The sequence below is a fragment of the Kosakonia sp. R1.Fl genome (assembly GCF_023516815.1).
GTDB lineage: Bacteria > Pseudomonadota > Gammaproteobacteria > Enterobacterales > Enterobacteriaceae > Kosakonia.
The window spans coordinates 3673351-3730609 of record NZ_JAMGSQ010000001.1 but is presented as its reverse complement, the minus strand read 5'-3'; the positions used below and the strand labels follow the sequence as shown (position 1 = coordinate 3730609).

Below are 57259 nucleotides of genomic sequence, written 5' to 3'. Positions count from 1 at the left end.
GTTTACTGGCGCGCAAAAACGCCATCCGGGCCGGTTTGAACGTGCCGATGGCGGAACGCTGTTTCTTGATGAACTGGCCACCGCACCAATGCTGGTGCAGGAAAAACTGCTGCGGGTGATTGAATATGGCGAGCTGGAGCGCGTCGGCGGAAGCCAGCCGCTACAGGTCAATGTGCGGCTGGTTTGCGCCACTAACGCCGATCTGCCGCAAATGGTACAGGACGGTACATTTCGCGCGGATTTGCTTGACCGGCTGGCCTTTGATGTCGTGCTCCTGCCACCGCTGCGCCAGCGCCAGAGCGATATCATGCTGATGGCGGATCACTTCGCTATCCAGATGTGTCGGGAACTGAAATTGCCGCTCTTCCCTGGCTTTACCGATCACGCGCGCGACGTACTGATGGGCTATTCATGGCCGGGCAATATCCGTGAACTTAAAAACGTGGTCGAGCGCTCGGTTTACCGCCACGGCAGCAGCGATACGCCGCTTGATGACATCATCCTTGATCCTTTCAACCGTGATATCACTCCCCAACCACAAACCGGGCGGGAAGCAGCAGAACTGCCAGCGTTGCCGCTGGATTTACGCAAATTCCAGTTCGATCAAGAAAAAGCGCTGCTGCAAACCAGCCTGCAACAGGCGAAATTTAACCAGAAACGCGCGGCGGAGTTACTCGGGCTCACTTACCACCAACTGCGCGCGCTGCTTAAAAAGCACCAAATCAGCTGAAATCGCCGACAATAACAGCAGTCGTAAGCAGACATTTGTACGAAGCCATGGCAAGTGCGATACACTTTGCACATGAATTTAAAATCGTTGAAAAAATCATGCGTCTGGTTTTCTCTTCCCTGCTATTGACCGCCAGCCTGGCAACAGGTTTTGCGCAAGCGGCGACACCGCTTTCTGAGCAAGCGGATATTCGCGACAGCGGCTTTGTCTATTGTGTCAATGGCCAGGTCGATACCTTTAACCCGCAAAAAGTCAGCAGCGGTCTGATAGTCGATACGCTGGCGGCACAGCTTTATGATCGCTTGCTGGATGTCGATCCTTATACTTACCGGCTGGTTCCGGAGCTGGCGGAAAGCTGGGAAGTGCTCGATAACGGCGCGACCTACCGTTTTCGCCTGCGCGATGGCGTGGCTTTCCAGAAAACAGCCTGGTTTACGCCGCACCGCACCCTGAACGCCGATGATGTGGTCTTCACCTTCCAGCGCATTTTCTCGCGCAATCATCCCTGGCATAACGTCAACGGCGGTAACTTTCCTTATTTCGACAGCTTGCAGTTTGCCGATTCTGTCGACAGCGTGCGTAAGCTGGATAACCGCACGGTTGAATTCCGCCTGAGAAAACCGGATGCCTCCTTTTTATGGCATCTGGCGACACACTATGCTTCGGTGATGTCGGCGGAATACGCCGCCCAGTTAGAGAAAAGCGATCGCCAGGAGTTGCTTGACCGACAACCGGTCGGCACCGGGCCTTATCAACTGGATGAATACCGCGCCGGGCAATATATTCGGTTACAACGTCACGAAAAGTTCTGGCGTGGTAACCCATTGATGCAACAAGTGGTTGTCGATCTCGGATCCGGCGGCACAGGGCGCTTGTCAAAGCTGTTAACCGGTGAGTGCGATGTGCTGGCCTGGCCTGCCGCCAGCCAGTTGACGATTTTGCGCGATGACCCGCGTTTGCGGCTCACGCTGCGCCCGGGCATGAACATTGCCTATCTGGCGTTTAACACCAACAAACCGCCGCTGAATAACCCGGAAGTGCGTCATGCGCTGGCGCTGGCCATTAATAATCAGCGTCTGATGCAGTCGATTTACTACGGAACCGCTGAAACCGCCGCCTCAATATTGCCGCGCGCCTCCTGGGCCTATGACAACGAAGCGAAGATCACCGAGTACGATCCGGCGCAGGCCCGCGAACGCCTGAAAGCGCTGGGGCTGGAAAATTTGACGCTGCAATTGTGGGTGCCGACCAGTTCACAGGCGTGGAACCCAAGCCCGTTGAAAACCGCCGAGCTGATTCAGGCCGATATGGCTCAGGTCGGTGTTAAAGTGGTGATTGTTCCGGTGGAAGGCCGTTTCCAGGAAGCGCGGCTGATGGATATGAATCACGATTTAACCCTTGCCGGCTGGGCAACGGACAGTAACGATCCGGACAGTTTCTTCCGCCCGATGCTCAGTTGCGCGGCAATCAACTCGCAGACCAATTTTGCGCACTGGTGCAACCGTGAGTTCGACGAGGTGTTACAAAAAGCACTGACCTCACAGCAACTTGCGGCTCGCATTGATGATTATGACGAGGCGCAGCAGATACTGGCGCGCGAATTGCCGGTGTTGCCGCTGGCATCTTCCCTGCGTTTGCAGGCGTATCGCTATGACATTAAAGGGCTGGTGCTGAGCCCGTTTGGAAGCGCCTCCTTTGCCGGTGTTTCGCGGGAAAAACAAGAGGTATCGCCACAATGATTATCTTTACCCTGCGCCGCCTGTTATTACTGCTGGTCACGCTTTTTTTACTGACCTTTGTCGGCTTTAGCCTGAGCTATTTTACGCCCCACGCTCCGCTTCAGGGCGCGTCGCTGTGGAATGCCTGGGTGTTCTGGTTTAACGGTTTGCTGCACTGGGATTTTGGTGTTTCCAGCATTAATGGCCAGTTAATTTCAGAACAGCTTAAAGAGGTGTTTCCGGCCACTATGGAGCTGTGCCTGCTGGCGTTTGGCTCCGCATTATTGGTAGGCATTCCGGTCGGGATGCTGGCCGGTGTGATGCGCGGCAAGTGGCAGGATAAAATGATCAGTGCCTTTGCGCTGCTGGGCTTTTCAATCCCGGTGTTCTGGCTGGCACTGCTCTTAACCCTGTTTTTCTCGCTGAATTTAGGCTGGCTGCCGGTGTCGGGTCGTTTTGACCTGCTATACGAAGTCAAAACGGTGACCGGTTTTTCGCTGATTGATGCCTGGCTCTCCGATTCGCCGTGGCGCGAAGAGATGATTATCAGCGCGTTACGTCATGTGGTGTTGCCGGTGTTAACGCTGGCGGTGGCACCGACCACCGAAGTTATTCGTCTGATGCGCATCAGCACCATCGACGTGTTCGATAAGAACTACATCAAAGCGGCGGCGACGCGCGGCCTTTCGCGGCTGACGATCCTGCGCCGCCATGTTTTGCATAACGCCCTGCCACCGGTGATCCCGCGTCTCGGCCTGCAATTTTCGACCATGCTGACGCTGGCGATGATCACCGAAATGGTATTCAGTTGGCCTGGGCTGGGACGCTGGTTGATTAATGCGATTCGCCAGCAGGACTACGCGGCGATTTCCGCAGGCGTCATGGTGGTAGGCTCACTGGTTATTATTGTGAACGTGCTGTCCGATATTCTCGGCGCACTGGCTAATCCGTTGAAACATAAGGAATGGTATGCCTTACGATAGCGTCTACAGCGAAAAACGCCCGCCTGGCGCGCTGCGAACCGCGTGGCGCAAATTTTATGGTGATACCACCGCGATGATCGGCCTGTATGGCTGCGGCGCGTTGCTGCTGCTGTGTATTTTCGGTCACTGGTTTGCGCCCTACGGCATTGACCAGCAATTTCTCGGTTATCAGTTGCTGCCGCCCTCCTGGTCGCGCTATGGCGATGTTTCGTTTTTTCTCGGCACAGATGATTTAGGGCGCGATGTATTAAGCCGTTTGCTGAGTGGCGCAGCGCCAACGGTTGGCGGTGCCTTTGTCGTTACGCTGGCGGCGACGCTTTGCGGGCTGGCGCTTGGCGTTTTCGCCGGTTGCACCCACGGCCTGCGCTCAGCGGTGCTGAACCATATTCTCGACACGCTGCTGTCGCTCCCGACACTGCTGCTGGCGATTATTGTGGTGGCGTTCGCGGGCCCGCATCTTTCGCACGCGATGTTTGCCGTCTGGCTGGCGCTGCTGCCGCGCATGGTGCGTTCGGTTTACAGCATGGTGCATGACGAGCTGGAAAAAGAGTATGTGGTCGCCGCGCGACTCGATGGCGCTTCGACCATGAATATTCTGTGGTTTGCCGTGCTGCCGAACATTACCGCAGGCATGGTGACAGAAATTACCCGCGCGCTGTCGATGGCGATCCTCGATATTGCGGCACTCGGTTTTCTCGATCTCGGCGCGCAACTGCCCTCTCCGGAATGGGGTGCCATGCTCGGTGACGCGCTGGAGCTGATTTATGTTGCGCCGTGGACGGTAATGCTGCCGGGCGCGGCAATTATGGTGAGCGTGTTGCTGGTTAATATTCTTGGCGACGGTATTCGCCGCGCGATCACGGCGGGGGTGGAATAATGCCGCTTCTTGATATTCGTAATCTGACGATTGAGGTGAAAACCGGTGAAGACTGGGTAAAAGCCGTCGATCGCGTCAGCCTGACGCTGGCAGAAGGTGAAATTCGCGGGCTGGTTGGCGAGTCTGGCTCCGGCAAAAGTCTGATTGCTAAAGCGATTTGCGGCGTTACCAAAGACAACTGGCGCGTCACCGCAGACCGTATGCGCTTTGATGATATCGATCTACTGCGGCTCTCCGCACGCGAGCGGCGCAAGCTGATGGGCCACAACGTATCAATGATTTTTCAGGAACCGCAATCCTGTCTCGATCCCTCTGAGCGCGTTGGCAAACAACTGATGCAGAATATCCCCGGCTGGACGTGGAAAGGTAGTCTGTGGCAGCGTTTTGGCTGGCGAAAACGCCGCGCCATTGAATTGCTGCACCGAGTTGGCATTAAAGATCACAAAGATGCGATGCGCAGCTTCCCTTATGAGCTGACCGAAGGTGAATGCCAGAAAGTGATGATTGCCATCGCGCTGGCCAACCAGCCGCGGTTGCTGATTGCCGATGAGCCGACGAACGCGATGGAACCGACCACCCAGGCGCAAATTTTTCGCCTGCTCGACAGGCTTAATCAGAATAACAACACCACCATTATGTTGATCAGCCATGATTTGCAGATGCTGAGCAAATGGGCAGATCGCATCAATGTGATGTATTGCGGCCAGACCGTGGAAACCGCGCCAAGCGAAGAGTTGATCGCCACACCTCATCACCCCTATACACAGGCGTTGATTCGCGCGATACCGGATTTCGGCAGCGCGATGCCGCACAAAAGCCGCCTGAATACGATGCCTGGCGCAATTCCACTGCTGGAGCAGTTGCCGATCGGCTGCCGCCTGGGGCCTCGCTGCCCTTACGCCCAGCGTAAATGTGTGGAAACGCCGCGGTTAGCCGGTGCAAGGAATCATCTCTTCGCCTGCCATTTCCCGCTGAATATGGAGAGTGAGTGAGATGGTCGAAACCTTGCTTGAAGTGCGCAACCTGAGCAAAACCTTCCGTTATCGTACCGGCTGGTTCCGCCGCCAGACCGTTGAAGCGGTTAAACCGCTGAGCTTTACTCTGCGGGAAAAACAGACGCTGGCAATTATTGGTGAGAACGGCTCCGGTAAATCAACGCTGGCGAAAATGCTGGCCGGAATGGTCGAACCGTCTTCCGGCGAACTGGTGATCGACGATAAACCGTTGCATTACGGCGATTACACGTTTCGCAGCCAGCACATTCGCATGATTTTCCAGGATCCAACCACCTCGCTGAACCCGCGCCAGCGACTGTCTCAAATCCTCGATTTCCCGTTGCGTCTGAACACGGATCTTGAGCCGGAAGTCCGCCAGAAGCGCATTCTTGAAACGCTGCGCATGGTCGGCCTGTTGCCGGATCATGTCAGTTATTACCCCTATATGCTGGCGCCGGGGCAAAAACAACGTCTGGGGCTGGCGCGCGCATTAATCCTGCGTCCGAAAGTGATTATTGCTGACGAAGCGCTGGCGTCGCTGGATATGTCGATGCGTTCGCAGTTAATTAATCTGATGCTGGAATTACAGGAAAAACAGGGTATCTCTTATATTTATGTCACCCAGCACATCGGCATGATGAAACATATCAGCGATCAGGTTTTGGTTATGCATCAGGGTGAAGTCGTTGAGCGCGGCAGCACCGCCGATGTGCTCGCCTCGCCGCTGCACGATTTAACAAAACGTTTAATTGCCGGGCATTTTGGCGAAGCGTTAACAGCCGATGCCTGGCGAAAAGACCGCTGATTCAATAGTTTCAGTGGTCGGATTAACTCATCCGGCGACTCATGATAGAATCGCCGCGTTTTAACGACGATCGCCCCATATGATGGCGCTCGCCACAACAATGAATATAAGGATTAGAGCTATGGGTTTTCTTTCCGGTAAGCGCATTCTGGTTACTGGCGTCGCCAGCAAACTGTCCATCGCATACGGCATTGCACAGGCTATGCACCGCGAAGGCGCTGAGCTGGCATTCACCTACCAGAACGACAAGCTGAAAGGCCGCGTTGAAGAGTTTGCCGCCCAGCTGGGTTCCAGCATCGTTCTGGAATGCGATGTCGCTAAAGATGAAAGCATCGACGCCCTGTTCACCGACCTGGCGAAAAGCTGGCCGAAGTTTGACGGTTTCGTTCACTCCATTGGTTTCGCACCGGGCGATCAGCTGGATGGCGACTACGTGAATGCGGTAACCCGCGAAGGCTTTAAAATCGCCCACGACATCAGCTCCTACAGCTTTGTGGCGATGGCAAAAGCCTGCCGCGAAATGCTGAATCCGGGTTCAGCGCTGCTGACGCTCTCTTATCTGGGCGCTGAGCGTGCGATCCCGAACTATAACGTAATGGGTCTGGCAAAAGCCTCTCTGGAAGCAAACGTCCGCTATATGGCGAACGCGATGGGTCCGGAAGGCGTACGTGTTAACGGTATCTCCGCCGGTCCGATCCGCACACTGGCCGCCTCTGGCATTAAAGATTTCCGTAAAATGCTGGCACATTGCGAAGCGGTTACCCCGATTCGCCGTACTGTGACCATCGAGGACGTGGGTAACTCCGCCGCGTTCCTGTGCTCCGATCTCTCTGCCGGTATCTCCGGTGAAGTGGTTCATGTGGACGGTGGTTTCAATATCGCTGCCATGAACGAGCTGGAAATTAAATAATCCCCGCCGCCCCTTCTCCTGAAGGGGCGTTTTTCGATATGCCATTCTGATATTTATTATCACCTAACAATCTTTCATCCCTCTCCTTCATTACGCCAGGATTAAGCAGCAAAAAAGATCCGGCGACAATGATATGCCGTCGTATCCGGATCGCCACTTTCAGACCAAGGAACGACCATGGAACAACGCCGGATTGAAGGCAAAAGCCACTGGTATCATGAGACCCAGTCGAGTGCCAGCCGGGCACATGCGCTACCGTTAGTTCCCGAAGCGGCCACAGTAAACGACCCTTTTCTGCTCGACCTCGCCCTGCCGGAGAAACAAAAAACCGACCTTGAAGGCATTGTTTCGCCCGCACGAAAAATCTATGCCCTGCTATTTCCGCAGCGTGTAAACACCAGCCGTTTACGCACCTTCAGCGCCTATGATCGCCTCAGCACCGCCCTTACGGCGGCGCAGGTTTTCGGCGTTCAACGGTTATGCAATCACTACGCCGCGCGGCTGGCGCCGTTATCCGGCCCGGACTCGTCACGGGAAAGCAACTACCGACTGGCGCAAATTACCCAACATGCGCGGCAGCTTGCCGCCTCTCCCTCGGTTATCGACGCACGTGCGCGGCAACAATTAGAAGACGTGGGTCTGACTTTCTATGACCTGGTGATCATCAATCAGATCATCGGCTTTGTTGCTTTTCAGGCGCGCGTTGTCGCTATTCTGCAGGCATCGCTCGGCCAACAGGTGCGGTTTATACCCGGCATGGAAACCCAGCAAGAAGCGGACGCAGCACTTTTTAGCGATACCGCCACGGAATGGCAGCCCGGCATCGATAGTGTCGATTTACGTACTGCAAATGCGCCGCAAATGGAGTCGCTTGCGCGCTGGCAACCGCTGCCGGAATTACGCCTGCTTGCCCCCTTGTTGGCCCATGAACATCTGCTGCTCAATGAGCTGGGCGAAATGAGCGAACAGGTGGCTAAAATCAGCCCCAATAAACAGCAGAGCTGGCTGGTGGCGGCCTACACCGCGCGCCTCAACGGCAGCACGAGCTGTTTTACCCAACGTGTGCAACGTGGCACTGACGATGAATTACTGACGCAGGCGCTGCGCGCCGGCAGCCGCGAGCTCAATCGTGTGCTGGCAGGGAAAAACAAAGAGAGCGCTCTGGTGCAAGCGGTTCAGACGCTTACCTGCTCGCCGGACAGGTTCAGCCCCGCGCAATTTTTACAGCTTGAGGAACATGGCTACAGCCGCCAGGCGGCAATCAGCTTGCTTGTCGCTTGTGCGTTGAATGGCTGGTTAAACCGGCTGCACATCGCCCTCGGGCAAAGCGTGTCGTAACAGGCGGGTATAGCACTGCGTAAGTGCTCTTGCCACTGGTTGCGCAGCATGATTTTGCTGAAACAGCGCTTGCCGCAGCAGGAAGAATCGCGTAAAACTGTCAGCCGCTCTTTTAGCCACGAAAATACATAATTATGCTCCAGGACAACCCGCTGCTAGCGCAGCTTAAACAGCAACTTCATTCCCAAACTCCGCGTGCGGAAGGTGTTGTAAAAGGCACAGAAAAAGGCTTTGGATTTCTGGAAGTCGACGCGCAAAAAAGCTACTTCATTCCGCCGCCGCAGATGAAGAAAGTGATGCACGGCGACAAAATTATTGCCGTCATCCACAGCGATAAAGACCGTGAAAGCGCGGAGCCTGAAGAGCTGGTCGAGCCGTTCTTGACCCGTTTTGTTGGCAAAGTGCAAAAGAAAGACGATCGTCTCTCTATTGTGCCTGATCATCCGTTGCTAAAAGATGCTATCCCCTGCCGCGCCGCCCGTGGCGTTGAGCATGATTTCAAAGAGGGTGACTGGGCCGTTGCTGAAATGCGTCGCCATCCGCTGAAAGGCGATCGAGGTTTCTACGCTGAACTGACGCAGTTTATCACCTTCGCCGACGACCATTTTGTGCCGTGGTGGGTCACCCTGGCGCGTCACAATCTGGAAAAAGAAGCGCCAAATGGCGTGGCGACCGAGATGCTGGATGACGGTTTGCAGCGTGTGGATTTAACCGCGCTGGATTTTGTCACCATCGACAGCGCCAGCACCGAAGATATGGACGATGCGCTGTATGTTGAAGAGACTGCTGAAGGCGAACTGCAACTGACCGTGGCAATTGCCGATCCTACGGCCTGGATTGCCGAAGGCAGCAAGCTCGACGCCGCCGCGAAGATCCGCGCTTTCACCAACTATCTGCCGGGTTTCAATATCCCGATGCTGCCGCGCGAGCTGTCTGACGATCTTTGTTCTCTGCGCGCCAACGAAGTGCGCCCGGCGCTGGTTTGCCGGATGACGCTGGATGCAGACGGCGCTATCAAAGACAATATCGAATTTTTCGCGGCGACCATCGAATCGAAAGCCAAACTGGCTTATGACGATGTCTCCGACTGGCTGGAAAACACCGGTAACTGGCAGCCAACAAACGATGCCATCGCGGCGCAGATCCGTCTGCTGCAGCGTGTTAGCCAGCTGCGCGCCCAATGGCGCCAGAACCACGCGCTGGTATTTAAAGACCGTCCGGATTACCGCTTTGTGCTGGGCGAGAAAGGCGAAGTGCTGGATATCGTCGCCGAGCCACGCCGCATTGCTAACCGCATTGTTGAAGAATCAATGATTGCCGCCAATATCTGCGCTGCTCGCGTGCTTCGCGACAAGCTCGGCTTTGGTATTTATAACGTGCATCTCGGTTTCGACCCGGCGAACAGCGAACAACTGGCCGCGATGCTGAAGACGCACGGTATGCATGTTGATGCCGAAGAAGTGCTGACGCTGGAAGGGTTCTGCAAATTGCGTCGCGAGCTGGACGCGCAGCCTTCAGGCTTCCTCGATAGCCGCATTCGCCGCTTCCAGTCCTTTGCGGAAATCAGCGTTGAACCTGGCCCGCATTTCGGCCTTGGCCTCGAAGCGTACGCGACCTGGACCTCGCCTATCCGTAAGTACGGCGACATGATCAACCATCGTCTGCTGAAAGCGATTATCAAAGGCGAAACGCCGAAACGGCCTCAGGACGATGCCACAGTGCAAATGTCTGAACGCCGTCGCCTGAACCGTATGGCGGAACGCGATGTCGGCGACTGGCTCTACGCCCGTTTCCTGCAAAACAAAGCCGGTACCGATACCCGTTTCGCGGCGGAAATTATCGATGTCAGCCGCGGCGGTATGCGCGTACGTCTGGTAGATAATGGTGCCGTTGCCTTTATTCCGGCGCCGTTTATTCATGCGGTTCGCGATGAGCTGGTGTGCAGCCAGGAAAACGGCACCGTGCAAATTAAAGGTGAAACCGTCTTTAAAGTGACCGACGTTATTGATGTCACGATTGCGGAAGTCCGTATGGAAACCCGAAGCGTTATTGCCCGCCCGGTGCTGTAACGTTTTTTAATCATGGCGCTTTCCCGTTCTGGAAAGCGCCAAATCACTGTTGCGATATCACGCGCATTTTTTTCTGAATTCTTCCCACAATCCTGCAAAAGCGACCACAATAAAACCTCAGGCAACTGTTTGTTTACTGCGGGTTTATGTTATTTATTACACATCATTTTTTCGATACCAGGCTGGCTTTTAACAAAACATTCCAAGAAGAAACAACACGTTCATGCCTGATTACCCCTTTAAAAAAAGGCGGTTATCCGTCAATAAATTGTGTCCCCGTTGCGCTTTTATGTGGGTTGGGAGATTGCATGAAAGACTTTCAGGAACAGAACCTGCTGTTTCGCTACCTGGGTTCGACAAGCCCCTTTTGGCGTTTAACCGCCGACAGTAACGCACTGCACTTTGCTCCGGACGAAAATGCCGATGTCAGCCAGGTTGTTGCGCTGAGCGACGAACAAGCCGCGCAGATCCGCGAAATGACGGTCATTACGTCCAGCCTCTCTATGCATCTCTCTTTATTCGGCGAGGACGTTGCCGTACACCTTGTCGGCAGAAAAATATCCCGCAAAGCCTGGGCGGGTAGCGCGTCTGCCTGGCACGATACAACGTCAGTGGCCCGCGACCTGGTGCAAAGCCTCTCCTTCGCAGAGCAAGTTGTTTCCGAAGCCAATTCAGTGATTGTGATCCTCGATAAGCACGGCAATATTCAGCGATTTAATCGCCTGAGCGAAGAATACACCGGCATGAAAGAGCAAGAGGTTATTGGGCAAAACGTTTTTAAACTGTTTATGAGCCGCAGCGAAGCGGTGGCCTCAAAACGCAACATCAGCGGCTTTTTTCGTGACGGTACGCCGTATGAAGTTGAACGCTGGGTTAAAACCCGTAAAGGCCAGCGCTTATTTCTGTTTCGCAATAAGTTTGTCCACAGCGGCAGCGGTAAAAATGAAATTTACCTCATTTGCTCCGGTACAGATATTACCGAAGAGCGGCGCGCGCAGGAGCGACTGCGGGTTCTCGCCAACACCGACACGGTGACCGGGTTACCCAATCGCAACGCCATTCATGAGTTAATTAGCGATGCGATAAGCGCACGCGGAGAAACGCAGGTCGGTGTTGTCTACCTCGATCTTGATAACTTTAAAAAAGTGAATGATGCCTATGGCCATATGTTCGGCGATCAACTTTTACAGGCGGTCGCGCTGGCCATATTAAGTTGCCTGGACGAAGGCCAGGTGCTTGCCAGACTCGGCGGTGATGAATTTATCGTACTGGCAACAGATACCTCACAGAGCCTGCTGGAAGCAATGGCATCGCGCATTCTGACCCGTTTACGCCAACCATTCCGTATCGGCCTTATTGAAGTTTACACCGGCTGTTCGCTGGGCATTTCACTGGCCCCTCAGCATGGTAATGACCGGGAAAGCGTGATCCGTAACGCCGATACGGCGATGTATACCGCTAAAGAGAGTGGGCGCGGCAAATTTTGCGTCTTCTCGCCGGAAATGAATCAACGTGTATTTGAATATTTATGGCTCGATACCAATCTGCGTAAAGCGCTGGATAAAGAGCAACTGGTGATCCATTACCAACCAAAGGTCACATGGCGCGGCGAAGTGCGCAGCCTTGAAGCGCTGGTACGCTGGCAATCGCCGGAACGCGGCTTGATCCCGCCGCTGGACTTTATCTCCTATGCTGAAGAGTCAGGTTTGATTGTGCCGCTGGGGCGCTGGGTCATGCTGGATGTGGTGCGGCAAGTGGCGAAATGGCGCGACAAAGGCATATTTGTTCGCGTCGCGGTGAACGTCTCTGCGCGTCAACTGGCGGATCAGACGATTTTCAGCGATTTGAAACAAGCGCTGCTGGATCTTAAATTTGAATATTGCCCAATCGATGTGGAGCTAACCGAGAGTTGTTTGATTGAAAACGAGGAGCTGGCGCTGTCGGTTATTCAGCAGTTCAGTGCGCTGGGCGCGCAGGTGCATCTTGATGACTTCGGCACAGGTTACTCTTCCCTTTCACAACTGGCGCGCTTCCCGCTGGACGCTATCAAACTCGATCAATCTTTTGTCCGCGAAGTGCATAAGCAGCCGATATCGCAATCACTGGTGCGGGCGATTGTCGCCGTTGCACAAGCGCTAAATTTGCAGGTGATTGCCGAAGGTGTGGAGAATGCAAAAGAAGACGCCTTTCTTACAAAGAATGGCGTCAATGAACGGCAGGGTTTTTTATTTGCCAAACCAATGCCCGCTGCCGTATTCGAGCGATGGTTCAGGCGTTATCAGGCACGTAAATCGCGTTAGCCCGCTTTAAGCGCCACCGCAGCGTGACGGTCCTGTAACAGGACTAAACGTTCCATATAGGCAATATCTTTCGGTTGTAAACAGAAAGCCGAATCCACCCAGTCTTCGGTAATATCCATCAGTTCACTACGTGGTAACTGCAAAACGCGCTGGCGGGCGCGCAGCATTGCCCGCACGCCGTTCAACCGGGGTTGCAGGGTATCGATAAAGGTCCGTGTCGCAAGAAATCCCTGTCCGGATTCGAAAGAGACATCCACCAGCCCTTGCGCTTCATACCACTCTGCGGCGTGCGACTCCCCTTTGTAGATCAACTCCTCCGCCAGTTTCATTCCCGAACGCCGCGCCACCAGTGAGTACGCGCCCATGCCGGGAAAAAGATTAAAGGCGATTTCCGGGAAACCGAGCCGCGCATCGCGCTGCGCCAGCACGAAATGGTGCGCCAGTGCGGCTTCGAAACCGCCGCCCAGCGCACTGCCTTCGACCATCGCCAGGGAGATGGCTCCCGTGTCAAACCCTCTTGACGCGGCGTGAACGCAATCTACGCAGGCGCGGGCATAGGCGCGCAGGGCTTCGCGTCGGCCATTCTTGATACAATCAACAAAAAATTGTAGATCGCCGCCGGTGTTGAACATACCGGGGACTAACGATCCGGTGACCCAAAAATCAACGGCAAATCCCGCTTGTCTGACAAGCCAGGAAATATTCATGATCTCCTCAATTAACGCATGGTTGAAGCAAGGTCTTGGCCTTGCGCGCAGCATCATCCATACGGTACGGCGTTCCTCCTCGTAATAGCCAGAAAGCTGCGTAAAGCGTTCATCATCAGTAAACAGTTTGCAGGTGGTCTGGTTGATAATCGTCATTGCTTTATCCTCCGGTAATAAAAGCGCATTGCGCGCACTGCAAGACTAATCCACCGCCAGAGCCGGCTCTTTGTTGCGTAATGAATATATAATTGGCGCTTATAAGTTTTTGAGATTTCCTTTTTTTCCTTCTCTTTTTAAACTGTTTTCTGCATCATTGAATTCATTCGTTTTTCGACATAAAGGTGAAGAAATGGCAGACATCGACGTGAAACACCTTGCCGGCCGGATAGATACCGTTCTGGATATTCTGGTTGCGGGGGATTACCAATCCGCCATTCGTAACCTGGAAATCTTGAAAGCGGAATTATTGGATCTCGATAACAACGATAAGGCGGCCTCTTCTGGTGCGCCGAAAACGCCCTGGGAAATTTAAATCCCCTTATTTTCGCCATGACGCGGCAGCCGGGAATGCGACGCGCGTGCTGGCGATTTCCGTTCTCTAAACCATTATTAGAAATTTGTGGCTATGAATTCCCGACAACAACTTATTTTGCAGACGGTCATCGACAAAGGCCAAATGAGCGTTACAGACCTCGCGCGTATGACCGGGGTATCTGAAGTGACGATTCGCCAGGATCTGAATACGCTCGAAAAACAAAGCTATTTGCGCCGTACACATGGTTTTGCTGTGCCGCTGGACAGTGACGATGTTGAAACTCGCATGATGAACAACTACACCGTGAAGCGTGATTTGGCTGATTTTGCGGCATCGCTGGTCAGCTCTGGTGAAACTGTATTTATTGAAAATGGCAGTAGCAATGCCCTCCTCGCCCGCAAACTGGGTGAACAGCGTGATATCACCATTATCACCGTGAGTAGCTATATAGCTCATCTGCTCAAAGAAGCGTTGTGTGAAGTGATCCTGCTTGGCGGCATTTATCAGAAAAAGAGTGAAAGCATGGTCGGCCCGCTGACGCGCCAGTACATTCAGCAGGTGCATTTCAGCAAAGCCTTTATCGGGATTGACGGCTGGCAACCGGAAACGGGTTTTACCGGGCGCGACATGATGCGTACTGACGTGGTCAATGCGGTGCTGGAAAAAGGCAGCGAAGCGATTGTGCTCACCGATAGCTCCAAGTTTGGCGTAGTCCATCCTTATACGCTTGGCCCGGATGAACGCTTTCAGCGGGTGATCACCGATTCAGCCCTTAAGCCGGAAGCACATCTTCAACTGCAACAAAAAGGCCTGATTGTCGATATCGTTAACACTGGCGGGTTTCGCTAATCCTGTTGGCCCGCCAGCGCGGGCTATCTCCCTCATATCTGAGACTATTCTGACGTTTCGATTAAGACTATTTACCTGTCTTGTTACCGGTCTGCGCGTAAAATTATTATTAGCGATATAACAGGAAGTGATTATCACTGACGTGATTGAATTACACCTGCGCAGCAAGGTTTCACGGGAAATCTTTAGGTGTGCTCACAGGCACTATACTTAAAGAGAACATTCTTCCGTGAATCGATTATTCAGGAGAAAGTATGATGATGTTAACAAGCAAAAAAATGGCCGCAGCAGTACTGGCAGTTACCCTGGCAATGTCTCTGAGCGCTTGTGGTCACTGGTCTAAACGCGATCGTAATACCGCAATCGGTGCGGGTGCGGGTGCGCTTGGCGGTGCTGTGCTGACGGATGGTAGCACACTCGGTACGCTGGGCGGTGCAGCTGTCGGCGGTATCATCGGTCACCAGGTTGGTAAGTAATTGGTCATTTAAACGGCGACAATAATAAATAATACTTTCTTTTTCAGGTCTACGTTTCACAGTGTAAATAATAAGGCCGCGGTAATGACCGCGGCCTTTCTGTATTCAGGTTTAACCACCCGCTAATTTCACATTCATCCCTTTTGCTTCCAGTAATGATTTCAGTAAATCACGTTTATCACCCTGGATCTCAATAACGCCATCTTTCACTGAACCACCGCAGCCGCATTTTTTCTTTAATTCTGCGGCCAGCTTAGCCAGTGCTTCATCATCTTCATCAATGCCCGTTATCAGGCACACGCCTTTGCCTTTGCGGCCGCTGGTCTGGCGCTGGATACGTACCACGCCATCACCTTTCGGACGTGTATGTTGCTCTTTTGGCTCGTCAATGCGCCCGGTTTCGGTCGAGTAGACCAGACGGCTGTTGTCGTCTTTCATTATTCCCCCATACCCAACGATGCATTAATCGCTTTAAGGGTTTTCGCCGGGTCGGCAGACTGCGTAACCGGGCGCCCAATCACCATATAGTCTACGCCTGCCGCAAGCGCCTGTTCCGGCGTCATGATGCGGCGCTGATCGCCAGACTCGCTGCCGACCGGACGAATTCCCGGCGTGACCAGTTTGAATGCTTTGCCTAATGCGTTTTTAAAACGGACAGCTTCCTGCGCGGAGCAAACAACGCCATCAAGGCCACATTGCTGCGTAAGACGAGCCAACCGCTCCGCATGCTCGGCGGGTGTTGCGAGAATACCTAAATCCTGCAAGTCGCTTGCTTCCATGCTGGTCAATACGGTGACGGCAATCAGTAACGGTGCATCTTTACCAAACGGAAGTAGCGCTTCTTTCGCCGCCGTCATCATCCGTGCGCCGCCAGAAGCATGGACATTTACCATCCAGACGCCCAAATCAGCGGCGGCTTTAATGGCGTGCGCTGTGGTGTTCGGGATGTCGTGGAATTTTAAATCGAGGAAGATATCGAAGCCGCGCTGTTGCAGATCGCGCACCAGTTGCGGCCCGAATAAAGTAAACATCTCTTTGCCAACTTTCAGGCGGCAATCACGCGGATCGATACGGTCAACAAACGCCATGGCCGTGTCGCGGTTATCGTAATCAAGGGCTACTACAATCGGGGAAGCAGTAACGGTGCGGGAAGTCGATAAAACAGTAGACGTCATGATCAGACCTTCTGAAATGAGGGCACCCGCTCAGGCGCGAGAAGAATAAACGGCGAGCATTCTACCCGCGAGCGCATAGAAATAACAGGTTCGATTTTTTGCTGCTAAGCGAATACCAGCGCAGATACTGCATAGTTAAAATAATTAACAGTATGTTGTAACTAATGAAGGCATTTTTAAAAATTACTGACCATCAAGGCCACGAATCGGTTTTACGGTCGACCACGCGCGGCATGACGGGCAATGCCAGTACATGGTAAACGCGGTGAAACCGCATTTATGGCAGCGATAACGGGGCTTACTGCGCACCTGCTCGCCCACCATTTCGCGCAGCACCATCAGACTCTCTTTGGCGCGCCCCTCTTCGGCTTCGTTGAGGTGGTAATCCATTAGCTTATGGAAAACGCGCATGGTGGGATGCCGCTGCAGTTGTCGCGTAACATAGATCTGCGCCGCGTCAGGCCCATCGCGGCGCTCCATAATGTCTGCCAGCATCAATTCGGCAGTCGCACCGGTGTTTTCTTCCACGCAGCGCTGTAAAAATGCCGCCCACTCATCATTTTTACCCAACTGCTGATAGCAGGTTTGCAGCATTTCCAGCGTTTCGCTGACGAGTTCTTTATCCTGATCGATAACGCGTAACAGGCTTTCCACCGCTTTTGCATAATCACCATCTGCCATAAACACACGGCCCATCATGATAGAGACGCGCGGGCTGTCACGATCGGCGGCAGCGCCTTTTTTCAGCAGTGCCATCGCCCGCCCCATCTCTTCGTTGCCCATCTGCTGCAACGCCAGCTCACAGTAGAAATGCGCGATTTCACCCCGCTGCTTATCTTTGCCGAGTTTCACTAATCGCTCAGCGACATCAATGGCTTTTTGCCACTCACTGGTCGCCTGATAAATTTGCAGCAATTGCTGGAGCGCACCGACCCGAAAATCGGTCTCATCCACCAATTGGTTAAACATATCTTCCGCGCGATCGTACATACCGGCCGCCATGTAGTCGCGGCCAAGTTGCTGCACCGCCAGCAGGCGCTGATCATAGGAAAGTGAGGCGCTTTCCATTAACGTTTGATGGATACGAATCGCACGGTCAACCTCGCCGCGAGAGCGGAAAAGATTGCCAAGAGTGAGGTGTGCCTCAACGGTGCCGGTGTCCTCTTTCAACATATCGAGGAACAGATCAACCGCTTTATCTTGCTGATTACTCAGTAAAAGGTTAACGCCGGCGACGTATTCACGTGACAGCCGGTTAGCCTCATCCTGTTTTGTCTGTTGAGCATTTCTGCGCCCCATATACCAGCCGTAGGCAGCGGCGACAGGTAACAACAGAAACAACAACTCCAGCATAAAATATTATTCCTTCACTGCCGTTGAGCCGGTTGCAACCGTAACATTTGTGGCAGGGGTAAGCTGGTGCTCAAGACGTTTGATTTTACGTTCGGCGCGCGCCAGAGAAACGCGAACGCGTAGCCAGAAAAGGCCGCAAATCAGCCAGCCGATAATGAAACCAGCAGCAAACAGCACGGCCAGCAGCGTGGAGATCCGGTATTCACCCTGTGCGAGCAAATAGTTGAACGTGACTTGCTGATCGTTTTGCGCGCCAAGGGTGATCGACACAACAAAAATCGCTAACACCAGTAAGAAAATGAGTAAATATTTCACATTACGTCCCGTTATGTGCTGCCGAGCGATGAATTTATATGCAATGACTGCATTCAGCCCTATAAACTACCATTTTAGCGCCCGGCGCGAAATGGAAATGCATGATGTTAAAATCTGATTTGCGGGCGAAACGGCGGAAATCAACCCTCTTGATCGCGAGCAATGATTTCCGGTACTTCCTCCGCAGGCGGCGTGAGCGGGCCACAAATGCGCTGGGCAAGCCAGGTCGCCAGCGTCACAAGCAACCAGGATATCAACGTTGCAACCACCAAATCGCGCGGCCAGTGCATGCCTAACAGAAGTCGACTACCCATAACCCCTGTCGCCCACACAAGCAGCACAGCAATCGTCCATGTCCGTCTGCGTGGCCACAGCAGCCCAACGGCTAATAATGCCCAACTTGCGGCAAACATGGTATGTCCGGAGGGAAAAGCGAAACCCGTCTCTTTTTGCCAGTGTTTACGTAAAAACCCAGGAATATCATGCTGGCTGGAGAGTTGTTTTTTCACTAATTCTCCCCGATCCTTACGTTTCAAAGTGTAGAACTGTTCGGCCTGAACATCGTGCGTTTTTTCCAGCCAAAGGACGAAAGGTCGCGGCTCCTGAACACGCTCTTTGACAAAGGATTTAACCCCCTGTCCTGCCAGAATCGCGCAACCAAGAATAACGAACAGCATCACCGCAGCTTTGAGGCGAAAACGCAGGCACCAGAGAAACCACGCGCACAACACGACATGCGTGATAATTCCCCACGGTTGGGTGACGGTTTCTGTTAACCAGTATAAAAAATGCAGCCACCAGCGGGCTTGCCCCGGCTCCCAATTCCAGCCGGAAATCCACATTATCAGCGGCATAATCAATAGAATCGCCGCGCCTGCTGTTGTTCGCATTGCAATGGAAAGCATCTTTTCTCCTTCTGATTTCGCGAACCAATATAACTGAAAAATAACATTTCCGCTGAAACCTACGCATTTGTGCGTTTAAACGGCAATGCGTGGGTCACCAGTAGGCGATGCGTAATGCATTGTGGCAAAATGAGGTTATACAGAAGGCCAACAGGCTAAAGGTGCGCAGTGCACCACTAAAAATCCGGAGATTCACATGCAACTTAAACGTGTGGCAGAAGCCAAACTGCCAACCCCATGGGGCGACTTCCTGATGGTGGGTTTTGAAGAACTGGCAACCGGGCAGGATCACGTCGCTCTTGTTTTCGGTGATATTTCCGGGCAACTGCCCGTACTTGCACGCGTTCACTCCGAGTGTCTGACCGGCGATGCCTTGTTCAGCCTGCGCTGTGATTGCGGTTTTCAGCTTGAAGCGGCGCTCAATCACATTGCAGAAGAAGGACGCGGCGTACTGCTTTATCATCGCCAGGAAGGCCGTAACATCGGTTTGCTGAATAAAATTCGCGCGTATGCGCTGCAGGATCAGGGCTATGACACCGTTGAAGCGAACCATCAGTTGGGTTTTGCTGCCGATGAGCGCGACTTCACGCTTTGCGCAGATATGTTTAAATTGCTGGCGGTAGACGAAGTTCGTCTGCTGACCAATAATCCAAAAAAAGTTGAGATCCTTACCGAGGCAGGAATCAATATTGTGGAGCGCGTACCGCTGATTGTCGGGCGTAACCCGAAAAACGCGCACTATCTCGATACCAAAGCAGAAAAAATGGGGCACCTGCTGAAATAAGCGCCCCATCAGTGTTGAAACAGGCCTGCAAATGCAGGCCTTTGTTTTTAGTTCAACATATTACGGATCACGTAATGCAGAATGCCATCGTTGCGGTAATAGGTCAGCTCCGTCGAGGTATCAATGCGACAGCGGCACGCCAGCGTCTCCTGCTTGCCATCGGCGCGGGTTAACGTCACGGCTAACGTGCCACCCGGCGTGATGTTTTGCAGATCGACAACATCCAGCTTTTCCTCCCCTGTCAAAGCCAGCGTTTTTCGCGTCACGCCTTGTGGAAACTCAAGCGGCAGGATCCCCATACCAATCAGGTTGGAACGGTGAATACGCTCGAAAGATTCAGCAATGACCACCCGAACGCCCAACAAACGCGGCCCTTTTGCCGCCCAGTCGCGGCTGGAGCCTGAACCATACTCTTTGCCGGCAATCACCGCCAGCGGCGTGCCCTCTTGCTGGTAGCGAACAGCAGCATCATAAATAGAAATCACTTCGCTGCCCGGCAAATGACGCGTCATGCCGCCTTCAACGCCCGGCACCATTTCGTTGCGAATACGGATATTGGCGAATGTCCCGCGCATCATTACTTCATGGTTGCCACGTCGCGAACCGTAGGAGTTAAAATCCCGGCGCTCGACTCCATGGCTTTGCAGATAGCGGCCCGCCGGACTATCCGCTTTGATACTGCCTGCTGGCGAAATATGGTCGGTCGTGACCGAATCACCCAGCATCGCCAGGATCCTCGCGCCATGAATATCTTCCACCGGTTTCGGCTGCGCCTGCATATCTTCAAAGAAGGGTGATAACCGGATGTAAGTTGAGTCATTTTGCCAGCCATACGTATCGGAGTGCTCAACCTCAATCGCCTTCCACTCCGACGTGCCTTCAAACACCTCGGCATACTCTTTGCGGAACATCTCAGTAGAGACTTGCTCAACCGCGCGGGCAATCTCACTGCTCGTTGGCCAGATATCTTTCAAGTAAACCGGATCGCCTTTCCGGTCATGGCCAAGCGGATCGGTGGCGAGGTTGATATTCATATTGCCCGCCAGCGCATAAGCCACCACCAGCGGCGGTGAAGCAAGCCAGTTCGTTTTTACCAGGGGGTGAATACGCCCTTCGAAATTGCGGTTGCCCGAAAGCACCGCACCAACGGTAAGATCGCCTTCACGGATCGCCTGTTCAATAGGCTCTGGTAACGGTCCAGAGTTACCGATACAGGTGGTACAACCGTAACCGACAAGGTTAAAACCCAGTTCATCCAGATAAGGCGCTAATCGCGCCTGTGCCAGATAGTCAGAAACCACTTTCGAACCAGGCGCCAGCGATGCTTTCACCCATGGCTGACGTTTGAGCCCGGCGGTGACCGCTTTTTTCGCCAGCAGCCCGGCAGCCATCAACACACTGGGGTTTGAGGTGTTGGTACAAGAAGTTATCGCAGAAATCACTACCGCACCGTCCGGCAATTGATATTTCTGCCCGTTCAGCACGTACTCGACCGGTTTGCGATCTTTCTGCGCCGTGTTCAGTTCAAGTTCTGAGCTGGCTGCAAAGGCTTTAGGCACATCGCTCAGCGCGACCCGATCCTGGGGGCGTTTTGGCCCGGCGAGGCTCGCTTCAACGTCGTGCATGTTCAGTTCAAGGGTGCTGGTAAAGACGGGTTCATCGCCCGGGTTACGCCACATACCTTGAGCTTTCGCATAAGCCTCCACCAACGCGACTTGCTCTTCGCTACGACCACTCAGGCGCATATAATCAAGCGTCACGCTATCGATTGGGAAAAAACCGCAGGTTGCGCCATATTCCGGGGCCATATTGGCAATGGTGGCACGGTCGGCAAGCGGCAGCGAATCAAGTCCATCGCCGTAAAACTCAACAAATTTACCGACAACGCCGTGTTTACGCAGCATTTGCGTGACCGTCAGCACCAGATCGGTTGCCGTGATCCCTTCTTGCAATTTACCGCTCAGTTTAAAACCGACGACATCAGGGATCAGCATAGAGACCGGTTGCCCGAGCATCGCCGCTTCGGCTTCAATCCCGCCCACGCCCCAGCCCAATACACCGAGGCCATTAATCATGGTGGTATGAGAGTCAGTGCCGACAAGCGTGTCAGGATAGGCAACCCACTCTTTGCCCTGCAATTCGCTCCAGACCGCTTTGCCGAGGTATTCGAGATTTACCTGGTGGCATATTCCTGTTCCCGGCGGCACCACGCTGAAACGGCTAAACGCCTGCTGGCCCCAGCGCAGGAAAGCATAACGTTCATGGTTACGTTCCATTTCAAGGCGGACATTCTCTTCGAAGGCGTCATCGTCGCCGAAGTGGTCAACGGTCACGGAGTGGTCAATCACCAGATCGACTGGAGATAGCGGGTTCACTTTGGCGGTATCGCCTCCAAGGCGTTTCACCGCTTCACGCATCGCCGCTAAATCAACGACGGCGGGGACACCGGTAAAGTCCTGCATCAGGACTCTTGCTGGGCGATAAGCGATTTCGCGATCGGCGTGCGCACTGGCGAGCCAACCGGCCAGGGCACGGATATCTTCTTCAGTGACGGATTCCTCGTCCTGCCAGCGCAGGAGATTTTCCAGTAAAACTTTTAGCGACTTGGGTAACCGTGAGATATCCCCAAGTTGTTTAGCGGCCAGCGGCAAGCTGTAGTAGTGATAAGTTTTGTTCTCTGCCTGCAACGTGTCCTTACTGGCTTCGCGTAGGGTTGACGACATGTGCTCCTCCTTAATTACAGGGATTGCTTACCCTGATGCTCTTCAGGGTCTGTAATTAAAGATAACACAAACATATCGTAACGTTTTGATAACAACCAAAATTGCTACAAAAGGGAAAATCTTGCAGGAGAAGGGATATAAAAAAACCTCGCAGATGCGAGGTTTTTCAATTCATTACCGAAGGGTAGCCCACACAACCTGTCCCCAGAAAAGGATGGAAACAGAAAAAGCGGCTAACCACGACCAATATTTCATTCCGCAATCATTACGCATAAATTTATTACCAGAAAATCTATTCATTAAAACTGAGTCATTACTCAATTCATTTATGCTGTGTATTAATTAAAGAGTACAAAAGAGCACATCAATGAATAGCCGGGATAATTTCCCACGTTTATTCTGATGATATATTTATTGTTTTTTGAAGTCGTCTTCAGAGAAGGCGTCAATAAAAGCTTGCTGCTGCGGCGTCAGCTTCCAGGAAGCCGGAATAGAGGTCACAGGTTTCTTTTTCGCTTTAGCTGGTGTGTCATGTAATTGACATACTTGCTTAACCGGTTCGAATCGACCCGCTATAGCCATTTTAACCCCAGAATTTCCAGATCAATAACGCAACGACTGCCCAAAACACGGCAGAGCCAAGAAATACCGCCAGCCAGGCTTTACGCTTAAGCTCAGGGTCCCTTTGCGGCTCTTCACTTCCTGATGGCATTGCTAACCTCGTACAATCGACATCACTTATCATTTTGGGTACCAACAATCGGTGTAATTAATCATGAGATGAGACAAATCCTAAAAGAACTTTAGCCGAAAATCCAGTGAATTTACTCACCAATTCCAAAGAAATATTTAATCTTTTGACCCGAAATAAATTATTGAAGTAATAAATTTGCAGAGCGGCAATTTAGTTTCTATTTTTGTCGCTAAATAGTGACAGTGTCGGCGTTAAAATTGTGAAGGCAATCACCCGCAAAGGTGATTGTATCAAAGATGAAGATAATTCTAATTTGGCTTTAGGAGACATTATGGGTATCTTTTCGGGCGATAAGATACCCTACGGCATTATTTCTGCGGCAACTTAATATCTTTAAACATCGCTTCTATATCTTCATTAGAACGCAACGCCACAGCTGCATCGACAACATCGCGCGTTAAATGTGGCGCGAAGCGCTGAATAAAATCATACATATAGCTACGCAGGAACGTGCTGCGACGGAAACCTATTTTTGTGGTGCTGTGGCTGAAGATTTCGTGAGCATCCAGTTTAACAAGGTCCGGATCGGAGATCGGATCCACCGCCATGCTGGCAATAACCCCTACTCCCAGCCCGAGTCTGACATACGTTTTGATAACGTCTGCATCTGTGGCGGTGAAAACGATTCGTGGCGTCAACCCTGCACGATTAAACGCCGTGTCGAGCTCCGAGCGGCCGGTAAAGCCAAAGGTGTAAGTCACCAGCGGATATTGCGCCAGTTCATCGATACTGACCGACTGCTTAGATGCCAGCGGGTGATCGGGTGTCACCACAATTGAGCGATTCCAGTGGTAGCACGGTAACATCACCAGATCATCGTATAAATGCAGCGCTTCGGTGGCGATGGCGAAATCAGCGTTGCCTTTAGAAACCGCTTCTGCAATCTGTGTTGGCGATCCCTGGTGCATGTGCAATGAAACGCGCGGATAGCGTTCGATAAACCCTTTGATCACATTCGGTAATGCATACCGCGCTTGTGTATGCGTGGTCGCAACATACAGCGAGCCCTTATCCGGCCAGGTGTGTTCCCCCGCCACCGATTTAATGGCATCAACTTTGGACAAGACTTCACGCGCAATGCGGATAATTTCCTGGCCGGCGGGCGTCACCTGAGTGAGATGTTTACCACTGCGGGCGAAGATTTGTATGCCGAGTTCATCTTCCAGCATGCGGACTTGTTTACTGATGCCAGGCTGAGAGGTATAGAGCCCTTCCGCCGTGGAAGAGACGTTGAGGTTGTGATTCACCACCTCGACGATATAACGAAGCTGCTGTAGTTTCATAACAGACCATCCGAAGTACGCAAACGGGGTTATCGCTTAATACGATTTGATAATAAAAAAGCGGTTAGCTATAACAACTATATCATTTATAGCTTCCGTGTATAGCAGCGAACAAAGAATAATAACGCGCAAATAAAAAGGGCCGGAAAACCGGCCCCTAGAGGTATATGGCTGAAAAAACTACTTTTTAGCTTCGGTCCATTTATTGTCGATATAAAACGCTGACCACCCGGTCGCTTTCCCGTCTTTTTCCGAAGCAACATATTGCTGCCTGGTCTTACGGCTAAAACGCACAATGGTTTTATTGCCCTGCGGATCTTCCTGCGGTGCGTCTGCAAGATAACGCAGTTTTTCCGGCAGACGGTCACGGAAGCGGCACAGTTCTTCTACCAGCGGTGCGCGTGTTTCGCGAGATTTCGGGAAGGTATTCGCCGCGAGGAATACCCCGGCTGCGCCATCACGCAGAACAAAATAGGCGTCAGATTTTTCACACGGCAGCTCAGGCAACGGCACCGGATCCTCTTTCGGCGGTGCAACTTCGCCGTTACGCAGGATCTTACGCGTGTTTTTACACTCGTCGTTGGTGCAAGCCATGTACTTACCAAAACGCCCCATTTTCAGGTGCATTTCAGAACCGCATTTTTCACACTCAACGATTGGGCCGTCATACCCTTTGATGCGGAATTCGCCCTCTTCGATCTCGTAACCATCGCAAGTTGGGTTATTCCCACAGACATGCAGTTTACGTTTCGGATCGATCAGGTAGCTGTCCATCGCCGTACCACATTTCTGGCAACGACGTTTGGCGCGCAGCGCGTTAGTTTCCGCGTCTTCGCCTTCCAGCACATTGAGCACTTCGTTTTCCGGCACCAGGTTAATGGTGGTTTTGCAGCGCTCTTTCGGCGGTAACGCATAGCCGGAACAGCCGAGGAAAACCCCGGTACTGGCGGTACGAATACCCATTTTACGGCCACATGTCGGGCAGTCGATGCTGGTCAGCACCATCTGATTCGGACGCATACCGCCCGCTTCAGGATCCTGTTCAGCTTGTTCCAGTTGACGAGAGAAATCGCCAAAGAAGCTGTCCAGCACCTTGCGCCATTCCGCTTCGTGGTTCGCCACGCGGTCGAGGCTGTCTTCCATCTGTGCGGTAAAATCGTAGTTCATCAGCTCGCGGAAATTCTCTTCCAGACGATCAGTAACAATTTCGCCCATTTTTTCCGCATAAAAACGGCGGCTTTCAACACGCACATACCCCCTGTCCTGAATGGTCGAGATGATCGACGCATAGGTAGACGGGCGGCCAATACCGCGTTTTTCCAGCTCTTTTACCAGCGAAGCTTCGCTAAAACGCGCAGGTGGCTTGGTAAAGTGCTGTGCCGGCGTTAACTCTATAAGCGAAAGAACATCGCCCTTGTTCACCGCCGGCAGCGTACGATCTTCATCGCCTTTGCGCAGCGCAGGCATGACTTTTGTCCAGCCATCGAAACGCAGGATGCGACCACGAGCTTTAAGACGGAAATCGCCTGCGCCCACCGTCAGCGTGGTGGAATCATACTGAGCAGGCGTCATCTGACAGGCAACAAACTGGCGCCAGATCAGTTGATAAAGCTTCTGCGCGTCGGCTTCCATGTCTTTTAACGATTCAGCTAACACCGCGACATCGGAAGGACGAATAGCTTCGTGCGCCTCCTGAGAGTTCTCTTTGCTGGCGTACTGATTGGCGTTTTCCGGCAGGTATTTTTTACCGAAGTTATCAGCAATGTAGCTGCGCACCATCGACACGGCGTCCTGGCTCAGGTTCGTCGAGTCGGTACGCATATAGGTGATGTAGCCCGCTTCATACAAACGCTGCGCCATCATCATCGTTTTCTTGACGCCAAAACCCAGACGCGTGCTGGCGGCCTGTTGCAGCGTAGAGGTAATAAAGGGGGCACCCGGTTTGCTGCTGGTCGGCTTATCTTCCCGCTCCAGCACCGTATAACGCGCTTTTTCCAGCAGGCTGACCGCCGCCATGGTTTGCTCGCGATTAACCGGACGGAAGGCTTTATCACCTTCATGGGTCACCTGCAACGGCAGCGTATCGCCACCAGGTGTTGCCGTAGCAGCGTCTATTTCCCAGAACTCTTCCGGCACAAACGCTTTAATTTCGCGTTCACGCTCAACAACCAAACGCACAGCGACAGACTGTACGCGCCCTGCGGAGAGGCCGCGGGCAATTTTCTTCCACAGCAGTGGAGACACCATGTAGCCCACCACGCGGTCCATAAAACGGCGCGCTTGTTGAGCGTTTACACGGTCAATATTCAGTTCGCCCGGCGTTTCGAAGGCCTGACGAATCGCATTCTTGGTAATTTCATTAAACACGACGCGGCTGTAGCGTTTCTCATCGCCGCCGATCACTTCCCGCAGGTGCCACGCAATGGCTTCCCCTTCGCGGTCAAGGTCGGTTGCGAGATAAATGTGGTCGGCTTTTTCCGCCAGCGATTTCAGCTCGGAAACCACCTTCTCTTTACCGGGCAGCACTTCATAATGCGCATCCCAGTTGTGCCATGGGTCAATCCCCATGCGATTGACAAGAGCGCCACGTTCATCCTTTTTAGGCTTCTTAGCCGTTTTGGCGGAGGCTGAGTCTGCGCTCTTTTTGGGTGCTGAGCCACTGGTCGGCAAATCACGGATATGACCAACGCTGGATTTAACCACATAGTCATTACCCAGATATTTATTGATCGTTTTGGCTTTTGCCGGGGACTCAACGATAACGAGAGCTTTACCCATATTCACCTTTACCTAATTAAATTCTTCCAGAAATTCGTCGCATGTCGCTTCAAACCCACCGGCGACGAGCATTCAATATTGCGGCGGCGTCAATGGATATCAACCCTTTTTTTAACAAAGCGCGTAAAACGGAGCGTTCAGGTGACTGAGTTTACAGGCTTTTTCGCGCCAGGGCGGAGTAGCACAACGATATAACGGTCGAATGTCAAGCAAATCTGTTGCCAGATTGACGAAAGCGTCACACTGTACCTGATAAAATTTGTTACGCAACTTTATTAGCATGCAAAAGCGGATCACGCCAGCACAACGACCGGGCAAAGCCCTTGCAAAAACAGGGAAAATTTGCCCCTGAACCGGGCCAGCGGTAAACTGACGAAATTTTTTAAGGAGTAGAAAAATGCAAGAGACATCTCAGCCAATCGATCGCCAGTCTCTGCTTGAACTGGCTAATAAACTGATTAGTGAGCATGAAGACACGCTATCCGGTATCGTCGCGACCGGCGTCAGCCAGCGTAACGGCGTACTGGTTTTCAGCGGCGAGTATTTTCTTGATGAGCAAGGCCTGCCGACGGCGAAAAGTACAGCGGTATTCAACATGTTCAAATACTTAGCGCATGAGCTTTCTGAAAAATATCATCTGATCGACTAAAAGAAAACGCGAGGCCGAAGCCTCGCGTTTTTACATCATTGGTTTTTGCCCGCGCTGCCACCAGCGCATCAGCAAATGATCGATGCTCTCCATCGCACTGCCCGTAAAACGCTCCATCAGTTTTTTACGCTGCTGATAGCGCACACCAATCACTTCGTGATCTTCGATAAGCCCCAGCAGCAGATCATCGCTGGTGCCAATAGCGTCGATCAATCCTTTATCAAGCGCCTGGGAGCCGTACCAGTGCTCACCCGTCGCCACGCTTTCAATATCCAGTTCAGGCCGCATCTGGTGAACAAAACCTTTAAACAGATCGTGAGTTTCGTTCAGGCTCTCGCGAAATTTCTGCCGCCCTTCTTCCGTGTTTTCACCAAGCAGTGTCAGCGTACGTTTGAACTGACCCGCCGTGTGCAGCTCAATGTCGATCTCTTTGCTTTTGAGGAAGCGGTTAAAGTTGGGGATCTGCGCTACCACGCCGATAGACCCGATGATCGCGAACGGTGCCGCAACAATTTTATCGGCCACGCAAGCCATCATATAGCCGCCACTAGCAGCCACTTTGTCGACGGCGATGGTCAACGGGATATGCTTGTCGCGCAAACGTTGTAACTGGGAAGCGGCAAGACCGTAGCCATGTACCACACCACCAGGGCTTTCAAGGCGCACAACGACTTGATCCTGCGGCGTTGCCACCGCCAGCACTGCCGTAATCTCTTCACGCAATGCATTGACTTCGCCCGCGTCCATGCTGCCTTTGAAATCGAGCACATAGGCACGCGGCGCGCCTTTGTCTTGCTGTTCGCCAGCCTTCGCCTTCGCTTTTGCCGCTTTCGCTTCCAGCTTCAGTTTTTTCTTCTGCGCTTTGTGCCAGTGTTTCTGTTGGTGATCATCCAGCAAGGAGACCGACATCTCCTCCTGCATCTCTTTATATTGCTCACTCAAACGGGTGATTTTCAGTTCTCCCCGCTGGCGTTTGCGCTGTGTCAAATTAACAATCAGCACGGCCACAACAGCAATCGCCACGACGACAGTCGCGATTTTGGCCAGAAACAGGCCATACTCAGACAGTAATTCCATGCATACCACCTCGATTACACCACTCGACAATCGCACCAGTGTACATGAGCGATGCTGGCACGTCTCGCGTAAGCCATTGGTACAATGTGCCATGTTGCTGAATTTTTTCGTAAAGGTTGCGCAACCTTCCCGCAGGCTGATTGAAATAGCCCTCTGTTTAAGGCATAAAGCCAACATGTGAAGGCGATAACAGGCTCCGGCCTGAGGAGAGAGTGTGCATTATCAGCCACAACGCGATTTGTTAAACGATCGCATCATTCTGGTGACCGGTGCCAGCGACGGCATCGGTAAAGAAGCGGCGCTGACCTACGCCCGCCACGGCGCGAGCCTCATTCTGCTGGGCCGAAACGAAGCGAAACTGCAGCAGGTTGCGCGCGATATTGAACAAGAAGGCCAGCAAGCGCAGTGGTTTACCCTGGATATGGCAAACTGCACCCCGGAAATGTGCCAGCAACTGGCTGGTACCATTGCGGCCACCGTACCGCGTCTGGACGGTGTATTGCACAATGCCGGTTTACTCGGGGATGTATCGCCAATGATCGAGCAGGTTCCGGCAGTCTGGAACGAGGTGATGCAGGTCAACGTGAATGCCACCTTTTATCTCACCCAGGCGCTTCTTCCTTTATTACTTAAATCGGACTGCGGCTCTCTGGTTTTCACCTCCTCGAGCGTTGGCCGCCAGGGACGTGCTAACTGGGGCGCTTATGCTGTGTCGAAATTTGCCACCGAAGGGATGATGCAGGTGCTGGCCGAAGAGTATCAAAACCGTGTGCGGGTTAACTGTATTAACCCTGGCGGTACGCGCACCAAAATGCGGACCAGCGCCTTTCCGACCGAAGATCCAGACAAACTGAAAACCCCCGCCGATATTATGCCGCTTTATCTGTGGCTGATGGGCGATGACAGCCGCCGTAAAACCGGTATGAGTTTTGATGCCCAACCGGGTCGCAAACCAGGAATTTCACAATGAGCGAAGAACGATATCAGCAGCGTCAGCAGCGCGTAAAAGAGCGTGTCGATGCGCGCGTCGCTGCTGCACAGGATGAACGCGGGATCATTATTGTTTTTACCGGAAACGGTAAAGGGAAAACCACCGCCGCATTCGGCACAGCAACACGCGCAGTCGGCCATGGTAAAAAAGTGGGCGCCATTCAGTTTATCAAAGGGACGTGGCCGAATGGCGAACGCAACCTGCTGGAACCGCTGGGCGTGGAATTCCAGGTGATGGCAACCGGTTTTACCTGGGACACGCAAAACCGCGAAAGCGACACCGCTGCGTGTCTGGCAGTCTGGCAACATGCCGAACGAATGCTGGCCGATCCTGCGCTGGATATGGTGCTGCTGGATGAACTGACCTATATGGTGGCGTATGATTACCTGCCGCTGGAAACGGTACTTGACGCGTTACGCAAACGCCCGGCAAACCAGACGGTGATTATCACCGGACGCGGCTGCCACCGCGATATTCTTGACCTGGCGGATACCGTCAGCGAATTGCGTCCGGTGAAACACGCTTTTGAAGCAGGTGTAAAAGCGCAACAAGGTATCGATTACTGACGCAACGTAAGGCTGCCGTCATTGCAGGCAGCGCTTTTTTGCCCCGGAGACCGGTCCGGAGACCTTAGCAAGCAGCTACAGACAGCGCGTGAGATTTTACGCAAGCGATCGGGCTGAACCAAATCAGATTCACATCCAAGGTTTTCGGTTAGCAACAAAAAAGGGGCTTTCGCCCCTTTTCTCTTATGCTTTATTAAGATCAGTCGTTTTTATTACGCGTACTGCCGGGGCGACGACCACCACCGGACTTGCCAGCCGGCTGGCTGTGGCGTTTCACCGCGCGGCGGATCTGATTCGCTTTCATGCGACGGCGATCTTTCTCAACGGCCACTTTGGATTGCGTTTCCGCGTCCAGCCCCACCAGCTCACGCAGGTAGTTAGTTTGCGCCAGATCGAGTTCCGTCCAGCCGCCGCGAGGCAACCCTTTTGGCAGCGGAATATCACCGTAACGTACGCGGATCAGGCGGCTAACCTGTACGCCAACCGCTTCCCACAGGCGACGCACTTCACGGTTGCGCCCTTCGGTTAGGGTGACGTTATACCACTGGTTAATGCCTTCACCACCGCTGAACTTGATGGTTTTAAACGCCGCCGGGCCATCTTCCAGCTGCACACCGCGCGACAGATCGCGCAACTTCGCGTCATCAACTTCGCCAAAAACACGTACCGCGTATTCACGCTCAACTTCACGGCTCGGGTGCATCAGGCGGTTCGCCAGTTCACCATCGGTGGTAAACAGCAACAGACCGCAGGTATTTACGTCGAGACGACCTACCGCGATCCAGCGCGCGCCGCGCAGTTTCGGTAGACGATCAAAAACAGTCGGGCGTCCTTCCGGATCGTTACGCGTACAGAGCTCGCCTTCCGGTTTGTAGTACGCCAGCACGCGGCAGATCTGCTCCACGGACTCTTTCACCGAAATAAGGTGACCGTCGATACGGATTTTCAGAGCAGACGTCACTTCCACGCGATCGCCCAGTGTGGCGATTTTGCCGTCCACGCTGACGCGTCCAGCCTCAATAATAGATTCGATTTCACGGCGGGAACCGTGGCCAGCTCGCGCCAGCACTTTCTGTAGTTTCTCGCTCATAGAGCTTCCTTCAGGTGTCGCCTTCACAGGCGTCGAATAGGGTCATCAGGTCGGCAACGCCGCTGCTGAAATGGCCGCGTAGTATAGCGGCTTGTGCCACTATAAGAAAGGCTTAACGTCGCCAACCCCTTCGCGAATAACCTCGGGTGTCGATTCGGTTAAATCGACCACTGTCGTCGGTTGCTGGCCGAGATAGCCACCGTGGATGATTAAATCCACCACTTTTTCCAGCCGATCTTTAATTTCATCTGGATCGGATTCGGTAAAATCACTGCCCGGCAGCATTAACGAGGTGGACAGCATCGGTTCGTTGAGCGTTTCCAGCAGCGCCAGCGCAATCGGGTTTGACGGTACGCGCAGACCAATCGTTTTGCGTTTTTCCTGTAATAAACGGCGCGGCACCTCTTTTGTCCCTTTCAGGATAAACGTGTAATTGCCGGGCGTATTATTTTTAATCAGACGAAAAGCCACGTTATCGACAAAGGCATACGTCGACAGCTCCGATAAATCGCGGCACATCAGCGTAAAGTTGTGGCCATCCGGCAGGTGACGAATGCGGCAAATACGCTCCATCGCCCCTTTGTCTTCAATTTTACAGCCCAACGCATAACCGGAATCGGTGGGGTAAACGATGACCCCGCCTTTACGCACAATTTCGACCGCCTGGTTAATCAACCGCGGCTGGGGGTTTTCCGGATGAATATAAAAAAATTGACTCATACTTCCCTCTCTCTGTTCTGTTGCGGCTGCTCCCATTTCAGCCATACGCCCTCAACACCGGCCGGAAGCCAGAGTTTGCGCCCCAGTTCAATCCAGGGGCAAGGCTGATGGAAATCAGAGCCTTGCGACGCCAGTAAACCAAACTGACGGGCATACGCGGCGAGCTGCGTTCGCTCGTTGGGAGCCTGCTGGCATTGGGCGACTTCCATCGCCTCACCGCCGCACTGTGCAAAATACGCCAGCAGCCTTTTCAGCCATTTAGCAGAAAGGTTATAACGACCCGGATGGGCCATTACCGCCGTTCCGCCAGAATGATGAATCACATCAATAGTTTGTTCTATTGTACACCACTGGGGAGGAACGTATCCCGTTTTGCCCCGTGCCAGATACTTTTTAAACACATCGGCAATATTGTTCGCTTTGCCCTGTTCCACCAGGAAACGGGCAAAGTGTCCGCGCGTTACGTTCGCCCCCTGCGCCAGCCGTTGAGCGCCTTCCCACGCACCGGGAATGTGCGCTTTTTCTAAACGCTCAGCAATCAGTTTCGCCCGCTGGACCCGGCGTTCAGATTGCGCCTGCAAAAAAGTACGCAGCGTCGGGTGGTCAATATCAATATTCAGACCAACAATATGTATTTCGTGGTTTTCCCAGACGGTGGAGATCTCCACACCGCTGATAAGCTGCAAATCCAGCCCGGCACGGACAATTTCCGTACGGGCAGCAGGAATGGCATCGGTGGTATCGTGGTCGGTTATCGCCAGCGTACCGACGCGCATTTCTACCGCGCGATGCACCAGTTGTTCCGGGGAAAGCAGACCGTCAGAGGCCGTCGTATGGCTGTGAAGATCGTAAATAATGGCGTAATTCGTGTCGCTCAAAGCGGCTCCGCTAATTCATATGGACGTCGGTTTGTCGCCTATCATACAGTCCAGAGAATATTTTCTGAATTCGAGGTTGACTTTCTTTTCCTGAACCAGTTAACTAGTACGCAAGTTCACACAACAAGGTATCGCAAACATGAATGCACATTTCTCTGTTACTCGCTGGTGGCGCACTCCCTGACAAGGGCTGTGAGATCACGTGCGCATTCAGCATACCGATACCAGGCCCGCTCACCCAGCGGGCTTTTTTTTGAACAAAATAAATAATGAGAGCGACTATGCAAACGCAAAAACCAGCACTCGAACTTCTGACCAGTAACGCCAGCTACCGCAGTAACCCGACGGCATTGTTCCATCAATTATGCGCTGCCCGCCCGGCAACCCTGCTGCTGGAATCAGCGGATATTGACAGTAAAAGTGACTTAAAAAGCCTGCTGTTGGTTGATAGCGCGTTGCGTATCACCGCGCTTGGTGACACTGTCACTATTACAGCATTAACTGAAAATGGAGCAGCACTCCTGGCGCTGCTGGATAACGCCCTTCCGGCCGGTGTTGAAAACACCCTGCTCCCCGATGGGCGCGAGCTGCGATTCCCGCCGGTCAGCAGCCTGCTGGATGAAGACGCCCGCCTCTGCTCGCTCTCTGTGTTTGATGCTTTTCGCTTATTACAAAACCTGGTCGATGTCCCTTGCGATGAACGCGAAGCCATGTTCTTCGGCGGCTTGTTCGCGTATGACCTGGTAGCCGGTTTTGAAGATTTACCGCAGCTTACGCACGATCGCCGTTGCCCGGACTACTGCTTTTACCTCGCCGAAACCTTACTGGTGATCGACCACCAGAAACAGCAAACCCGTATCCAGGCAAGCCTGTTTACGCCTTCAGCAGAGGAAAAAGACCGCCTGCTCCAGCGAATCGACACCCTGCGCCAGCAGCTGGATCACCCGGCCGGGGCGTTGCCGGTGGAGAAAGTTGAACATATGCGCTGCGACTGCAACCAGAGTGATGAAGAGTACGGCGCAGTGGTTCGCGAAATGCAAAAAGCGATTCGCGCGGGCGAGATTTTTCAGGTAGTACCGTCTCGTCGCTTCACCCTGCCTTGCCCTTCACCGCTGGCGGCTTACGAAGTGTTAAAAAAGAGCAACCCCAGCCCGTACATGTTCTTTATGCAGGATAACGATTTCACCCTGTTCGGTGCCTCACCGGAAAGCTCGCTGAAATACGACGCCAGCAACCGCCAGATTGAGATCTACCCTATCGCCGGTACCCGTCCGCGTGGACGCCGTCCGGATGGTTCACTGGATCGCGATCTCGACAGCCGTATTGAGCTGGAGATGTGTACCGACCACAAAGAGCTGTCAGAACACTTAATGCTGGTGGATCTGGCGCGTAATGATTTGGCGCGCATCTGCACACCGGGTAGCCGCTATGTCGCCGATTTAACCAAAGTCGATCGCTACTCCTACGTGATGCACCTGGTTTCACGCGTGGTGGGTGAACTGCGTCAGGATCTTGACGTTCTGCACGCCTACCGCGCCTGCATGAACATGGGGACATTGAGCGGTGCGCCAAAAGTGCGCGCAATGCAGTTAATCGCCAAAGCGGAAGGCACACGTCGCGGTAGCTACGGCGGCGCGGTGGGTTATTTCACTGCCCATGGCGATCTGGATACCTGCATCGTGATTCGTTCTGCGTGGGTGGAGGACGGTGTGGCAACAGTACAGGCAGGCGCGGGTGTCGTGCTGGATTCCGTTGCGCAATCTGAAGCCGATGAAACCCGTAATAAAGCTCGCGCGGTTCTGCGCGCTATCGCTACCGCACACCACGCTCAGGAGACTTTCTGATGGCTGACATTCTGCTGCTTGATAACATCGATTCCTTTACTTACAACCTGGCGGATCAGCTGCGTGCGAGCGGACACAACGTGGTGATTTACCGTAACCATGTTCCGGCGCAGACCTTGATCGACCGCCTTCAGACAATGCAAAACCCGGTGCTGATGCTTTCGCCAGGTCCAGGCGCACCGTCTGAAGCGGGCTGCATGCCGGAACTGCTGACGCGGATGCGCGGCAAGTTACCGATTATCGGCATCTGCCTCGGTCACCAGGCGATTGTTGAAGCCTATGGCGGCTACGTCGGCCAGGCTGGTGAAATCCTGCACGGCAAAGCCTCAAGTATCGAACACGATGGCCAGGCGATGTTCGCGGGGTTAAGCAACCCGCTTCCCGTTGCGCGTTACCACTCACTGGTGGGCAGCAACATCCCGGCAGGATTAACCATCAATGCCCATTTTAACGGCATGGTGATGGCGGTGCGTCACGACGCCGATCGCGTTTGCGGTTTCCAGTTCCACCCGGAGTCGATTTTGACCACGCAAGGCGCACGTCTGCTGGAACAAACGCTGGCCTGGGCGCTGCAAAAACTGGAGCAGACGAATACGCTGCAACCGATTCTGGAAAAACTCTATCAGGCGCAAACTCTCAGCCAGCAGGAGAGCCACCAGCTTTTCTCTGCGGTGGTGCGCGGCGAGCTGAAGCCGGAACAACTGGCGGCCGCGCTGGTGAGTATGAAAATTCGCGGTGAGCATCCCAACGAAATTGCCGGAGCGGCCACCGCACTGCTGGAGAATGCCGCGCCGTTCCCGCGCCCGGACTATGCTTTTGCCGATATCGTCGGCACCGGTGGCGACGGCAGCAACAGCATCAATATTTCCACCGCCAGTGCATTTGTCGCTGCTGCGTGCGGACTGAAAGTTGCCAAACACGGCAATCGCAGCGTGTCGAGCCGTTCCGGCTCATCGGATTTGCTGGCGGCATTTGGTATCAATCTGGAGATGAACGCCGATAAATCGCGTACTGCGCTGGATGAGCTGGGTGTCTGTTTCCTGTTTGCGCCGAAGTATCACACCGGTTTTCGCCACGCAATGCCGGTCCGTCAGCAGTTAAAAACCCGTACCCTGTTCAACGTGCTCGGCCCGTTGATTAACCCGGCGCACCCGCCGCTGGCGTTGATCGGTGTTTACAGTCCGGAGCTGGTGCTGCCGATTGCCGAAACCCTACGCGTCCTCGGTTATCAGCGTGCGGCAGTCGTGCATAGCGGCGGCATGGACGAAGTGTCACTGCATGCCCCTACACTGGTTGCTGAGTTGCATGATGGCGAAATCAAAAGTTACCAACTTACCGCTACCGATTTTGGCCTGACGCCGTACCATCAGGAGGCGCTGGCTGGCGGGACACCGGAAGAAAACCGTGACATTCTGACACGCTTACTCCAGGGTAAAGGTGAGGCCGCGCATGAAGCCGCCGTCGCTGCCAATGTCGCCATGCTGATGCGTCTGCACGGCGAAGAGGATTTACAGGCCAACGCGCAGAAAGTTCTCGATGTGCTGCACAGCGGAGCAGCCTACGACAAAGTCACCGCACTTGCGGCAAGAGGGTAAAAAATGCAGACCGTTTTAGCGAAAATCGTCGCCGATAAAGCCGTATGGGTAGCGGCGCGCAAGGAGCAACAACCGCTGGCCAGTTTTCAGAATGAAGTCCAGCCAAGCACGCGTCGCTTCTACGATGCCCTGCAAGGCACGCGGACAGCGTTTATCCTGGAGTGCAAAAAAGCCTCGCCCTCCAAAGGCGTGATCCGCAATGATTTTGACCCGACGCGCATTGCGTCTATCTACAAACATCATGCGTCGGCAATTTCCGTGCTGACGGATGAGAAATATTTCCAGGGCAGTTTTGATTTTCTGCCGATTGTCAGCGGCATCGCGCCGCAGCCAATCCTGTGCAAAGACTTTATTATCGACGCTTATCAGATTTACCTGGCGCGTTACTACCAGGCAGATGCGTGCCTGCTGATGCTTTCGGTACTCGACGATGCGCAGTACCGCCAGCTTGCCGCCGTCGCGCACAGTCTGAATATGGGCGTGCTGACGGAAGTCAGTAATGAAGAAGAACTGCAGCGCGCTATCGCGCTGGAAGCGAAGGTCGTCGGCATCAACAACCGTGACCTGCGCGACCTGTCCATCGATTTGAACCGCACCCGTGAGCTTGCTCCGCGCCTTGGCACTGGTGTGACGGTCATCAGCGAATCTGGCATCAATACCTATGCTCAGGTGCGTGAGCTCAGCCATTTTGCCAATGGTTTCCTGATTGGCTCCGCGCTGATGTCCCATGACGATCTCGATGCAGCGGTGAAACGTGTTTTGCTGGGTGAAAACAAAGTGTGCGGGCTGACCCGCCCCCAGGACGCGCAGGCGGCTCATCAGGCCGGTGCAATTTATGGCGGCTTGATCTTCGTTGCCAGCTCCCCACGCGCCGTAACGCAAGCGCAAGCACAAGCGGTGATGCAGGCCGCGCCGCTGCAATATGTTGGTGTGTTCCGTAATGCCGCGCCCGAAGAGGTGGTGGCGAAAGTTAACGTGCTCAATCTGGTAGCCGTCCAACTGCACGGCGATGAAGACCAGGCCTATATCGATACGCTGCGCGAGCGTCTGCCGGCGAAGACGCAAATCTGGAAAGCACTCAGCGTTGGCGACAGCCTGCCCGCGCGGCGCTTCCGGCAGGTCGATAAATATGTGTTTGATAACGGCCAGGGCGGCAGCGGTAAAAGTTTCGACTGGTCGCTGCTGGCAGGCGAACCGCTGGATAATGTGATTCTTGCTGGTGGCCTGAGCGCAGACAATTGCGTGCAGGCGGCCAAAACCGGCTGTGCCGGACTCGATTTTAATTCAGGCGTGGAGTCGGAACCGGGTATCAAAGATGCCAGCAAACTGGCCTCGGTTTTCCGCACACTGCGCGCTTATTAAGGAAAGAAGATAATGACGACACTACTGAATCCCTATTTTGGCGAGTTTGGCGGAATGTTCGTTCCGCAAATCCTGATGCCAGCGCTGCGCCAGCTCGAAGAAGCCTTTGTCAGCGCACAGAGCGATGCCGAATTTCAGCAACAATTTAACGACCTGCTGAAAAACTATGCCGGACGTCCGACCGCGCTGACCAAATGCCAGAACATTACTGCCGGTACGCGCACCACGCTTTACCTCAAGCGTGAAGATTTGCTCCATGGCGGCGCGCACAAAACCAACCAGGTGCTGGGTCAGGCGCTGCTGGCAAAACGTATGGGCAAAACCGAAATTATCGCCGAAACGGGGGCCGGTCAGCATGGCGTGGCCTCGGCGCTGGCGAGCGCCCTGCTGGGACTGAAATGTCGCATCTATATGGGTGCAAAAGATGTGGAACGCCAGTCACCAAACGTGTTCCGCATGCGCTTAATGGGCGCGGAAGTGATCCCGGTACATAGCGGTTCCGCCACGCTGAAAGATGCCTGTAACGAGGCGCTGCGCGACTGGTCTGGTAGCTATGAAACCGCGCACTATATGCTGGGCACTGCGGCGGGTCCGCACCCTTTCCCGACCATTGTGCGCGAGTTCCAGCGCATGATTGGCGAAGAGACCAAAGCGCAGATCCTTGAAAAAGAGGGGCGTCTGCCGGATGCAGTTATCGCCTGTGTGGGCGGTGGTTCTAACGCGATCGGTATGTTTGCCGATTTTATCGACGAAACCTCTGTCGGCCTGATTGGTGTCGAACCGGCGGGTCACGGTATTGAAACTGGCGAGCACGGCGCACCGCTGAAACATGGCCGCGTTGGCATCTATTTTGGCATGAAATCGCCGATGATGCAGACAGATGAAGGCCAGATCGAGGAGTCTTACTCTATTTCTGCGGGTCTCGATTTCCCGTCTGTCGGGCCGCAGCATGCGTACCTTAACAGTACGGGTCGTGCCGATTATGTTTCCATCACCGATGATGAAGCGCTGGAAGCCTTCAAAACCCTGTGCCGCCATGAAGGCATCATTCCGGCACTGGAATCCTCGCACGCCCTCGCCCATGCGTTAAAAATGATGCGCGAGAACCCGGACAAAGAGCAGTTGCTGGTGGTTAACCTTTCCGGGCGCGGCGACAAAGACATTTTTACCGTACATGACATCCTGAAAGCGCGAGGGGAAATCTGATGGAACGCTATGACAATGTATTTAAACAGCTGAGCGCGCGCAAAGAAGGTGCATTCGTTCCCTTCGTCACGCTGGGCGATCCGTCCCCGGAACTGTCGCTAAAAATCATTGATACGCTGATTGAAGCGGGTGCGGATGCACTTGAGCTGGGGATACCGTTTTCCGACCCGCTGGCGGACGGTCCAACCATTCAAAACGCCACGCTGCGCGCCTTTGCCGCAGGCGTGACACCGTCACAATGTTTCGAAATGCTGGCGGCTATTCGCCAGAAACACCCAACGATCCCCATTGGCTTGCTGATGTACGCCAACCTGGTTTTCAGCCGGGGAATTGACGAATTCTATGCCCAGTGCGCAAAAGTCGGCGTCGATTCTGTGCTGGTGGCGGATGTGCCGATTGAAGAGTCCGCACCGTTCCGCCAGGCGGCTTTGCGCCATAATATCGCTCCCATCTTTATTTGCCCGCCAAACGCGAACGACGATCTGCTGCGCCAGATAGCCTCTTATGGCCGGGGATACACCTACCTGCTTTCGCGCGCCGGGGTCACGGGCGCGGAAAACCGTGCGGCGCTGCCACTGCACCATCTGGTGGAAAAACTGACCGAGTATCACGCTGCGCCTGCGCTGCAGGGTTTCGGTATTTCCGCACCGGAGCAGGTGAGCGCTGCCGTAGAAGCAGGTGCCGCCGGCGCGATTTCCGGTTCCGCGATTGTGAAAATCATTGAGAAAAACCTCGCCAACCCAACGGCTATGCTGGCTGAACTGAAAGCCTTTGTGCAAAGCCTGAAAGGCGCTACTTTGCCGCGTTAACCCCCCGCACCGCCTGTTGATTCAGGCGGTGTACTTTCCTGTTTATCCGCACGTTTTTCCTGACGCATTGTTAAAAGGTTCATATTTTCTGTGGAATAATAATCCTAAAAATTATGAGACCGATAAATACACCATGCGTGAGTTCCCTGATTCCTGCTGGCAACGTCGCTGGCTGGCCCTGTTACTGACCGGGTTGCTTTCCGGCGCGGCTGGCATGTTGATTGCCCTTCTTCTTCATGCCATCCAGCACCTCGCTTTTGGTTATAGCCAGCAATCACTGATTGGTGGCGCCCCATTTCTGCAGGGCGTAACCGATGCCAGCGCCCTGCGCCGTTTTGCTTCTCTTGCTGCTGCGGGTGTAGTGGCTGGCTGGGGCTGGTGGCTCCTGGCACGTTATGCCAAAAAACGCGTCAGTGTTGGCGCTGCGCTAAAAGATGTTCAGCGCTCGATGCCTGCTTTCACCACCTTAACTCATGCGCTCTTGCAAGTTGTTACCGTGGCGATGGGCTCGCCGCTCGGGCGTGAAAGCGCACCGCGTGAAGTCGGTGCCCTGTTTGGCGGTGGGATCGCACGGCATATCGGGTTAAATGCACAAGAAACCCGGCTGGTGATCGCCTGCGGCGCCGGTGCCGGGCTGGCGGCGGTGTATAACGTCCCGTTAGCTGGCGCGATTTTTACCCTTGAGGTACTGCTGGTAACAATCAGTTGGGATGCGGTCATTGCCGCCATTGTCACCTCCGCCCTCGCCGCGTTTGTGGCATCGCTGGTACTGGGCAACGAGCGGCAGTATCTCTTTACCGCCCCCACAGCCCCCCTCTCTCTGATTATCTGGGCAACCTTGTCCGGCCCGTTGTTCGGCTATGCTGCCAGTCGGTTCCGGCGGATGACCAAAAACGCGCGGGCGAAGGTGAAAACCAACTGGCAAATGCCGGTCTTCTGCATTATCGCTTTTGCCTGTCTCGGCTTGCTCGCAATCTGGTTTCCACAATTACCGGGTAACGGGCGCGGTCCGGTGCAGCTCAGTTTTGGCGGAGGCGTTACGCTGCCGCTGGCGGCCATGTTGATTGGCTTGAAAGTATTGAGTATCTGGATGGTGCTACGCAGCGGAGCCGAAGGCGGTCTGCTCACGCCAGGGCTGGCGATCGGTGCCCTGCTGGGTGCGCTGATGTTCCTGCTGGTAGGACATTTTTTCCCCGATGGCAGTATGGCGGAATTCGCGCTGACCGGTGGCGCGGCTTTTCTCGCCTCGTCGATGCAAATGCCGCTCACCGCCATTGTGCTGCTGATGGAATTCACCGGCATGGATTTCAGCTTTTTTGTGCCGCTGACGCTCTGCGTTGCGGGTGCGTATATGACCTGCCGCTATTGCGAGTAGCGCGTTTCGGGGCGTTCGTTTATGGCGCTGAATGTGCCAGCAGGCTTGTTGTGAATGCGCCGAGAGATGTGCGAAGGAAGGTCAGACGCTGGCATTCGTAATGCGTCATTTCGCTTTCGGTTGCACAACATTGTGTCTGAACAAATGAGAATTTAACCCGCTGCTTACGGTGTCTCTGTGTCTGATGTGCTCAGAGCGACGGTGTTGGGGAACAGTTTAATACACTTAAAGTTACCCACATGGTGATGTGGTGCAGAAATGCGTGGAAACTGGTTATCGAGAAACCAGTTTCCACAATACGCTTAAAAACGATAACCGGCAGAGAACATAAACACCCACGGATCCAGGCGAGTATGTACGCTTTGTTGCTCACCATTCGCTTTAAAACGCACATCCGTATCGATATCCATCCACCATACGGACATGTTAATCAGCCAGTTACGGTTGATTAAGTAATCCAGACCAGCTTGCCCTGCCACGCCCCAGGAGTCTTTCAGGCTCAAATCCGACAGCCCGGCCTCTTTCCCGGTATCGTTAAATTTCTCATCAAAGAAAGTGGTGTAGTTTACGCCTGCCCCAAGGTATGGGCGCAATTTGCTCTGTGAATCACCGAAATACCACTGCGCCATTAATGTCGGCGGCAGGTGGTGCACAGTGGCGATGTCGCCGGTTGGACCGGTGCCAACGCGGTGGCGAAACGGCGTCGCGGCCAGTAATTCGACGCCGATATTGTCGGTCGCCATCCAGCTCATCGTCACACCAAGTTGGGTGTTGTTGCTGACATTAAAACTGCCCAGAGCGCCTAAAACATTATCTGAACCTTCCGTCGGACGTACCGTCGCGGAACCGGCTCGAATGAAAAACTCGCCAGCTTCATGCGCGTATACACCCGTAGAAAGACTACTCAGGATCAATGCTGCCACGGCTAATTTCTTCATATCCACTCCATGTTTAAGGTTTTTATCGCGCCGTGAATATACCTATAACTGAGTACAAAGTGATCCAACACAGATCACACTTGACCCCGTAATTTAACATTCATTGATCTGGGTTAATTTTCACTACTCGTTACACTCATTAACTTTTGTATTTAAATCAATTTTCGCTTTGTGAGGTGGCTAAAAAAATACCTGTTCGCCCATCTTGTGCGCATTCTTCGGCAGCGATAATTTATTGGCCTGACAATTTATGTTGATGCGTCGTTAAATGCAGGTGCGCTATGAGTGATATCAATCCGTGCATGTCGTGCGGAGCCTGTTGTGCGTATTTTCGAGTCTCTTTCTACTGGGCAGAAGCGGATGACGCTGGCGGCCCTGTCCCGGCCCAACTCACCGAGCCGCTAACCCCGTTTCTGCGCTGCATGAGCGGAACCAATCAAAAGCAGAGCCGTTGCACGGCACTGCAAGGTACGCCCGGCGAGTCGGCCAGTTGCAGTATTTATGCGAACAGACCGTCGCCCTGCCGGGAATTTGCGATGTCCGGCGAAGAGGGAAAGGTCAATGAGGCCTGCGATCGGGCGCGAGCGCGCTACGGTTTAGCGCCTCTTTACAAAGATATGCTTTTCCATACAAGCAGCGATGCTGCCACTGAGAGTGTATTCGGGGTACAATTGCCCGCAATTTAACACCGCTATACTCAAGGAGAGTGCATGTCTATCACGGCGAAGTCCGTTTACCGTGACACGGGGAATTTTTTTCGCAATCAGTTCGTTACCATTTTACTGATCGCGTTGCTTTGTGCGTTTATCACGTTCTTGCTGGGGAGCGCCTTTAAGCCCAGTGATGAGCAACTCTCCATTTTAAGTGAAGGGGATAATCTCGCAGGCAGCGTCGGGTTGTTTGAACTGGTGCAGAATATGACGCCTGAGCAGCAACAAGTGCTGCTGCGCGCCTCTGCGGCGTCGACATTTTCCGGGCTTGTGGGCAACGCCATTCTCGTCGGTGGTGTGCTGCTGATGATCCAGATGATTTCTGCGGGTCAGCGTATCAGCGCCTTGCGGGCGATTGGTGCCAGTGCGCCACTGTTGCCGAAGCTATTTTTACTGATCCTGCTGACCACGTTTATCGTGCAAATTGGCATCATGTTTGTGATTGTCCCGGGCGTCATTCTGGCGATCCTGCTCGCGTTCGCCCCGGTGATAGTGGTGCAGGATAAAACAGGGATTTTCGCTGCCATGCGTAACAGCATGCGCCTTGCCTGGGCGAATATGCGTCTTGTGGCTCCGGCGGTAATAGGATGGTTGCTGGCGAAAACTTTCCTGCTGCTGTTCGCACATAACTTTGCGGTGTTCACTGTGGAAGGCGGCGAAGTGATTGCCAATACGCTGAGCAACCTGATTTCAGCGGCGCTGCTGGTTTATCTGTTCCGCCTCTATATGTTGATGCGTTCGTGATTGTTCCGGTTGCCTGCGTCTGCGGGCAACCCCCTTATGATGGAATCGTAGAATGAAGCAGTTTCTTGATTTTCTGCCGTTGGTGGTCTTTTTCGCTTTTTACAAACTGTACGATATCTATGCAGCGACCACTGCGCTGATTATCGCGACCGCTATCGTGCTGATATATAGCTGGGTGCGCTATCGCAAAGTGGAAAAGATGGCGTTGATAACTTTTGTGCTGGTCGCCGTATTCGGCGGGTTGACCCTTTTCTTCCATAACGATGAGTTTATCAAATGGAAGGTGACGGTGATTTACGCGCTGTTTGCTGCAGCGCTGCTCTTCAGCCAGTGGGTAATGAAAAAGCCGCTGATCCAGCGCATGCTCGGCAAAGAGATCGCGCTGCCGGAGGCCGTTTGGGGCAAGCTGAACATCGCATGGGCGCTGTTTTTTATTCTGTGTGGTCTGGCGAATATCTACATTGCCTTCTGGCTGCCGCAAAATATCTGGGTGAATTTCAAAGTGTTTGGCTTAACCGCCCTGACCCTTCTCTTCACCGTCCTGAGCGGTGTTTATATCTACCGCCATATGCCCGCGCAGGACGACAAATCCTGAGAATGAAAGCCAGGCCCTCGCGCCTGGCTTTTTTCTTTCCGAACGCCCCGCATTCGTAGTAGCATCCCGCCATAAATCCCTCATAGCAGAAGAGATAACAATGGCAACCCTTCAGGACACTCCCCAGGGAGAGCTTGTTTTACGCACATTAGCAATGCCAGCAGACACCAATGCCAACGGCGATATCTTCGGCGGCTGGTTAATGTCACAAATGGATATTGGCGGAGCAATACAAGCCAAGGAAATTGCGCATGGTCGCGTGGTGACGGTGCGCGTTGACGGCATGACGTTTCTTCGCCCGGTGGCGGTGGGCGACGTAGTGTGCTGCTACGCACGCTGCGTTAAACGGGGCAACACGTCAGTGACGATTAATATTGAAGTGTGGGTGAAGAAGGTCTCGTCCGAGCCAATTGGTCAGCGGTATAAAGCGACGGAAGCGCTGTTTATTTACGTCGCAGTGGATAATGAAGGTAAACCGCGCCCGTTACCTCAGGCATAAGAAAAAAGCCTCCTTACGGAGGCTTTTTTTATTCCATTGAGGCACCGCCATTCAGGCGGAACACAATATTCACAATTAATCCCGAACCCGGTTTCCCGGCCTCATAACGCCACTTGCGCATTGCCGTTTTTACTTCACGCTCGAACATATTTGCCGGTTGCGCTGACAGCACTTCGACATTCTCAACACGGCCATCTGAGGTGACATCAAACTTCACTTTTACCCGACCTTCAATACGCAGCGCTTGCGCGCGGGCCGGATACTGCGGCTGATTGCGACTCAGCGCTCGCGGGCCAGCAGGCACAGCCGGCGCTGGCTGGGTCGCTGCTGACGGCGTCGGATTCGCGACCGGGCGTGCGGGCGCGTTATTCTGGAACGGCGAGGCCGGTTGCGGCGTTACCGGTTTCGTTTCGCGCTTCGGCTGCTCGACCTTTTTCTCCGGTTTCGGCTTTGGCTTCGGTTTTGGCTGCGGTTTGGGCTTTTCAATCACCACTGGCGCTTCTTTCGGTGGCTCAGGAACCGGTTCTGGCTCGGGTTCCGGCTCAACCACCGGCTCCGGCGGTTGAGCGACCTGGGGCGGTTCCAGATCGGCAGGCGCCACCATAGTGACCGTAATGGGCTGCGCAGGTGCGGGCAGTTCAACAACCTGATGTACCGATGTATAGAGCAGACCCGCCACGACGGCGCCGTGAATACCAACAGACAACAGCGTTGGCCAGGGAAAGCGGCGAGGTAAATCGAGGGTCATTGAAGTCATAATCGTGTCAGTTAAAAAACCAGAGCTAGATTTTAAATGCAAATAGCAATCATATTCAACAAGCCATCGCATACGCAGGCCATTTAGTCGGGTAAATGGGTAAAAAATCCGCATACTTTGCATGGCTGTTACCGCATTGTCATCTTTACATTGAAGTCGTTCCACCTTTCACATACGGTATGGCTTTCTTATCTGTGAGGAGTTCTGCCCGTGCTGTACGTTATTTTTGCTGAAGATATTGCTGACTCGCTCGAAAAACGTTTGTCCGTGCGCCCTGCCCATCTGGCGAGACTGCAACTGCTGCACGATGAAGGCCGCCTGCTGACAGCGGGCCCAATGCCCGCAGTCGACAGCAACGATCCGGGAGCGGCGGGTTTCACTGGCTCGACGGTGATTGCTGAGTTTGAATCGCTGGAAGCGGCGAAGTCCTGGGCAGAAGCCGATCCCTATGTCGCTGCCGGGGTTTACCAGAACGTAACGGTGAAGCCGTTCAAAAAAGTATTCTAAAAAGAAAAGACCCGCCACCTGCGCGGGTCTTTTACATTACAGGCTGCTTCAGAACCTGGCGGCACTTTACATCCGGCTGGTGAGTTCAGCGCCTGCGCAAATCGCGGCGTATTAACGAACTCGCCCGACACCGATATATATGCCCGTCTATTGCGAAAGAGATTTTTTAACAGGCAGATTGCTGAGGCCTGGCGTTTATTATTTAATGCCCAACGCTTTTGGAAAAAAGATTAATAATCACCACCCCGGCGATAATTAACCCCATCCCCATGATTGCCGGCATATCCAGTTTTTGCCCGTGTACAAGCCAGCCGGCAAGACCTATCAGCACAATACCGGCACCGGACCAGATGGCATAAATCACCCCGGTAGGAAGAGTACGCATCGTAATTGTCAGGCACCAGAAGGCAATGCAATACCCGACGATACTGATAATACCGGGTAACAAACGGGTAAAGCTGTCGGAAGATTTCAGCGCCGTGGTGGCAATCACTTCCATCACAATGGCAATACCGAGAAAGATAAAGGCTTCTTTATTCATATGGGTTACCGGACATATTAACGTTTACTCAGCGCCAGACGGGTGGCAAACAGCAAAAAGACCATCCCAGTGCAGCGATCCATCCAGCGTATGACTTTTTCTTTACGCAGGAATGACGCCAATGGGCGCGTGGCAGAAATCAGCAGTGTCGACCAGCAGGTGCCCAGTAAAAGATGAATAAAAACCAGGCCAAAAGTCCACGCAATCAACGGTTGCCCCTGCGGAATAAATTGCGGCAAAAATGAGACATAAAAAATGCCCACTTTCGGGTTAAGTACGTTGCCGAACATCCCTTTGATAAACCAGTTCTGCGATTTCGTATCGCTTGCGCCTACCGCCGTAAACGATCTGCGCGGGCGCAGCAGCATATTCAGACCCAACCAGCATAAATAGGCAGCGCCGCAATATTTCAGGATGTTGTACGCCAGCTCAGATACCGCGATCAGCGCGCCCAGGCCAAACGCCACCATTGTGCCCCAGATAAGACAACCGGTGTTGATTCCCATCTGCGCTTTAAAAGCCTCTTTGCGTCCCTCAACGGTCGCGGTGCGTAGTATCAGCGCCGTGTCCAGCCCCGGTGTTAATGTCAAAAGCGTGGCGGCGAAGGTAAAAGCCAGCAGACTATCCATTACCGACATACGGCAACTCCCTCTTTAGCACTAAGTCCAGAAACGATCGCGGGCACCTGTTCGGTGCCCGGATATTAAAGATCGTAAATAGCGAATAACAGCACATTACGATGACGGTTTACGCCACATTTCCTGATGGCGTGGATGCGCATATTGCGACGTGACTGCGCTTCCAGCCAGCGCGCTTTACGGCGGCTCATCTGCCGCAGCATACGCCAGCGCCCCACTTCCGTTCGACTACGCTTCATTTTTACAACTCAAAACTTAACAGAAACGCCATTATAGTCCGTCAACTTCGCCAGGCCAGCGCTTTTCGGCGTTTTTATTTGCCAGATGAATGCGGATGCGTACACTCTTGAAATACGGTTTTTAAAAAGGATTTTTATCTATGTCCGCTTTTTACACGGTAATGAGTTGGCTGATTGTCCTGGGTTACTGGCTACTGATTGCTGGTGTAACACTGCGCATATTGATGAAGCGCCGCGCGGTCACCTCCGCGATGGCGTGGTTATTGATTATTTACATCCTGCCGCTGGTTGGGATCATCGCCTATCTTTCCCTGGGTGAACTGCATCTTGGAAAACGTCGTGCCGAGCGCGCTCGCGCTATGTGGCCTTCTACCGCCAAGTGGCTGAATGATCTAAAAAATTTCAAGCATATCTTTGCGACCGAAAACAGCGGTGTGGCGTCGTCTCTTTTCAAGCTTTGCGAGCGACGTCAGGGGATCGCCGGGGTTAAGGGCAACCAGTTGCAGTTACTCACCTCAACCGATGATGTCATGCAGGCATTGATCCGCGACATCCAGCTCGCCCGCCATAATATTGAGATGGTGTTTTACATCTGGCAACCCGGCGGAATGGCAGATCAGGTGGCCGAATCGTTAATGGCCGCAGCGCGCCGCGGCGTACACTGTCGCCTGTTGCTGGACTCTGCTGGCAGCGTGGCGTTTTTCCGCAGCCCGTGGGCAACCATGATGCGAAACGCCGGCATTGAAGTGGTCGAAGCGCTGAAAGTGAATTTAATGCGTGTTTTTCTGCGCCGCATGGATTTACGCCAGCACCGAAAAATCGTGTTGATAGATAATTACATCGCCTACACCGGCAGCATGAATCTGGTTGATCCGCGCTTCTTTAAGCAAGATGCTGGCGTCGGCCAGTGGGTCGATTTGATGGCACGGATGGAAGGTCCGATCGCTACGGCAATGGGGATTGTTTACTCTTGCGACTGGGAAATTGAAACCGGAAAACGCATTCTTCCCCCGCCGCCTGACGCCAACATCATGCCTTTTGAGGAAGCCAGCGGGCACACCATTCACACCATTGCCTCCGGACCTGGGTTTCCTGAAGATCTGATCCATCAGGCATTGCTGACCGCTGTCTACGCATCGCGCGAATATTTAATTATGACCACCCCCTATTTCGTGCCCAGCGATGACCTGCTGCATGCGATTTGTACGGCTGCGCAGCGCGGCGTGGACGTGAGTATCATTTTGCCGCGTAAAAACGATTCGCTGCTGGTCGGCTGGGCCAGTCGGGCATTTTTTGGCGAGTTGCTGGCCGCAGGCGTAAAGATTTACCAGTTCGAAGGTGGTTTGCTGCATACCAAAAGCGTGCTGGTGGATGGCGAACTGAGCCTCATTGGTACTGTAAACCTGGATATGCGTAGCCTGTGGCTGAATTTCGAAATCACGCTGGTGATTGACGATGCCGGTTTCGGTGGCGATCTGGCGGCCGTGCAGGATGATTACATCTCCCGCTCCCGCTTACTTGATGCGCGATTGTGGGTAAAACGGCCGTTCTGGCACCGCATTGCTGAACGACTGTTTTACTTCTTCAGTCCGTTGCTGTAAAACGTGCCCAACAGACGCGAAGAGGTAATCATGGAAATGGATCTGAATAATCGCCTGACCGAAGACGAAACCCTTGAGCAGGCTTACGACATCTTCCTCGAACTGGCAGCGGACAATCTCGACCCGGCGGACATCATTCTTTTCAACTTACAGTTTGAAGAGCGTGGCGGCGCTGAGTTGTTTGATCCGGGCGAAGACTGGCAGGAGCATGTGGATTACGATTTAAACCCGGACTTCTTCGCTGAGGTGGTCATTGGCCTTGCGGATACCGATGGCGGCGAAATCAATGACATCTTCGCACGCGTCTTACTGTGCCGCGAAAAAGATCACAAACTTTGCCATATTCTCTGGCGCGAATAAGCGCGGAAAGAGAAAAGAAAAAGGGCTGACAGTTGTCAGCCCTTTTTATATGTGTGGATTATAGCGGGTCGACTTTCAGGCAGGAGACCGCATGACGGAAGCTGCCCTCCAGCACCGGACGTGTCTGCGCGCACTCAGGCCCGGCAATCGGGCAGCGAGTACGGAACACGCAGCCCGACGGCGGGTTGATTGGTGACGGCAAATCCCCTTCCAGCAACTGTATCGTCTTGTTCTTTTCCCGATCCGGGTCCGGAACCGGCACCGCCGACATCAGCGCTTTGGTATATGGATGCAGCGGGTTCTGATACACCTCATCATAAGTGCCTAGCTCTACCGCATGGCCGAGGTACATTACCAGCACACGGTCGGAAATATGCTTAACCACCGCCAGGTCGTGAGCGATAAATATCAGCGACAGCCCCATTTCACGTTGCAGTTGCTGCAGCAGGTTAACGACCTGCGCCTGGATTGATACATCCAGCGCGGAAACCGGCTCATCACAAATGATCAGCTTCGGTTCGAGGATCAGCGCGCGGGCAATACCGATACGCTGACACTGACCACCGGAGAACTCGTGCGGATAGCGGTTAATCAGGTTCGGCAGCAGCCCCACTTTCATCATCATCGTTTTAACGCGATCGCGCACTTCCTGACGCGACATTTTCGGATGATAGGTGCGCAGCGGTTCGGCGATGATTTCACCGATAGTCATACGTGGGTTCAGTGATGCCAGCGGATCCTGAAAAATCATCTGGATATCGCTGCGCACATCGCGCCACTCTTCCTGCTTCATGCCCAGCAGATCTTTACCCAGCCAGGCCACTTTTCCGTCGGTGGCTTTCACCAGGCCAATAATGGCACGGGCGAAAGTCGACTTGCCGCAACCGGATTCGCCCACTACACCGAGGGTTTCCCCTTCGTACAGACGCAGCGTAACGCCATCAACCGCTTTCAGGGTTTTCGGCGGTTGCCAGAACCACTGCTTGCCATCTTTGATGTCGAAATGCACCTTTAAATCGGCGATTTCCAGCAGCACTTTTCTCTCATCAATCGCGGTATTCATACCAGTTCCTCCACCGATTTAAAGCAGGCGCGCAAACGACCCGGGGCAAACTCCTCCAGCGGTGGAGCACTGTTACAGATTTCCATCGCGTGCGGGCAGCGCGGCTGGAACGGGCAGCCTTTCGGCAGACGCAGCAGGTTCGGCGGGTTGCCTGGAATGGTCAACAACGCTTCGCCTTCCGTGTCGAGGCGCGGTACGGCATTCAGCAGGCCGATAGAGTACGGATGGGATGGCTGATAGAACACATCGCGCGCTTTGCCATACTCCATGGTACGGCCAGCGTACATCACCAGCACTTTGTCACAGATACCAGCAACAACGCCCAGGTCATGGGTGATCATAATGATTGCGGTGTTGAATTCGCGTTTCAGCTCGTTCAACAGGGTCATGATCTGCGCCTGTACGGTCACGTCCAGCGCGGTGGTCGGTTCATCGGCGATCAACAGTTTTGGCCGGCACAGCAACGCCATTGCGATCATGACACGCTGGCGCATACCGCCGGAAAACTCATGCGGATACATGCGCATGCGTTTACGCGCTTCCGGCATTTTCACCGCGTCGAGCATTTTAACGGACTCTTCAAATGCTTCCGCTTTGTTCATGCCTTTGTGCAACATCAGGACTTCCATCAACTGCTCACCCACGCGCATATACGGATTCAGCGAGGTCATTGGGTCCTGGAAAATCATCGAGATCTGCTCGGCGCGCAGTTTGTTTAGCGCCTGCTCCGGCAGGTTAAGGATCTCTTTGCCATTAAACGTCGCCGAGCCGCCAATGCGCCCGTTCGCCGCCAGCAACCCCATCAGAGCAAACGCCGTCTGGGATTTACCGGAACCCGACTCACCCACGATACCCAGCGTTTCACCGGCACGCAGCGAGAAGTTCAGGTCATTCACCGCCGTGACGTCGCCATCCGGGGTCTGGAAGGTCACACGCAGATCTTTCACGTCCAGCAGGAGATTGGATTGCTGCTGCGTCGCCGACGCGAATGAGGTTTCAGTTATGCTCATAACAGCACTCCTTAACGGTCTTTCGGATCGAGGGCATCACGCAGGCCATCGCCGATAAAGTTAAAACAGAACAAAGTGATAACCAGGAAACCTGCCGGGAACAGCAGCAACCACGGCGACACTTCCATCGAGTTCGCACCATCGCTTAACAGCGCGCCCCAGCTACTCAGCGGCTCCTGGGTACCCAGACCGAGGAAGCTCAGGAAGGATTCGAACAGGATCATGCTTGGCACCAGCAGTGAGGCATACACCACCACCACGCCCAGTACGTTTGGCACAATGTGGCGCACAACGATATTAGCGGTAGAAACCCCGCCGACCTGCGCCGCTTCGATAAACTCTTTACGTTTCAGGCTCAGGGTCTGACCACGCACAATACGCGCCATATCGAGCCAGGAAACCATGCCGATAGCAACAAAGATGAGCAGGATGTTTTGCCCAAAGAACGTCACCAGCAGGATCACGAAGAACATAAACGGGAAGGAGTTGAGGATCTCCAGCAAACGCATCATCACCGAGTCCGTTTTGCCGCCCAGGTAGCCGGAAAGTGAACCGTACAGCGTTCCCAGGATAACGGCCACCAGCGCCGCAGCGATACCCACCATCAGCGAGATACGTCCGCCGATTGCCACACGCACCAGCAGGTCGCGCCCGGAAGAGTCAGTACCAAAATAGTGACCGGACTCCATATCCGGCTTGCTGGACATCATGCCCCAGTCGGTATCGAAATAACTAAACTGCGACAGCATCGGTGCTAATGTCACAAACAGGGCTATCAGCAGCAATACGATCAGGCTTGCTACCGCAGCACGGTTATGCATAAAGCGACGGCGTGCGTCCTGCCACAGGCTTCGTCCTTCTACTTCCAGTTTCTCACTGAAGTTTTCCAGCGCCTCGCTGTTTTTCTTACTTAACATCATGGCGAACTCCAGTATTAATAACGAATCTTCGGATCGATAACGGCATACAGCACATCAACAATCGCGTTAAACAGAATGGTCAGCGTGCCAACCAGGATGGTCAGGCTCAGCACCAGCGAATAGTCACGGTTCAGCGCGCCGTTAACGAACAGCTGGCCGATACCCGGCAGACCATAAATGGTCTCGATAACCATGGAACCGGTAATGATGCCGACAAACGCCGGGCCCATATAGGAGAGCACTGGCAGCAGCGCGGGTTTGAGCGCGTGACGGAAAATGATTCGGCGCATCGGCAACCCTTTGGCACGCGCAGTGCGAATAAAGTTTGAGTGCAAAACTTCAATCATCGAACCGCGGGTGATACGTGCAATGCTGGCGATATAGGCCAGAGACAACGCCACCATCGGCAGGATCATGAATTTCAGTGCCCCACCATTCCAGCCGCCCGCTGGCAGCCACTTCAGCACGATGGCGAAGATCATCACCAATAACGGCGCGACAACGAAGCTCGGGATAACGACCCCGGTCATTGCCAGCCCCATCACCGTATAGTCCCATCGGGTGTTCTGGTTAAGCGCGGCTACGACACCGGCCGTAACGCCAAAGACAATGGCCAGAATAAATGCCGCCGCACCTAATTTTGCGGAAACCGGGAAGCTTGCCGCTACCAGGTCATTCACGGTGTAGTCTTTGTATTTGAATGACGGCCCGAAATCGAAGTGCGCCAGCTGTTTCAGATAACTGAAATATTGCGTGGTGATCGGGTCGTTTAAATGATATTTCGCTTCAATATTCGCCATGACCTCTGGCGCCAGCGCACGTTCACCGGTGAATGGACTTCCCGGCGCGAGACGCATCATAAAGAACGAGATGGTAATAAGAATGAAAAGCGTTGGGATCGCTTCAAGACAGCGACGTAGGATAAATTTCAACATTGCCCGTACCTTCTGGCCTGTGCCTTTTACACATTCTCTTTCAGGCGGTTAAGCCTGCGACCGATGTGTGTTCTGGTGCGATAAAATAAGACACTGTGGGGCAGGTCGCCCTGCCCCACTCATTGCCATTAATGCTTGATAATATACAAGTTTTTAACGTAGATATTATCCATCGGGTCTTTACCGGTGTAGCCACCAACCCAGGTTTTCACCAGACGGGCGTTCACGTAGTAGTAAACCGGAACGATCGCCGAGTCTTTATCCAGTTGCTGTTCAGCTTTGGAATAAAGCTCGCTGCGCTGTGCTTCGTCAGTGACTTTCAGCGTGTCGCCGATCAGCTTGTCAAACGCCGGGCTCTTATAGTGCGCGGTGTTGTTGGAGCTGTCAGAAAGCATGGTGTTCAGGAAGGAGGTTGGCTCGTTGTAGTCCGCACACCAGCCCGCACGTGCAACATCGAAGGTGCCCTGATGACGCGTGTCGAGGAAGGTTTTCCACTCCTGGTTTTCCAGCTTAACGTCTACGCCAAGGTTTTTCTTCCAGATGGAAGCCACTGCGATCGCCAGTTTTTTATGCAGATCGGAGGTGTTATACAGCAGGCTGAACGACAGCGGTTTGTCTGCGGTGTAACCAGCTTCGGCCAGCAGTTTTTTCGCTTCAGCGTTGCGCTGTTCCTGGGTCATTTTGAACCAGGCCGGTTCAGTCAATTTTGCACCATCGGTGTACGGCGGCGTGTAGCTGTATGCCGGCAGATCGCCCTGGTTTTTCACTTTGTTGACGATGATGTCGCGATCCAGCGCCAGTTTCAGCGCGGTACGAACGCGAACGTCAGTGAACGGGGCTTTCTGGTTGTTGATTTCGTAGTAATAAGTACACAGGTACGGATCAACGTGTACTTCTTTAGGGATCTCTTTTTTCAACTTCTGGAACAGTTCGATCGGCATGTTGTTATAAGTCATGTCGATTTCGCCGCTGCGGTAGCGGTTAACGTCCGTAACTTCAGAAGAGATTGGCAGGTACGTTACCTGGTTAATAACGGTTTTCGCGTTATCCCAGTAATTGGTGTTGCGCTCAAGAACGATACGTTCGTTGACTACCCAATCTTTCAGTTTGTAAGCACCGTTGGTCACGATGTTAGCCGGCTGGGTCCATTTTTCGCCGAATTTTTCAATGGTGGCTTTAGGCACAGCGGAAACAGATGGGTGAACCAGCAGTTTATAGAAATAAGGAACCGGCTCGCTCAGGGTGACTTCAAAGGTGTAATCATCAATTGCTTTTACGCCAAGATCGCTGGTCGGTTTTTTGCCAGCGATAACATCGTCGATATTGGCGATGTGGCCGTACTGCAGATAGCTCGCATACGGAGAAGCGGTTTTCGGATCCGCCAGACGCTGCCAGCTATAAACAAAATCATGCGCCGTTACAGGCGTACCGTCGGACCATTTCGCATTTTTACGCAGATGGAAGGTCCAAACTTTAAAATCTTTATTATCCCACGTCTCTGCAACACCAGCCGTCGGGTGACCCTGAACATCGGAGATCAGCAGACCTTCAAACAGGTCGCGGTTGATGTTGGATTCAGGAACCCCTTCGATTTTATGCGGGTCGAGAGATTGAACTTCAGAACCGTTGTTACGAACCAGCGTTTGCTTCTCCGCCAGTTGTACTCCTGCCGGTACATCGGCAGCCATTGCCGCGTTACCGGTAATTAGTGCAGTCAAAATCCCCGCAGCTACCAGACTTTTCTTTGTGATGATGGACATTGTGTTGTTACTCCACTCATTATAATTACTGACGTTCACGCCAGCGTGTTTCATCCCCTGTTGGGGGCCTGTATAGCGCAGGAGCTTTTTGGCGCTATCAGACATCTTTTTTTACTGCTGCTATCACCGACTTTTTTATTACGGACTGCTCAAACGGCAATCTTGCGTCGATTCTGTTACGCATCTCCCCTGTCGAGACGCGCGATATTCCCTATGACAAGCGTTTATATGAAAACGATTCTCATCTGAGCTGTTTATTCTGCAAATTATAAGGTCGAGAAACATAATGGGCGGAAAATAACAAATGCCCTCTGTTGCCGCCAATACATTTTGCAAATTTGTTAACCATTTCTCTTTTACGACACAGCATCAACCGACAGGCGATAGCTTTTCAGCCTCCCTGTTACTTTTTTATCTATTATTATCAATGAGATAAATGAACATCACCACCATGTGATGTTTTCAGACCGATGCTGTGCTTTTTTGCACAAAAAAGCAACAATTGACTACTTTTTAGCACATTCATCTGCGAGAACATTGAAAGTACTAATATCATTTCAATTATGTCACGGCAAGCCCAATAGTATTATGTGACAGAAATAACAGGTGCGATTGCGCGAATTCCGCACAGCAGAGATTCGTTATACTTATAATTCACTGATAGAAAACAGATTTTCTGATTAGTGTAATTTATTATACTTCCCGGCGTTTTGCGGATTCGTCATATGTTTTGCTGATTTTGCGCGTTCCTTTACAGCCATATTTGCACTGTAAAATGGTCATCGCTATATAGAAGAAAGCATAACGATAACCTTTTGTTTCCTTATTAAAGGAAGAAGTGAATCAGTTCAGCAAACCAGGAAATAGCGATCTCGCCCCCGCGACAATAAACTCAATACCTAGCGCCATAAGTAATAACCCCATAATACGTGTTATTACGTTGATACCCGTTTGCCCAAGCAAACGCACCAGCCAGGGCGCGATACGAAATAGTCCCCAGGAGCTGAGCGCAAACAGCGCGATCGCCACAGTGAAACCGATCAGATGCTCAACGGTGTGATAGCGTGTTCCCCAAACGATGGTAGAACTGATTGCCCCCGGCCCCGCCATCAAAGGCAAAGCGAGTGGTACCACGCCGATACTTTCGCGAATGGCTGTCTCTGACTTTTCTTGTTTATTCTGTTTATCTTCCCCCAGTTTCCCGCTGATCATCGACATGGCGATAGTCACCACCAGAATGCCCCCGGCAATACGGAACGAATCGATTGAAATACCAAACAGCTGCAATATGGCATCGCCAAGAAACAGCGACGTCCAGAGAATAATGGCTACGGAAAGATTGGCGGTGAGATTCGTTTTATTCCGCGCGGCGGTCATCTGGTAGCTGGTCATGCTGATAAAGACCGGAATAATGCCGACCGGGTTGACCAACGCAAACAGGCCAATAAAAAATTTAAAATAGAGGGGAAAATCGAACACGATGTGCTCCACAGTAGGTTTCGTAACGTTGTCAGATAAATAACTTATCGGCGCGACAGGAAAATCCATGCAGAAGATACGCGTTTTCGCCGCGCAGTTCATCATGATTTCCGTGGAAATTCGCAGCAATACAGCATGTTATTCAGTTGTGGGAATTGTGATAATCTTAGAGCGCGCCTGGCCATATGCCATTAACATTTGCTACAAACGCCCAAAAACGGGCTGCTGAAAGGTGTCAGCTTCGCTGAAATTTGATGTAGATCACGCATTGCTTACTCAGAAGTGGGTAATCTTGATGGCACGAAAAGAGCTCAAAAGTGTCAGTAAGTGCGTTGTATCCTCGAGGCTCTTTCAGTAAATCAGTGGTGGATGGTTTAGCGTTAACTCTTTGTTTTTATGAAATTTACGCAACCTGCAGCCGGTCTGTCTATACTTTCCC

General features: G+C 53.2%; 57 protein-coding genes and 1 other annotated feature (1 of these 58 cut by a window edge). Of the genes, 30 read left to right on the top strand and 27 right to left on the bottom strand.

Annotation, left to right across the window (positions count from 1 at the left end):
* The 10 genes from pspF to pdeR form a co-directional block, all read left to right on the top strand.
* A protein-coding gene (gene pspF, locus M8Q36_RS17685) for a phage shock protein operon transcriptional activator (RefSeq protein WP_249881745.1) crosses the window boundary here: on the top strand, positions 1–730 show its 3' portion. Its footprint begins 251 nt before the window's first position; 730 of the gene's 981 nt are visible here — the last part of the coding sequence; its start codon lies off the left edge, out of view; it ends in the stop codon at positions 728–730.
* Positions 731–828: 98 nt separating this feature from the next.
* Positions 829–2469 carry an ABC transporter substrate-binding protein SapA gene (sapA, locus tag M8Q36_RS17680; RefSeq protein ID WP_249882801.1) on the top strand — a complete coding sequence of 547 codons (1641 nt, stop codon included), beginning with the start codon at positions 829–831 and terminating at the stop codon, positions 2467–2469.
* Positions 2466–3431 carry a putrescine export ABC transporter permease SapB gene (gene sapB, locus M8Q36_RS17675; RefSeq protein ID WP_016495891.1) on the top strand — a complete coding sequence of 322 codons (966 nt, stop codon included), beginning with the start codon at positions 2466–2468 and terminating at the stop codon, positions 3429–3431. The genes sapA and sapB overlap by 4 nt, the downstream gene beginning before the upstream one ends.
* Positions 3418–4308 carry a putrescine export ABC transporter permease SapC gene (sapC, locus tag M8Q36_RS17670; RefSeq protein WP_025263598.1) on the top strand — a complete coding sequence of 297 codons (891 nt, stop codon included), beginning with the start codon at positions 3418–3420 and terminating at the stop codon, positions 4306–4308. The genes sapB and sapC overlap by 14 nt, the downstream gene beginning before the upstream one ends.
* The gene (gene sapD, locus M8Q36_RS17665) at positions 4308–5300 is read left to right on the top strand and encodes a putrescine export ABC transporter ATP-binding protein SapD (RefSeq protein ID WP_017457203.1); all 993 of its coding nucleotides are present in this window, start codon (positions 4308–4310) and stop codon (positions 5298–5300) included. The genes sapC and sapD overlap by 1 nt, the downstream gene beginning before the upstream one ends.
* A 1-nt stretch (position 5301) precedes the next feature.
* Positions 5302–6108, top strand: a complete 807-nt coding sequence (gene sapF, locus M8Q36_RS17660) for a putrescine export ABC transporter ATP-binding protein SapF (protein ID WP_016495888.1) — start codon at positions 5302–5304, stop codon at positions 6106–6108.
* A gap of 121 nt (positions 6109–6229) precedes the next feature.
* Positions 6230–7018 (top strand): enoyl-ACP reductase FabI, encoded by a 789-nt coding sequence (gene fabI, locus M8Q36_RS17655; protein WP_016495887.1) that lies wholly within the window; start codon positions 6230–6232, stop codon positions 7016–7018.
* 177 nt (positions 7019–7195) lie between these two features.
* Positions 7196–8356: a CMD domain-containing protein gene (locus M8Q36_RS17650; protein WP_249881744.1), complete on the top strand. Its 1161-nt coding sequence runs from the start codon at positions 7196–7198 to the stop codon at positions 8354–8356.
* A gap of 134 nt (positions 8357–8490) precedes the next feature.
* The gene (locus M8Q36_RS17645) at positions 8491–10425 is read left to right on the top strand and encodes an exoribonuclease II (RefSeq protein WP_249881743.1); all 1935 of its coding nucleotides are present in this window, start codon (positions 8491–8493) and stop codon (positions 10423–10425) included.
* A gap of 308 nt (positions 10426–10733) precedes the next feature.
* A complete protein-coding gene (pdeR, locus tag M8Q36_RS17640) occupies positions 10734–12725 on the top strand; it encodes a cyclic di-GMP phosphodiesterase (RefSeq protein WP_249881742.1) in 1992 nt (663 codons plus the stop codon).
* On the opposite strand, the gene M8Q36_RS17635 is transcribed toward pdeR, so the two are convergent.
* Positions 12722–13588 (bottom strand): crotonase/enoyl-CoA hydratase family protein, encoded by an 867-nt coding sequence (locus M8Q36_RS17635; protein WP_249881741.1) that lies wholly within the window; start codon positions 13586–13588, stop codon positions 12722–12724. The genes pdeR and M8Q36_RS17635 overlap by 4 nt on opposite strands.
* 193 nt (positions 13589–13781) lie before the next feature.
* On the opposite strand from M8Q36_RS17635, the gene yciZ reads away from it, so the two are divergent.
* The 3 genes from yciZ to osmB all read left to right on the top strand — a co-directional run bounded on the left by yciZ (position 13782) and on the right by osmB (position 15292).
* On the top strand, positions 13782–13964 hold the full coding sequence (gene yciZ / locus M8Q36_RS17630) for a protein YciZ/DeoL (RefSeq protein WP_016495882.1): 183 nt from the start codon (positions 13782–13784) through the stop codon (positions 13962–13964).
* A 93-nt stretch (positions 13965–14057) separates the two neighbouring features.
* Positions 14058–14816, top strand: a complete 759-nt coding sequence (yciT, locus tag M8Q36_RS17625; RefSeq protein WP_044489347.1) for a DNA-binding transcriptional regulator YciT — start codon at positions 14058–14060, stop codon at positions 14814–14816.
* Between the two features lie 257 nt (positions 14817–15073).
* Positions 15074–15292, top strand: coding sequence for an osmotically-inducible lipoprotein OsmB (gene osmB, locus M8Q36_RS17620; RefSeq protein WP_025263597.1), 219 nt, complete (start codon positions 15074–15076; stop codon positions 15290–15292).
* 111 nt (positions 15293–15403) lie between these two features.
* On the opposite strand, the gene yciH is transcribed toward osmB, so the two are convergent.
* The 5 genes from yciH to pgpB all read right to left on the bottom strand — a co-directional run bounded on the left by yciH (position 15404) and on the right by pgpB (position 19040).
* Entirely contained in the window at positions 15404–15730 is a 327-nt protein-coding gene (yciH, locus tag M8Q36_RS17615; protein WP_249881740.1) for a stress response translation initiation inhibitor YciH, read from the bottom strand.
* Positions 15730–16467, bottom strand: a complete 738-nt coding sequence (pyrF, locus tag M8Q36_RS17610) for an orotidine-5'-phosphate decarboxylase (protein ID WP_249881739.1) — start codon at positions 16465–16467, stop codon at positions 15730–15732. The genes yciH and pyrF overlap by 1 nt, the downstream gene beginning before the upstream one ends.
* A 183-nt stretch (positions 16468–16650) precedes the next feature.
* Positions 16651–17820 carry a lipopolysaccharide assembly protein LapB gene (lapB, locus tag M8Q36_RS17605; RefSeq protein ID WP_249881738.1) on the bottom strand — a complete coding sequence of 390 codons (1170 nt, stop codon included), beginning with the start codon at positions 17818–17820 and terminating at the stop codon, positions 16651–16653.
* Positions 17821–17826: 6 nt separating this feature from the next.
* Positions 17827–18135: a LapA family protein gene (locus tag M8Q36_RS17600; RefSeq protein ID WP_017457195.1), complete on the bottom strand. Its 309-nt coding sequence runs from the start codon at positions 18133–18135 to the stop codon at positions 17827–17829.
* A gap of 140 nt (positions 18136–18275) precedes the next feature.
* Complete coding sequence (gene pgpB / locus M8Q36_RS17595) at positions 18276–19040, bottom strand: phosphatidylglycerophosphatase B (protein ID WP_249881737.1); 765 nt, start codon at positions 19038–19040, stop codon at positions 18276–18278.
* 196 nt (positions 19041–19236) lie between these two features.
* On the opposite strand from pgpB, the gene ribA reads away from it, so the two are divergent.
* A complete protein-coding gene (gene ribA, locus M8Q36_RS17590; RefSeq protein WP_016495874.1) occupies positions 19237–19824 on the top strand; it encodes a GTP cyclohydrolase II in 588 nt (195 codons plus the stop codon).
* A gap of 47 nt (positions 19825–19871) precedes the next feature.
* Here the strand turns inward: ribA and acnA are convergent, their stop codons facing one another.
* The 6 genes from acnA to topA all read right to left on the bottom strand — a co-directional run bounded on the left by acnA (position 19872) and on the right by topA (position 27362).
* Positions 19872–22547 (bottom strand): aconitate hydratase AcnA, encoded by a 2676-nt coding sequence (gene acnA, locus M8Q36_RS17585; protein ID WP_249881736.1) that lies wholly within the window; start codon positions 22545–22547, stop codon positions 19872–19874.
* 174 nt (positions 22548–22721) lie between these two features.
* Positions 22722–22820 (bottom strand): small membrane protein YmiC, encoded by a 99-nt coding sequence (ymiC, locus tag M8Q36_RS17580; RefSeq protein ID WP_234455536.1) that lies wholly within the window; start codon positions 22818–22820, stop codon positions 22722–22724.
* Between the two features lie 138 nt (positions 22821–22958).
* Positions 22959–23129: a YciX family protein gene (locus M8Q36_RS17575; protein WP_249881735.1), complete on the bottom strand. Its 171-nt coding sequence runs from the start codon at positions 23127–23129 to the stop codon at positions 22959–22961.
* 1 nt (position 23130) lies between these two features.
* Entirely contained in the window at positions 23131–23292 is a 162-nt protein-coding gene (locus tag M8Q36_RS17570; protein ID WP_082071763.1) for a YmiA family putative membrane protein, read from the bottom strand.
* A 317-nt stretch (positions 23293–23609) separates the two neighbouring features.
* Positions 23610–24584 carry an HTH-type transcriptional regulator CysB gene (cysB, locus tag M8Q36_RS17565; RefSeq protein WP_016495871.1) on the bottom strand — a complete coding sequence of 325 codons (975 nt, stop codon included), beginning with the start codon at positions 24582–24584 and terminating at the stop codon, positions 23610–23612.
* A 180-nt stretch (positions 24585–24764) separates the two neighbouring features.
* Positions 24765–27362 (bottom strand): type I DNA topoisomerase, encoded by a 2598-nt coding sequence (gene topA, locus M8Q36_RS17560; protein WP_249881734.1) that lies wholly within the window; start codon positions 27360–27362, stop codon positions 24765–24767.
* 397 nt (positions 27363–27759) lie between these two features.
* Here topA and M8Q36_RS17555 point away from each other — a divergent pair, with 397 nt between their 5' ends.
* Positions 27760–28011, top strand: coding sequence for a YciN family protein (locus M8Q36_RS17555; protein WP_131413342.1), 252 nt, complete (start codon positions 27760–27762; stop codon positions 28009–28011).
* Between the two features lie 30 nt (positions 28012–28041).
* On the opposite strand, the gene sohB is transcribed toward M8Q36_RS17555, so the two are convergent.
* Positions 28042–29088, bottom strand: a complete 1047-nt coding sequence (gene sohB / locus M8Q36_RS17550; RefSeq protein ID WP_249881733.1) for a protease SohB — start codon at positions 29086–29088, stop codon at positions 28042–28044.
* Between the two features lie 214 nt (positions 29089–29302).
* Here sohB and M8Q36_RS17545 point away from each other — a divergent pair, with 214 nt between their 5' ends.
* Positions 29303–30058, top strand: a complete 756-nt coding sequence (locus tag M8Q36_RS17545; protein ID WP_249881732.1) for a YciK family oxidoreductase — start codon at positions 29303–29305, stop codon at positions 30056–30058.
* Positions 30055–30645, top strand: a complete 591-nt coding sequence (gene cobO / locus M8Q36_RS17540; protein ID WP_016495866.1) for a cob(I)yrinic acid a,c-diamide adenosyltransferase — start codon at positions 30055–30057, stop codon at positions 30643–30645. The genes M8Q36_RS17545 and cobO overlap by 4 nt, the downstream gene beginning before the upstream one ends.
* Before the next feature lie 199 nt (positions 30646–30844).
* Here cobO and rluB read toward each other — a convergent pair whose 3' ends face one another.
* The 3 genes from rluB to rnm form a co-directional block, all read right to left on the bottom strand.
* Entirely contained in the window at positions 30845–31735 is an 891-nt protein-coding gene (rluB, locus tag M8Q36_RS17535) for a 23S rRNA pseudouridine(2605) synthase RluB (RefSeq protein WP_249881731.1), read from the bottom strand.
* Between the two features lie 99 nt (positions 31736–31834).
* Positions 31835–32455: an L-threonylcarbamoyladenylate synthase gene (locus M8Q36_RS17530; protein WP_016495863.1), complete on the bottom strand. Its 621-nt coding sequence runs from the start codon at positions 32453–32455 to the stop codon at positions 31835–31837.
* On the bottom strand, positions 32452–33333 hold the full coding sequence (gene rnm, locus M8Q36_RS17525; RefSeq protein WP_249881730.1) for an RNase RNM: 882 nt from the start codon (positions 33331–33333) through the stop codon (positions 32452–32454). Before rnm ends, M8Q36_RS17530 begins: the two co-directional genes overlap by 4 nt.
* A 160-nt stretch (positions 33334–33493) precedes the next feature.
* Positions 33494–33588 (top strand) — a sequence feature (Trp leader region).
* Positions 33589–33614: 26 nt separating this feature from the next.
* On the opposite strand from rnm, the gene M8Q36_RS17520 reads away from it, so the two are divergent.
* The 6 genes from M8Q36_RS17520 (at position 33615) to M8Q36_RS17495 (ending at position 41524) form a co-directional block, all read left to right on the top strand.
* Positions 33615–35177 (top strand): anthranilate synthase component 1, encoded by a 1563-nt coding sequence (locus M8Q36_RS17520; RefSeq protein WP_249881729.1) that lies wholly within the window; start codon positions 33615–33617, stop codon positions 35175–35177.
* Positions 35177–36772: a bifunctional anthranilate synthase glutamate amidotransferase component TrpG/anthranilate phosphoribosyltransferase TrpD gene (gene trpD / locus M8Q36_RS17515; protein WP_249881728.1), complete on the top strand. Its 1596-nt coding sequence runs from the start codon at positions 35177–35179 to the stop codon at positions 36770–36772. The genes M8Q36_RS17520 and trpD overlap by 1 nt, the downstream gene beginning before the upstream one ends.
* 3 nt (positions 36773–36775) lie before the next feature.
* Positions 36776–38134, top strand: coding sequence for a bifunctional indole-3-glycerol-phosphate synthase TrpC/phosphoribosylanthranilate isomerase TrpF (gene trpCF, locus M8Q36_RS17510; RefSeq protein ID WP_249881727.1), 1359 nt, complete (start codon positions 36776–36778; stop codon positions 38132–38134).
* A 12-nt stretch (positions 38135–38146) separates the two neighbouring features.
* The gene (gene trpB, locus M8Q36_RS17505; protein ID WP_249881726.1) at positions 38147–39340 is read left to right on the top strand and encodes a tryptophan synthase subunit beta; all 1194 of its coding nucleotides are present in this window, start codon (positions 38147–38149) and stop codon (positions 39338–39340) included.
* Positions 39340–40149 carry a tryptophan synthase subunit alpha gene (gene trpA / locus M8Q36_RS17500; RefSeq protein WP_249881725.1) on the top strand — a complete coding sequence of 270 codons (810 nt, stop codon included), beginning with the start codon at positions 39340–39342 and terminating at the stop codon, positions 40147–40149. The genes trpB and trpA overlap by 1 nt, the downstream gene beginning before the upstream one ends.
* 133 nt (positions 40150–40282) lie before the next feature.
* A complete protein-coding gene (locus M8Q36_RS17495) occupies positions 40283–41524 on the top strand; it encodes a chloride channel protein (RefSeq protein WP_249881724.1) in 1242 nt (413 codons plus the stop codon).
* Between the two features lie 302 nt (positions 41525–41826).
* On the opposite strand, the gene ompW is transcribed toward M8Q36_RS17495, so the two are convergent.
* Complete coding sequence (ompW, locus tag M8Q36_RS17490) at positions 41827–42462, bottom strand: outer membrane protein OmpW (RefSeq protein WP_200550831.1); 636 nt, start codon at positions 42460–42462, stop codon at positions 41827–41829.
* Positions 42463–42743: 281 nt separating this feature from the next.
* Here ompW and M8Q36_RS17485 point away from each other — a divergent pair, with 281 nt between their 5' ends.
* The 4 genes from M8Q36_RS17485 to yciA all read left to right on the top strand — a co-directional run bounded on the left by M8Q36_RS17485 (position 42744) and on the right by yciA (position 45010).
* A complete protein-coding gene (locus M8Q36_RS17485; RefSeq protein ID WP_200550830.1) occupies positions 42744–43148 on the top strand; it encodes a YkgJ family cysteine cluster protein in 405 nt (134 codons plus the stop codon).
* Positions 43149–43172: 24 nt separating this feature from the next.
* A complete protein-coding gene (locus M8Q36_RS17480) occupies positions 43173–43916 on the top strand; it encodes a YciC family protein (protein WP_249881723.1) in 744 nt (247 codons plus the stop codon).
* A 52-nt stretch (positions 43917–43968) separates the two neighbouring features.
* On the top strand, positions 43969–44511 hold the full coding sequence (locus M8Q36_RS17475) for a septation protein A (protein ID WP_016495852.1): 543 nt from the start codon (positions 43969–43971) through the stop codon (positions 44509–44511).
* A 100-nt stretch (positions 44512–44611) separates the two neighbouring features.
* The gene (gene yciA / locus M8Q36_RS17470) at positions 44612–45010 is read left to right on the top strand and encodes an acyl-CoA thioester hydrolase YciA (RefSeq protein ID WP_249881722.1); all 399 of its coding nucleotides are present in this window, start codon (positions 44612–44614) and stop codon (positions 45008–45010) included.
* 28 nt (positions 45011–45038) lie between these two features.
* Here the strand turns inward: yciA and tonB are convergent, their stop codons facing one another.
* The gene (tonB, locus tag M8Q36_RS17465) at positions 45039–45758 is read right to left on the bottom strand and encodes a TonB system transport protein TonB (RefSeq protein ID WP_249882800.1); all 720 of its coding nucleotides are present in this window, start codon (positions 45756–45758) and stop codon (positions 45039–45041) included.
* A 219-nt stretch (positions 45759–45977) separates the two neighbouring features.
* Here tonB and M8Q36_RS17460 point away from each other — a divergent pair, with 219 nt between their 5' ends.
* Entirely contained in the window at positions 45978–46274 is a 297-nt protein-coding gene (locus tag M8Q36_RS17460) for a YciI family protein (protein ID WP_016495849.1), read from the top strand.
* A 202-nt stretch (positions 46275–46476) separates the two neighbouring features.
* Here the strand turns inward: M8Q36_RS17460 and M8Q36_RS17455 are convergent, their stop codons facing one another.
* From M8Q36_RS17455 to M8Q36_RS17445, 3 genes are all read right to left on the bottom strand, one after another.
* Positions 46477–46815, bottom strand: coding sequence for an SMR family transporter (locus M8Q36_RS17455; RefSeq protein ID WP_249881721.1), 339 nt, complete (start codon positions 46813–46815; stop codon positions 46477–46479).
* Between the two features lie 17 nt (positions 46816–46832).
* Positions 46833–47453, bottom strand: coding sequence for a LysE family translocator (locus tag M8Q36_RS17450; RefSeq protein WP_249881720.1), 621 nt, complete (start codon positions 47451–47453; stop codon positions 46833–46835).
* A gap of 65 nt (positions 47454–47518) precedes the next feature.
* A complete protein-coding gene (locus tag M8Q36_RS17445; protein WP_017457170.1) occupies positions 47519–47692 on the bottom strand; it encodes a YciY family protein in 174 nt (57 codons plus the stop codon).
* Between the two features lie 140 nt (positions 47693–47832).
* Between M8Q36_RS17445 and cls the strand changes: the two genes are divergently transcribed.
* Both cls and M8Q36_RS17435 read left to right on the top strand, forming a co-directional pair.
* Positions 47833–49293 (top strand): cardiolipin synthase, encoded by a 1461-nt coding sequence (cls, locus tag M8Q36_RS17440; protein WP_016495845.1) that lies wholly within the window; start codon positions 47833–47835, stop codon positions 49291–49293.
* A gap of 30 nt (positions 49294–49323) precedes the next feature.
* Entirely contained in the window at positions 49324–49653 is a 330-nt protein-coding gene (locus M8Q36_RS17435) for an HI1450 family dsDNA-mimic protein (protein ID WP_016495844.1), read from the top strand.
* Between the two features lie 58 nt (positions 49654–49711).
* Here M8Q36_RS17435 and oppF read toward each other — a convergent pair whose 3' ends face one another.
* The 6 genes from oppF to M8Q36_RS17405 form a co-directional block, all read right to left on the bottom strand.
* Positions 49712–50716, bottom strand: coding sequence for a murein tripeptide/oligopeptide ABC transporter ATP binding protein OppF (gene oppF / locus M8Q36_RS17430; protein WP_016495843.1), 1005 nt, complete (start codon positions 50714–50716; stop codon positions 49712–49714).
* Positions 50713–51726 (bottom strand): ABC transporter ATP-binding protein, encoded by a 1014-nt coding sequence (locus tag M8Q36_RS17425; protein WP_045513483.1) that lies wholly within the window; start codon positions 51724–51726, stop codon positions 50713–50715. The genes oppF and M8Q36_RS17425 overlap by 4 nt, the downstream gene beginning before the upstream one ends.
* 11 nt (positions 51727–51737) lie before the next feature.
* On the bottom strand, positions 51738–52646 hold the full coding sequence (gene oppC / locus M8Q36_RS17420) for an oligopeptide ABC transporter permease OppC (RefSeq protein WP_016495841.1): 909 nt from the start codon (positions 52644–52646) through the stop codon (positions 51738–51740).
* A 14-nt stretch (positions 52647–52660) separates the two neighbouring features.
* A complete protein-coding gene (gene oppB, locus M8Q36_RS17415; RefSeq protein ID WP_016495840.1) occupies positions 52661–53581 on the bottom strand; it encodes an oligopeptide ABC transporter permease OppB in 921 nt (306 codons plus the stop codon).
* A gap of 128 nt (positions 53582–53709) precedes the next feature.
* Positions 53710–55341, bottom strand: a complete 1632-nt coding sequence (oppA, locus tag M8Q36_RS17410; RefSeq protein WP_025263594.1) for an oligopeptide ABC transporter substrate-binding protein OppA — start codon at positions 55339–55341, stop codon at positions 53710–53712.
* A gap of 843 nt (positions 55342–56184) precedes the next feature.
* Entirely contained in the window at positions 56185–56832 is a 648-nt protein-coding gene (locus tag M8Q36_RS17405; protein WP_249882799.1) for a YchE family NAAT transporter, read from the bottom strand.
* Between the last annotated feature and the right edge of the window lie 427 nt (positions 56833–57259).

Coding starts and splice junctions, on each gene's coding strand:
- sapA (WP_249882801.1), top strand. CDS start 829: ATGCGTCTGGTTTTCTCTTCCCTGCTATTGACCGCCAGCCTGGCAACA.
- sapB (WP_016495891.1), top strand. CDS start 2,466: ATGATTATCTTTACCCTGCGCCGCCTGTTATTACTGCTGGTCACGCTT.
- sapC (WP_025263598.1), top strand. CDS start 3,418: ATGCCTTACGATAGCGTCTACAGCGAAAAACGCCCGCCTGGCGCGCTG.
- sapD (WP_017457203.1), top strand. CDS start 4,308: ATGCCGCTTCTTGATATTCGTAATCTGACGATTGAGGTGAAAACCGGT.
- sapF (WP_016495888.1), top strand. CDS start 5,302: ATGGTCGAAACCTTGCTTGAAGTGCGCAACCTGAGCAAAACCTTCCGT.
- fabI (WP_016495887.1), top strand. CDS start 6,230: ATGGGTTTTCTTTCCGGTAAGCGCATTCTGGTTACTGGCGTCGCCAGC.
- M8Q36_RS17650 (WP_249881744.1), top strand. CDS start 7,196: ATGGAACAACGCCGGATTGAAGGCAAAAGCCACTGGTATCATGAGACC.
- M8Q36_RS17645 (WP_249881743.1), top strand. CDS start 8,491: ATGCTCCAGGACAACCCGCTGCTAGCGCAGCTTAAACAGCAACTTCAT.
- pdeR (WP_249881742.1), top strand. CDS start 10,734: ATGAAAGACTTTCAGGAACAGAACCTGCTGTTTCGCTACCTGGGTTCG.
- M8Q36_RS17635 (WP_249881741.1), bottom strand. CDS start 13,588: ATGACGATTATCAACCAGACCACCTGCAAACTGTTTACTGATGATGAA.
- yciZ (WP_016495882.1), top strand. CDS start 13,782: ATGGCAGACATCGACGTGAAACACCTTGCCGGCCGGATAGATACCGTT.
- yciT (WP_044489347.1), top strand. CDS start 14,058: ATGAATTCCCGACAACAACTTATTTTGCAGACGGTCATCGACAAAGGC.
- osmB (WP_025263597.1), top strand. CDS start 15,074: ATGATGTTAACAAGCAAAAAAATGGCCGCAGCAGTACTGGCAGTTACC.
- yciH (WP_249881740.1), bottom strand. CDS start 15,730: ATGAAAGACGACAACAGCCGTCTGGTCTACTCGACCGAAACCGGGCGC.
- pyrF (WP_249881739.1), bottom strand. CDS start 16,467: ATGACGTCTACTGTTTTATCGACTTCCCGCACCGTTACTGCTTCCCCG.
- lapB (WP_249881738.1), bottom strand. CDS start 17,820: ATGCTGGAGTTGTTGTTTCTGTTGTTACCTGTCGCCGCTGCCTACGGC.
- pgpB (WP_249881737.1), bottom strand. CDS start 19,040: ATGCTTTCCATTGCAATGCGAACAACAGCAGGCGCGGCGATTCTATTG.
- ribA (WP_016495874.1), top strand. CDS start 19,237: ATGCAACTTAAACGTGTGGCAGAAGCCAAACTGCCAACCCCATGGGGC.
- acnA (WP_249881736.1), bottom strand. CDS start 22,547: ATGTCGTCAACCCTACGCGAAGCCAGTAAGGACACGTTGCAGGCAGAG.
- ymiC (WP_234455536.1), bottom strand. CDS start 22,820: ATGCGTAATGATTGCGGAATGAAATATTGGTCGTGGTTAGCCGCTTTT.
- M8Q36_RS17575 (WP_249881735.1), bottom strand. CDS start 23,129: ATGGCTATAGCGGGTCGATTCGAACCGGTTAAGCAAGTATGTCAATTA.
- M8Q36_RS17570 (WP_082071763.1), bottom strand. CDS start 23,292: ATGATAAGTGATGTCGATTGTACGAGGTTAGCAATGCCATCAGGAAGT.
- cysB (WP_016495871.1), bottom strand. CDS start 24,584: ATGAAACTACAGCAGCTTCGTTATATCGTCGAGGTGGTGAATCACAAC.
- topA (WP_249881734.1), bottom strand. CDS start 27,362: ATGGGTAAAGCTCTCGTTATCGTTGAGTCCCCGGCAAAAGCCAAAACG.
- M8Q36_RS17555 (WP_131413342.1), top strand. CDS start 27,760: ATGCAAGAGACATCTCAGCCAATCGATCGCCAGTCTCTGCTTGAACTG.
- sohB (WP_249881733.1), bottom strand. CDS start 29,088: ATGGAATTACTGTCTGAGTATGGCCTGTTTCTGGCCAAAATCGCGACT.
- cobO (WP_016495866.1), top strand. CDS start 30,055: ATGAGCGAAGAACGATATCAGCAGCGTCAGCAGCGCGTAAAAGAGCGT.
- rluB (WP_249881731.1), bottom strand. CDS start 31,735: ATGAGCGAGAAACTACAGAAAGTGCTGGCGCGAGCTGGCCACGGTTCC.
- M8Q36_RS17530 (WP_016495863.1), bottom strand. CDS start 32,455: ATGAGTCAATTTTTTTATATTCATCCGGAAAACCCCCAGCCGCGGTTG.
- M8Q36_RS17520 (WP_249881729.1), top strand. CDS start 33,615: ATGCAAACGCAAAAACCAGCACTCGAACTTCTGACCAGTAACGCCAGC.
- trpD (WP_249881728.1), top strand. CDS start 35,177: ATGGCTGACATTCTGCTGCTTGATAACATCGATTCCTTTACTTACAAC.
- trpCF (WP_249881727.1), top strand. CDS start 36,776: ATGCAGACCGTTTTAGCGAAAATCGTCGCCGATAAAGCCGTATGGGTA.
- trpB (WP_249881726.1), top strand. CDS start 38,147: ATGACGACACTACTGAATCCCTATTTTGGCGAGTTTGGCGGAATGTTC.
- trpA (WP_249881725.1), top strand. CDS start 39,340: ATGGAACGCTATGACAATGTATTTAAACAGCTGAGCGCGCGCAAAGAA.
- M8Q36_RS17495 (WP_249881724.1), top strand. CDS start 40,283: ATGCGTGAGTTCCCTGATTCCTGCTGGCAACGTCGCTGGCTGGCCCTG.
- ompW (WP_200550831.1), bottom strand. CDS start 42,462: ATGAAGAAATTAGCCGTGGCAGCATTGATCCTGAGTAGTCTTTCTACG.
- M8Q36_RS17485 (WP_200550830.1), top strand. CDS start 42,744: ATGAGTGATATCAATCCGTGCATGTCGTGCGGAGCCTGTTGTGCGTAT.
- M8Q36_RS17480 (WP_249881723.1), top strand. CDS start 43,173: ATGTCTATCACGGCGAAGTCCGTTTACCGTGACACGGGGAATTTTTTT.
- M8Q36_RS17475 (WP_016495852.1), top strand. CDS start 43,969: ATGAAGCAGTTTCTTGATTTTCTGCCGTTGGTGGTCTTTTTCGCTTTT.
- yciA (WP_249881722.1), top strand. CDS start 44,612: ATGGCAACCCTTCAGGACACTCCCCAGGGAGAGCTTGTTTTACGCACA.
- tonB (WP_249882800.1), bottom strand. CDS start 45,758: ATGACCCTCGATTTACCTCGCCGCTTTCCCTGGCCAACGCTGTTGTCT.
- M8Q36_RS17455 (WP_249881721.1), bottom strand. CDS start 46,815: ATGAATAAAGAAGCCTTTATCTTTCTCGGTATTGCCATTGTGATGGAA.
- M8Q36_RS17450 (WP_249881720.1), bottom strand. CDS start 47,453: ATGTCGGTAATGGATAGTCTGCTGGCTTTTACCTTCGCCGCCACGCTT.
- M8Q36_RS17445 (WP_017457170.1), bottom strand. CDS start 47,692: ATGAAGCGTAGTCGAACGGAAGTGGGGCGCTGGCGTATGCTGCGGCAG.
- cls (WP_016495845.1), top strand. CDS start 47,833: ATGTCCGCTTTTTACACGGTAATGAGTTGGCTGATTGTCCTGGGTTAC.
- M8Q36_RS17435 (WP_016495844.1), top strand. CDS start 49,324: ATGGAAATGGATCTGAATAATCGCCTGACCGAAGACGAAACCCTTGAG.
- oppF (WP_016495843.1), bottom strand. CDS start 50,716: ATGAATACCGCGATTGATGAGAGAAAAGTGCTGCTGGAAATCGCCGAT.
- M8Q36_RS17425 (WP_045513483.1), bottom strand. CDS start 51,726: ATGAGCATAACTGAAACCTCATTCGCGTCGGCGACGCAGCAGCAATCC.
- oppC (WP_016495841.1), bottom strand. CDS start 52,646: ATGATGTTAAGTAAGAAAAACAGCGAGGCGCTGGAAAACTTCAGTGAG.
- oppB (WP_016495840.1), bottom strand. CDS start 53,581: ATGTTGAAATTTATCCTACGTCGCTGTCTTGAAGCGATCCCAACGCTT.
- oppA (WP_025263594.1), bottom strand. CDS start 55,341: ATGTCCATCATCACAAAGAAAAGTCTGGTAGCTGCGGGGATTTTGACT.